The organism is Pelagibacterium sp. (genome assembly GCF_048264985.1).
In the GTDB taxonomy this organism is placed as follows: Bacteria; Pseudomonadota; Alphaproteobacteria; order Rhizobiales; family Devosiaceae; genus Pelagibacterium.
In genome coordinates this window covers 1-55,828 of sequence record NZ_JBLXCL010000001.1, presented here as the reverse complement: position 1 = coordinate 55,828, position 55,828 = coordinate 1, and the positions used below count along the sequence as shown (strand labels likewise).

57 protein-coding genes and 1 tRNA gene (1 of these 58 cut by a window edge) are annotated in these 55,828 nt (G+C 58.8%); 24 read left to right on the top strand and 34 right to left on the bottom strand.

What is annotated here, in order from left to right:
• The 6 genes from ACN0TA_RS00290 to urtA form a co-directional block, all read right to left on the bottom strand.
• Positions 1-135 carry the 5' portion of an urease accessory protein UreD gene (locus ACN0TA_RS00290; RefSeq protein WP_417578635.1) on the bottom strand. 663 nt of this gene lie to the left of the window's left edge, so 135 of the gene's 798 nt are visible here — the first part of the coding sequence; it begins with the start codon at positions 133-135; the stop codon falls past the left edge of the window.
• A 41-nt stretch (positions 136-176) separates the two neighbouring features.
• Positions 177-878, bottom strand: coding sequence for an urea ABC transporter ATP-binding subunit UrtE (urtE, locus tag ACN0TA_RS00285; RefSeq protein ID WP_417578633.1), 702 nt, complete (start codon positions 876-878; stop codon positions 177-179).
• 1 nt (position 879) lies between these two features.
• On the bottom strand, positions 880-1,635 hold the full coding sequence (urtD, locus tag ACN0TA_RS00280) for an urea ABC transporter ATP-binding protein UrtD (protein WP_417578632.1): 756 nt from the start codon (positions 1,633-1,635) through the stop codon (positions 880-882).
• A 5-nt stretch (positions 1,636-1,640) separates the two neighbouring features.
• Positions 1,641-2,864, bottom strand: coding sequence for an urea ABC transporter permease subunit UrtC (gene urtC, locus ACN0TA_RS00275; RefSeq protein WP_417578631.1), 1,224 nt, complete (start codon positions 2,862-2,864; stop codon positions 1,641-1,643).
• A gap of 142 nt (positions 2,865-3,006) precedes the next feature.
• The gene (gene urtB / locus ACN0TA_RS00270) at positions 3,007-4,620 is read right to left on the bottom strand and encodes an urea ABC transporter permease subunit UrtB (protein WP_417578630.1); all 1,614 of its coding nucleotides are present in this window, start codon (positions 4,618-4,620) and stop codon (positions 3,007-3,009) included.
• A 103-nt stretch (positions 4,621-4,723) separates the two neighbouring features.
• Positions 4,724-6,025, bottom strand: a complete 1,302-nt coding sequence (gene urtA / locus ACN0TA_RS00265; RefSeq protein ID WP_417578629.1) for an urea ABC transporter substrate-binding protein — start codon at positions 6,023-6,025, stop codon at positions 4,724-4,726.
• A 488-nt stretch (positions 6,026-6,513) separates the two neighbouring features.
• Here urtA and lnt point away from each other — a divergent pair, with 488 nt between their 5' ends.
• The 7 genes from lnt to infB all read left to right on the top strand — a co-directional run bounded on the left by lnt (position 6,514) and on the right by infB (position 15,832).
• The gene (gene lnt / locus ACN0TA_RS00260) at positions 6,514-8,133 is read left to right on the top strand and encodes an apolipoprotein N-acyltransferase (protein ID WP_417578628.1); all 1,620 of its coding nucleotides are present in this window, start codon (positions 6,514-6,516) and stop codon (positions 8,131-8,133) included.
• 141 nt (positions 8,134-8,274) lie between these two features.
• The gene (metK, locus tag ACN0TA_RS00255) at positions 8,275-9,444 is read left to right on the top strand and encodes a methionine adenosyltransferase (protein WP_417578627.1); all 1,170 of its coding nucleotides are present in this window, start codon (positions 8,275-8,277) and stop codon (positions 9,442-9,444) included.
• Between the two features lie 74 nt (positions 9,445-9,518).
• A complete protein-coding gene (trmB, locus tag ACN0TA_RS00250) occupies positions 9,519-10,220 on the top strand; it encodes a tRNA (guanosine(46)-N7)-methyltransferase TrmB (RefSeq protein WP_417578626.1) in 702 nt (233 codons plus the stop codon).
• 95 nt (positions 10,221-10,315) lie between these two features.
• Positions 10,316-10,945 (top strand): ribosome maturation factor RimP, encoded by a 630-nt coding sequence (rimP, locus tag ACN0TA_RS00245; protein WP_417578625.1) that lies wholly within the window; start codon positions 10,316-10,318, stop codon positions 10,943-10,945.
• 4 nt (positions 10,946-10,949) lie between these two features.
• Positions 10,950-12,560: a transcription termination factor NusA gene (gene nusA, locus ACN0TA_RS00240; protein ID WP_417578624.1), complete on the top strand. Its 1,611-nt coding sequence runs from the start codon at positions 10,950-10,952 to the stop codon at positions 12,558-12,560.
• A gap of 57 nt (positions 12,561-12,617) precedes the next feature.
• Positions 12,618-13,235 carry an RNA-binding protein gene (locus ACN0TA_RS00235; RefSeq protein ID WP_417578623.1) on the top strand — a complete coding sequence of 206 codons (618 nt, stop codon included), beginning with the start codon at positions 12,618-12,620 and terminating at the stop codon, positions 13,233-13,235.
• Positions 13,232-15,832 (top strand): translation initiation factor IF-2, encoded by a 2,601-nt coding sequence (infB, locus tag ACN0TA_RS00230; protein ID WP_417578622.1) that lies wholly within the window; start codon positions 13,232-13,234, stop codon positions 15,830-15,832. Before ACN0TA_RS00235 ends, infB begins: the two co-directional genes overlap by 4 nt.
• Before the next feature lie 52 nt (positions 15,833-15,884).
• Here infB and ACN0TA_RS00225 read toward each other — a convergent pair whose 3' ends face one another.
• The gene (locus ACN0TA_RS00225; protein ID WP_417578621.1) at positions 15,885-16,712 is read right to left on the bottom strand and encodes a LytTR family DNA-binding domain-containing protein; all 828 of its coding nucleotides are present in this window, start codon (positions 16,710-16,712) and stop codon (positions 15,885-15,887) included.
• Positions 16,713-16,797: 85 nt separating this feature from the next.
• Here ACN0TA_RS00225 and ACN0TA_RS00220 point away from each other — a divergent pair, with 85 nt between their 5' ends.
• A complete protein-coding gene (locus ACN0TA_RS00220; RefSeq protein ID WP_417578620.1) occupies positions 16,798-17,280 on the top strand; it encodes a DUF2306 domain-containing protein in 483 nt (160 codons plus the stop codon).
• A 20-nt stretch (positions 17,281-17,300) separates the two neighbouring features.
• Here ACN0TA_RS00220 and mbfA read toward each other — a convergent pair whose 3' ends face one another.
• Positions 17,301-18,281, bottom strand: coding sequence for an iron exporter MbfA (gene mbfA, locus ACN0TA_RS00215; RefSeq protein ID WP_417578619.1), 981 nt, complete (start codon positions 18,279-18,281; stop codon positions 17,301-17,303).
• Between the two features lie 234 nt (positions 18,282-18,515).
• Between mbfA and ACN0TA_RS00210 the strand changes: the two genes are divergently transcribed.
• Positions 18,516-19,385 (top strand): hypothetical protein, encoded by an 870-nt coding sequence (locus tag ACN0TA_RS00210; RefSeq protein WP_417578618.1) that lies wholly within the window; start codon positions 18,516-18,518, stop codon positions 19,383-19,385.
• A 1-nt stretch (position 19,386) separates the two neighbouring features.
• On the opposite strand, the gene ACN0TA_RS00205 is transcribed toward ACN0TA_RS00210, so the two are convergent.
• Complete coding sequence (locus ACN0TA_RS00205) at positions 19,387-20,145, bottom strand: extensin family protein (protein WP_417578617.1); 759 nt, start codon at positions 20,143-20,145, stop codon at positions 19,387-19,389.
• 126 nt (positions 20,146-20,271) lie between these two features.
• Here ACN0TA_RS00205 and lepA point away from each other — a divergent pair, with 126 nt between their 5' ends.
• Positions 20,272-22,086 carry a translation elongation factor 4 gene (gene lepA, locus ACN0TA_RS00200; RefSeq protein WP_417578616.1) on the top strand — a complete coding sequence of 605 codons (1,815 nt, stop codon included), beginning with the start codon at positions 20,272-20,274 and terminating at the stop codon, positions 22,084-22,086.
• Between the two features lie 93 nt (positions 22,087-22,179).
• Here the strand turns inward: lepA and ACN0TA_RS00195 are convergent, their stop codons facing one another.
• Together ACN0TA_RS00195 and ACN0TA_RS00190 are read right to left on the bottom strand one after the other, a co-directional pair.
• Complete coding sequence (locus ACN0TA_RS00195) at positions 22,180-23,769, bottom strand: CRTAC1 family protein (protein WP_417578615.1); 1,590 nt, start codon at positions 23,767-23,769, stop codon at positions 22,180-22,182.
• On the bottom strand, positions 23,766-25,112 hold the full coding sequence (locus ACN0TA_RS00190; protein ID WP_417578614.1) for a vanadium-dependent haloperoxidase: 1,347 nt from the start codon (positions 25,110-25,112) through the stop codon (positions 23,766-23,768). Before ACN0TA_RS00190 ends, ACN0TA_RS00195 begins: the two co-directional genes overlap by 4 nt.
• A 180-nt stretch (positions 25,113-25,292) precedes the next feature.
• Here ACN0TA_RS00190 and ACN0TA_RS00185 point away from each other — a divergent pair.
• The 3 genes from ACN0TA_RS00185 (at position 25,293) to ACN0TA_RS00175 (ending at position 27,130) form a co-directional block, all read left to right on the top strand.
• Positions 25,293-25,369 (top strand) — tRNA-Arg (locus tag ACN0TA_RS00185).
• A gap of 98 nt (positions 25,370-25,467) precedes the next feature.
• Positions 25,468-25,671: a hypothetical protein gene (locus ACN0TA_RS00180; RefSeq protein WP_417578613.1), complete on the top strand. Its 204-nt coding sequence runs from the start codon at positions 25,468-25,470 to the stop codon at positions 25,669-25,671.
• An 82-nt stretch (positions 25,672-25,753) separates the two neighbouring features.
• Positions 25,754-27,130, top strand: coding sequence for a S1C family serine protease (locus tag ACN0TA_RS00175; protein WP_417578612.1), 1,377 nt, complete (start codon positions 25,754-25,756; stop codon positions 27,128-27,130).
• Positions 27,131-27,150: 20 nt separating this feature from the next.
• On the opposite strand, the gene ACN0TA_RS00170 is transcribed toward ACN0TA_RS00175, so the two are convergent.
• From ACN0TA_RS00170 to ACN0TA_RS00160, 3 genes are all read right to left on the bottom strand, one after another.
• A complete protein-coding gene (locus ACN0TA_RS00170) occupies positions 27,151-27,543 on the bottom strand; it encodes a thermonuclease family protein (RefSeq protein WP_417578611.1) in 393 nt (130 codons plus the stop codon).
• 53 nt (positions 27,544-27,596) lie between these two features.
• Positions 27,597-27,845 (bottom strand): Rap1a/Tai family immunity protein, encoded by a 249-nt coding sequence (locus ACN0TA_RS00165; RefSeq protein ID WP_417582003.1) that lies wholly within the window; start codon positions 27,843-27,845, stop codon positions 27,597-27,599.
• 89 nt (positions 27,846-27,934) lie between these two features.
• Entirely contained in the window at positions 27,935-28,609 is a 675-nt protein-coding gene (locus ACN0TA_RS00160; protein WP_417578610.1) for an SOS response-associated peptidase, read from the bottom strand.
• Between the two features lie 110 nt (positions 28,610-28,719).
• Between ACN0TA_RS00160 and ACN0TA_RS00155 the strand changes: the two genes are divergently transcribed.
• The 5 genes from ACN0TA_RS00155 to ACN0TA_RS00135 all read left to right on the top strand — a co-directional run bounded on the left by ACN0TA_RS00155 (position 28,720) and on the right by ACN0TA_RS00135 (position 32,615).
• The gene (locus ACN0TA_RS00155; RefSeq protein WP_417578609.1) at positions 28,720-29,151 is read left to right on the top strand and encodes a LexA family protein; all 432 of its coding nucleotides are present in this window, start codon (positions 28,720-28,722) and stop codon (positions 29,149-29,151) included.
• Positions 29,148-30,407 carry a Y-family DNA polymerase gene (locus ACN0TA_RS00150; RefSeq protein ID WP_417578608.1) on the top strand — a complete coding sequence of 420 codons (1,260 nt, stop codon included), beginning with the start codon at positions 29,148-29,150 and terminating at the stop codon, positions 30,405-30,407. Before ACN0TA_RS00155 ends, ACN0TA_RS00150 begins: the two co-directional genes overlap by 4 nt.
• A gap of 189 nt (positions 30,408-30,596) precedes the next feature.
• Entirely contained in the window at positions 30,597-31,415 is an 819-nt protein-coding gene (locus ACN0TA_RS00145) for a hypothetical protein (protein ID WP_417578607.1), read from the top strand.
• A 14-nt stretch (positions 31,416-31,429) separates the two neighbouring features.
• Positions 31,430-32,017 carry a hypothetical protein gene (locus ACN0TA_RS00140; protein WP_417578606.1) on the top strand — a complete coding sequence of 196 codons (588 nt, stop codon included), beginning with the start codon at positions 31,430-31,432 and terminating at the stop codon, positions 32,015-32,017.
• A 106-nt stretch (positions 32,018-32,123) separates the two neighbouring features.
• Positions 32,124-32,615, top strand: coding sequence for a hypothetical protein (locus ACN0TA_RS00135; RefSeq protein WP_417578605.1), 492 nt, complete (start codon positions 32,124-32,126; stop codon positions 32,613-32,615).
• Between the two features lie 80 nt (positions 32,616-32,695).
• Here ACN0TA_RS00135 and ACN0TA_RS00130 read toward each other — a convergent pair whose 3' ends face one another.
• From ACN0TA_RS00130 to ACN0TA_RS00115, 4 genes are read right to left on the bottom strand one after another with little or no spacing between them, the layout of a single operon-like run.
• On the bottom strand, positions 32,696-35,347 hold the full coding sequence (locus tag ACN0TA_RS00130; RefSeq protein WP_417578604.1) for a hypothetical protein: 2,652 nt from the start codon (positions 35,345-35,347) through the stop codon (positions 32,696-32,698).
• Complete coding sequence (locus tag ACN0TA_RS00125; protein ID WP_417578603.1) at positions 35,347-36,915, bottom strand: hypothetical protein; 1,569 nt, start codon at positions 36,913-36,915, stop codon at positions 35,347-35,349. Before ACN0TA_RS00125 ends, ACN0TA_RS00130 begins: the two co-directional genes overlap by 1 nt.
• 13 nt (positions 36,916-36,928) lie before the next feature.
• Positions 36,929-37,402 (bottom strand): hypothetical protein, encoded by a 474-nt coding sequence (locus tag ACN0TA_RS00120; RefSeq protein WP_417578602.1) that lies wholly within the window; start codon positions 37,400-37,402, stop codon positions 36,929-36,931.
• Positions 37,399-37,962: a hypothetical protein gene (locus ACN0TA_RS00115; protein WP_417578601.1), complete on the bottom strand. Its 564-nt coding sequence runs from the start codon at positions 37,960-37,962 to the stop codon at positions 37,399-37,401. Before ACN0TA_RS00115 ends, ACN0TA_RS00120 begins: the two co-directional genes overlap by 4 nt.
• Positions 37,963-38,409: 447 nt before the next feature.
• Here ACN0TA_RS00115 and ACN0TA_RS00110 point away from each other — a divergent pair, with 447 nt between their 5' ends.
• Complete coding sequence (locus ACN0TA_RS00110; RefSeq protein ID WP_417578600.1) at positions 38,410-38,655, top strand: hypothetical protein; 246 nt, start codon at positions 38,410-38,412, stop codon at positions 38,653-38,655.
• 76 nt (positions 38,656-38,731) lie between these two features.
• Here the strand turns inward: ACN0TA_RS00110 and ACN0TA_RS00105 are convergent, their stop codons facing one another.
• Complete coding sequence (locus tag ACN0TA_RS00105) at positions 38,732-38,983, bottom strand: hypothetical protein (protein ID WP_417578599.1); 252 nt, start codon at positions 38,981-38,983, stop codon at positions 38,732-38,734.
• Positions 38,984-39,174: 191 nt separating this feature from the next.
• On the opposite strand from ACN0TA_RS00105, the gene ACN0TA_RS00100 reads away from it, so the two are divergent.
• Positions 39,175-39,813, top strand: coding sequence for a recombinase family protein (locus ACN0TA_RS00100; RefSeq protein WP_417578598.1), 639 nt, complete (start codon positions 39,175-39,177; stop codon positions 39,811-39,813).
• Here the strand turns inward: ACN0TA_RS00100 and ACN0TA_RS00095 are convergent.
• The 12 genes from ACN0TA_RS00095 to ACN0TA_RS00040 all read right to left on the bottom strand — a co-directional run bounded on the left by ACN0TA_RS00095 (position 39,806) and on the right by ACN0TA_RS00040 (position 49,819).
• Complete coding sequence (locus ACN0TA_RS00095) at positions 39,806-40,105, bottom strand: hypothetical protein (protein WP_417578597.1); 300 nt, start codon at positions 40,103-40,105, stop codon at positions 39,806-39,808. The two genes, ACN0TA_RS00100 and ACN0TA_RS00095, sit on opposite strands and share 8 nt — an antisense overlap.
• Before the next feature lie 11 nt (positions 40,106-40,116).
• Positions 40,117-40,524 (bottom strand): hypothetical protein, encoded by a 408-nt coding sequence (locus ACN0TA_RS00090; protein ID WP_417578596.1) that lies wholly within the window; start codon positions 40,522-40,524, stop codon positions 40,117-40,119.
• A 623-nt stretch (positions 40,525-41,147) separates the two neighbouring features.
• Complete coding sequence (locus ACN0TA_RS00085) at positions 41,148-43,862, bottom strand: AAA family ATPase (protein ID WP_417578595.1); 2,715 nt, start codon at positions 43,860-43,862, stop codon at positions 41,148-41,150.
• A gap of 49 nt (positions 43,863-43,911) precedes the next feature.
• Entirely contained in the window at positions 43,912-44,148 is a 237-nt protein-coding gene (locus tag ACN0TA_RS00080) for a hypothetical protein (protein WP_417578594.1), read from the bottom strand.
• 72 nt (positions 44,149-44,220) lie between these two features.
• On the bottom strand, positions 44,221-44,832 hold the full coding sequence (locus ACN0TA_RS00075) for a hypothetical protein (RefSeq protein ID WP_417578593.1): 612 nt from the start codon (positions 44,830-44,832) through the stop codon (positions 44,221-44,223).
• A gap of 5 nt (positions 44,833-44,837) precedes the next feature.
• On the bottom strand, positions 44,838-45,110 hold the full coding sequence (locus ACN0TA_RS00070) for a hypothetical protein (RefSeq protein ID WP_417578592.1): 273 nt from the start codon (positions 45,108-45,110) through the stop codon (positions 44,838-44,840).
• A 133-nt stretch (positions 45,111-45,243) separates the two neighbouring features.
• Entirely contained in the window at positions 45,244-45,657 is a 414-nt protein-coding gene (locus tag ACN0TA_RS00065) for a hypothetical protein (protein WP_417578591.1), read from the bottom strand.
• Between the two features lie 11 nt (positions 45,658-45,668).
• Positions 45,669-46,964: a tyrosine-type recombinase/integrase gene (locus ACN0TA_RS00060; RefSeq protein ID WP_417578590.1), complete on the bottom strand. Its 1,296-nt coding sequence runs from the start codon at positions 46,962-46,964 to the stop codon at positions 45,669-45,671.
• A 170-nt stretch (positions 46,965-47,134) separates the two neighbouring features.
• Complete coding sequence (locus ACN0TA_RS00055) at positions 47,135-48,766, bottom strand: recombinase family protein (protein WP_417578589.1); 1,632 nt, start codon at positions 48,764-48,766, stop codon at positions 47,135-47,137.
• 186 nt (positions 48,767-48,952) lie between these two features.
• Positions 48,953-49,342 (bottom strand): hypothetical protein, encoded by a 390-nt coding sequence (locus ACN0TA_RS00050; RefSeq protein WP_417578588.1) that lies wholly within the window; start codon positions 49,340-49,342, stop codon positions 48,953-48,955.
• The gene (locus ACN0TA_RS00045) at positions 49,339-49,683 is read right to left on the bottom strand and encodes a hypothetical protein (protein WP_417578587.1); all 345 of its coding nucleotides are present in this window, start codon (positions 49,681-49,683) and stop codon (positions 49,339-49,341) included. Before ACN0TA_RS00045 ends, ACN0TA_RS00050 begins: the two co-directional genes overlap by 4 nt.
• 10 nt (positions 49,684-49,693) lie before the next feature.
• Complete coding sequence (locus ACN0TA_RS00040; RefSeq protein WP_417578586.1) at positions 49,694-49,819, bottom strand: hypothetical protein; 126 nt, start codon at positions 49,817-49,819, stop codon at positions 49,694-49,696.
• Positions 49,820-50,163: 344 nt separating this feature from the next.
• Between ACN0TA_RS00040 and ACN0TA_RS00035 the strand changes: the two genes are divergently transcribed.
• Genes ACN0TA_RS00035 through ACN0TA_RS00025 form a run of 3 tightly spaced genes read left to right on the top strand, consistent with a single transcriptional unit; the run spans position 50,164 to position 52,806 of the window.
• Entirely contained in the window at positions 50,164-51,717 is a 1,554-nt protein-coding gene (locus tag ACN0TA_RS00035; RefSeq protein ID WP_417578585.1) for a MobA/MobL family protein, read from the top strand.
• Entirely contained in the window at positions 51,714-52,037 is a 324-nt protein-coding gene (locus ACN0TA_RS00030) for a hypothetical protein (protein ID WP_417582108.1), read from the top strand. The genes ACN0TA_RS00035 and ACN0TA_RS00030 overlap by 4 nt, the downstream gene beginning before the upstream one ends.
• A complete protein-coding gene (locus ACN0TA_RS00025; protein ID WP_417578584.1) occupies positions 51,937-52,806 on the top strand; it encodes an asparaginase domain-containing protein in 870 nt (289 codons plus the stop codon). The genes ACN0TA_RS00030 and ACN0TA_RS00025 overlap by 101 nt, the downstream gene beginning before the upstream one ends.
• A gap of 169 nt (positions 52,807-52,975) precedes the next feature.
• On the opposite strand, the gene ACN0TA_RS00020 is transcribed toward ACN0TA_RS00025, so the two are convergent.
• Both ACN0TA_RS00020 and ACN0TA_RS00015 read right to left on the bottom strand, forming a co-directional pair.
• The gene (locus tag ACN0TA_RS00020) at positions 52,976-53,383 is read right to left on the bottom strand and encodes a winged helix-turn-helix transcriptional regulator (protein WP_417578583.1); all 408 of its coding nucleotides are present in this window, start codon (positions 53,381-53,383) and stop codon (positions 52,976-52,978) included.
• A gap of 52 nt (positions 53,384-53,435) precedes the next feature.
• Entirely contained in the window at positions 53,436-54,044 is a 609-nt protein-coding gene (locus ACN0TA_RS00015) for a DNA-binding protein (RefSeq protein WP_417578582.1), read from the bottom strand.
• 381 nt (positions 54,045-54,425) lie between these two features.
• Between ACN0TA_RS00015 and ACN0TA_RS00010 the strand changes: the two genes are divergently transcribed.
• A complete protein-coding gene (locus ACN0TA_RS00010) occupies positions 54,426-55,400 on the top strand; it encodes a ParA family protein (protein WP_417578581.1) in 975 nt (324 codons plus the stop codon).
• On the opposite strand, the gene ACN0TA_RS00005 is transcribed toward ACN0TA_RS00010, so the two are convergent.
• A complete protein-coding gene (locus ACN0TA_RS00005; RefSeq protein WP_417578580.1) occupies positions 55,381-55,626 on the bottom strand; it encodes a hypothetical protein in 246 nt (81 codons plus the stop codon). The genes ACN0TA_RS00010 and ACN0TA_RS00005 overlap by 20 nt on opposite strands.
• Between the last annotated feature and the right edge of the window lie 202 nt (positions 55,627-55,828).

Sequence of the window (55,828 nt, the reverse complement as noted above, 5' to 3'; positions counted from 1 at the left end):
CACGGCTTCGAGCCAGCTGCCATAAGCCTTGGGCACCCGGATCTTGCTGCAGCCAGCCTGAAAAAGCGTATCGAGGACAGACAATCCTGCACGCGCCTTTGTCGCAATACGCCCCTCACCCTCAGCGCGCTGCATGTGTGGCGTACTACCACTTTGGAAAACCGGACTTTCGAGCATCAGACCATCAAATGTCGTTTTACGTCAGGATCGTCCAGATCGGAGGCGGGCCCCGAATGCATGATCTCGCCCCGATCCATGACATAGATCCGGTCGCTCAATTCTCGGCAGAAATCGAGATATTGTTCCACCAGCAAGATCGTCATTCCCATTTCATCGCGCAAAAACTGTAGCGCGCGACCGATATCCTTGATGATTGAGGGCTGGATGCCCTCGGTCGGCTCGTCGAGAACCAAAAGATTTGGCCGCGTTACCAGCGCCCTGCCTATCGCGAGTTGTTGTTGCTGGCCGCCGGAGAGATCGCCACCGCGGCGACCGAGCATGGTTTTAAGTATTGGAAACAGCTCAAAGATCGTATCGGGAATAGACCGATCCTTCGGTTTGAGGGGCGCATATCCTGTCAGCAGGTTTTCTTTGACCGTGAGCAACGGAAAGATTTCGCGTCCCTGCGGCACATATCCAATACCCATTCGTGCGCGTGCGTAAGGAGGGATCTTTTTGAGTTCGAAATCTTCGAGCACAATGGTGCCACCCGAGATCGGGTGTGTTCCGGTTATGGCGCGCAGCAGTGAGGATTTTCCCACCCCGTTGCGCCCCAGCACCGAGGTGATCTGATTGGGTCGAGCGGTAATCGAAACTGTTTTGAGCGCTTGTGCCGCGCCATAGTGCAGATCGACATCGATAACGGTCAATGTGGTCATGTCAGCGCCCCAGATAACGTTCGATAACCAGTGGATCTGCCGATACATGCTCGAGCGAGCCTTGTGCGAGGACAGCCCCCTCGGCCAGACAGGTGACGCGGCAGTCGAGATCGCGCACAAAGCTCATGTCATGTTCCACGACGACGACCGAATGGTGCCGGGAAATCGACTTCAGCAATTTGGACGTCTCTTCTGTCTCCGCGTCGGTCATGCCAGCCACCGGCTCATCGACAAGGAGCAGCTTGGGATCCTGTGCGAGCAGCATGCCGATTTCCAGCCACTGTTTTTGGCCGTGAGACAAATCGGCGGCATACGCGTTGCGCCTATGGATAAGTCGCACTGTATCGAGGATCTCGGTGATCCTTTGGATGTCCGCTGTATCGCGCGTGTAGAACCATGAAGGAAACACGCCGCGTGGCTTCTTGAGCGCCAACTCGATATTATCCCATACCGTATGGCTTTCAAATACCGTCGGTTTTTGAAACTTGCGACCGATGCCCAAATTGGCAATCTCGGTCTCATCGCGTCTGGTTAGATCGACCGAGCCTTCAAAGAACACCTCGCCGGTATCCGGGCGGGTCTTGCCGGTTACGATGTCCATCATAGTCGTTTTGCCAGCACCGTTGGGGCCGATTATGGCCTGCAATTCGTCACGCTTGACGAGCAATGAAAGAGAGTTGAGCGCTTTGAAGCCGTCAAAGGAAACAGTGACCCCATCAAGGTAAAGCAGCGAGCCTTCGCGCATTGTGTTGACCATTTTGCCTACTCCGCCGGCGAGGGTCTGGCGCCATCGGGCGCGTCGTCATGATCATGGGGCTCAGGCTCTGTGGCGTCTGTGACCGGTTCGGGTCGAGGGCCAGCGCCCTTTTCGGAAGTGTCCGAAGTCCGGCGCTGTCTGAGCGCTGTCCAGGCTGAGATGAAAATTCCCACCATCCCTTTTGGCATGAACAGCGTCACGAACACGAACATGCCGCCCAGGATGAACAGCCAGAGATCGGCAAAGGTCCCGGTGAAATACGACTTTGCAGCATTGACGATCACAGCGCCAACGATGGGGCCGACCAGCGTGCCGCGCCCGCCGACCGCTGTCCAAATCACAACCTCGATGGAGTTGGCCGGAGCAAATTCGCCGGGATTTATGATGCCGACTTGTGGCACATAAAGTGCGCCGGCAAGGCCGGCCATGACTGCCGAGACTGAAAAGGCGAACAGTTTGACATTTTCCACCCGGTATCCGATGAATCGCGTCCGGCTTTCGGCATCGCGGACGGCAATCATTACCTTCCCAAGCTTTGAGCGCACAATGAGCGAGCATAAGACAAAGCACAGGGCCAAAAGGATGGCGGAGGCGGCAAACAGGGTGGCGCGCGTGGACGCTGCCGAGATCGGCGCGCCAAGGATGTCGCGAAAATCGGTCAGCCCGTTATTGCCGCCGAACCCCATGTCGTTTCGAAAAAATGCCAGCATTAGCGCGTAGGTCAGCGCCTGGGTGATGATGGAAAGATAGACGCCGGTAACCCGGCTCCGGAATGCGAACCAGCCGAACACAAACGCCAAGAGACCCGGTACGAACGCCATCATGATGGCGGAGAACCAGAACATATCGAACCCCTGCCAGTACCAGGGCAGTTCCTGCCAGCCCAGAAACACCATGAAATCGGGCAACTCGGCGTTGGAATAGACGCCGCGCGTACCGATCTGGCGCATCAGATACATGCCCATGGCATAGCCGCCCAAGGCAAAAAAGGCGCCATGGCCGAGCGAAAGTATGCCGCAATAGCCCCAGACAAGGTCCAGCGCCAAGGCCAATGTGGCATATGTCAGGTACTTGCCCATCAAGGGAACCAGGTAATTGGGGACCCGCAAGGCATGGCCAGTGGGCAGCATCAGGTTCGAGAGGGGGACGACGATGGCAATGGTCAGCAAAATTGCAACAACCCAGACCGCCTTCGCTCCGAGCTTTTCAAAGATCTTCCCCGTGATCATTGCGCTATCCCCTGCCGGCCGGGCGATCTGGCCGGAAATCGATTGCTTTGCACGGCGCGGGGGCCATGATCTTTCTCTCGGGCTTTGACAGGGTGTGCCATGGCCCTTAGCGCGCGAAAAATTGCTGTGTCCATTGTCAGCTTCATGCGTCCACCGCCCTGCCCTTGAGTGCAAAAAGGCCACGCGGGCGGCGTTGGATGAACAATATGATCAGCACGAGGATGAGGATCTTGGCGAGCACGGCGCCGGCATAGGGCTCGAGGAATTTGTTGGCGATCCCCAGTGTTAGTGCGCCGACCAGCGTACCCCACAGATTGCCCACGCCCCCAAATACAACGACCATGAAACTGTCGATGATGTAGCCTTGGCCGAGATTTGGCGACACGTTGTCGATCTGGCTCAGGGCGACACCGGCAAGTCCGGCGACGCCCGAGCCTAGACCGAATGTCATTGCGTCTACCCAGGGCGTTCTTATCCCCATGACAGATGCGATGCGCCGGTTCTGGGTCACAGCCCGCATCTGCAGCCCGAGCGGCGTGCGATTGAGCACAAAAAGCAACATGGCAAAGACCAATATCGCAAAAACAACGATCCACATGCGGTTCCACGTGATCCCCAGGCCGCCAAGCTCAAAGGCACCCGACATCCAGCCTGGATTGCCCACTTCGCGGTTGGTGGCGCCAAAAATAGTGCGGACGCCCTGCTGTATGATGAGTGAAAGGCCCCACGTGGCCAGAAGCGTTTCCAACGGTCGACCATAGAGCCATCGTATGATGCCGCGCTCTATGGCTATGCCGATCATCGCAGTCACAAGGAAGGCGGTGGGAATGGCGATGGCCAGAGAATAATCGAATAGGGCGGGGTTCGTCGTTCGTATGACTTCCTGAACCACGAAGGTAACATAAGCGCCCAGCATGACCATCTCGCCATGCGCCATGTTGATGACCCCCATCACCCCGAATGTGATGGCAAGTCCAATGGCTGCAAGAAGCAGTACCGAGCCAAGCGAAAGGCCGTACCAGATATTCTGGCCGACGGACCAAAGTGCCAGCGATTGATTGATCTGCTCAATCCCGGCATCGAGGCTGGCCCGCTGTTCTTCGCTCGCCCCGCCGCGTGCTGAATTGAGAATGGAAAGCGCAGTTCGGTCTCCGCGCGCAGCAATTGTGTCGACAGCCTCCTCGAAAACATCGCCCTCGATGTCGGTTTCAAGCAGCGTTGCAGCACGCGCCTGCTCCATGATCGCGCGCACCCCGACATCGGTTTCAGCTTCAATCGCAGTCTCAAGCAGCTCCAGATTGCCCGCGTTTGGGCTTGAAATCATCTGCTGTGCTGCCGCCCGCCGGGTGATTGGGTTTTCGCTCATCAGCGTCAGGCTGCCGATCGCTGCGGCGATGTCGCGGCGAAGTGAGTTGTTGATGCGGATGACGCTCATATCGCCGGTGATATCGAGATCGGCGGGCTCGCCCGTCAATGCGTCGACATATTGGTTCCGACCGGTTTCGATAAAAATGCCACCGGTGTCGGATTCGTGAAGTATGCCGCCGCCAAGCGCGCTAAGAATGGGGAGAGCTTCATCTTCGCCACTGGCCACAAGAGCAGCTACCGCATCGCGCAGGTCGCTGAGACTGGCGTCATAGAGAGCCGGGATCGTTTCCGAGACGCTCTGTGCCTGAGTGCTTCCAGCGGACAAGGCAGCGAGCACTATAAGACAGAGAGACGCAAGGCATCTGTTGAGCCGCTTCAGACTGAGCATGCCGCATCCCCTTTCACAATCATGCCAAAGACAAGCCAGCCAAGCGCCTCCAGCGAAATCCGGGGGCGGTAGCCCGCCCCCGGCATACATCGAAAGGCTGCACCTATTCGGCTGAGCCACCGCAGGTCTCGGTTTCGGTGTTGTAGTTTCCGCAGTTGATCGGTGCAGTCCAATCGGCATCGAGAACTGCGGATTCCGGCAGATAGTCCGACCACGCATCGCCGGGAACCAGATCTTCGGTTTCCCAGACCACGAAGAACTGTCCGTCATCCTGGATTTCGCCAATCAGCACGGGTTTTGTGATGTGGTGGTTGGCCAGCATGGTCGCCGTTCCGCCAGTCAGGTTTGGCGTTTCAAGCCCGACAATGGCATCGATGACTGCGTCGGCATCTGTGGTGCCAGCGACTTCGACGGCATCCACCCAAAGATTGAAACCGATATAGTGGGCTTCCATCGGATCATTGGTCACGCGGTCGTCCGAGCCGATGAAATCTTGCCATGTGGCAATGAACTCTTCGTTCTCGGGCGTTTCCACGCTCATGAAGTAGTTCCAGGCAGCAAGGTGACCAACGAGTGGTGTGGTGTCAAAGCCCGAAAGTTCCTCTTCGCCAACAGAAAAGGCGACAACTGGAATGTCTTCAGCAGCAACGCCCTGATTGGCCAGTTCGCGGTAGAAGGGCACATTGGCATCGCCATTGATGGTCGAAACTACTGCCGTCTTTTTGCCTTCTGAACCGAAAGCAACGATGTCGGAAACGATCGTCTGCCAATCCGAATGTCCGAAGGGGGTATAGTTGATCATGATGTCTTCTGACGCCACACCACTGTCGAGCAGATATTGTTCGAGAATTTTGTTGGTCGTCTGGGGATAGACATAGTCTGTCCCTGCCAGAACCCAGCGTTCGACGCCCTCTTCGTTCATCAAATAGTCGACGGCGGGTATCGCCTGCTGGTTGGGCGAGGCACCGGTGTAAAACACGTTGCGCTGAGATTCCTCGCCCTCATACTGGACAGGATAGAACAGAAGCGAATTGAGCTCTTCAAACACCGGAAGTACTGACTTGCGGCACACCGACGTCCAGCACCCGAATACAGCGTCGACGTCGTCGACTTCGATTAGCCGGCGCGCGAGTTCGGCGGCGAGGGGCCAATCTGAAGCGATATCGACAACAACCGGCTCGAGCTGGCGGCCCATGACACCGCCTGCCGCGTTCTGCTGTTCGATCAACATCAACATGACGTCTTTGAGCGTGGTTTCCGAAATCGCCATCGTGCCGGAAAGCGAGTGCAGGATACCGACCTTGATGGGTCCTTCGTCCTGAGCCAGGGCTGGCATTGAAATCATCGATGCGCTCAAGGCTCCTGACATGAGCGCGCCCCCAATCCTTTTGGTCCAGTCTGCCATTTTGTCCTCCGACAGTTGCTGTTGCACCGCTGTCGGGAGTCGCAAAAACTATGCCAAGGATGGTGCGTCGGCCGCTCGGGTCGGGTTAACTTATTGTAAACGCCTTGCTTTCGCTGGCGTAGATCCGCAAACGGATCGTGCTGAGCAAGGCGAACGCTCTGGTGATGGGCGTAAGTCGCCTAAAAACTGTCATTTTATGGGTAAAAATTAGGCAGTTGCGAAGCGTGATGATTGAGGGTGCATAATTTTCAATCATTTGAACACCGCGATGGCACTTCGTCCTGATGACAAAGCGCTGGGGCTCAAGTAGATTATTGAGGCCGGAGTCCTCCGGCAGAGGTTGTTTGCACCACAATCTCGCGCCCCGTACGCTCGCGAGGCGTGCGGGGCATCTCAAATCCGTACGTCATCAAATATCGGCGATGAGTTGACCGTTTAAGGCCGCCCGGTCACGGTTCTGCCAAGTGATTCGACGCGCAAGGACCGCCATGACCGCTGTTGCAGAGTTTGCAATGCTCTCCCACGGATGGCGGCGTATCCTGATGATCGTTTGTGCCGGCGCGTTGGCTGCACTTTCGGCGCCGCCGGTCTTTTTCCTTGTCGCTCTGTTTTTTGCCATGCCGGTGCTGGTCTGGGCGCTCGACGGCGCGGAGCGAAAGCGCTCGGTTCTCACTGTCGCTTTCGGTCCGGCATTTCGCATTGGGCTGTCTTTTGGCTTCGGTTACTTCCTGGTGGCCCTGCACTGGATTGGTGCTGCTTTTTTTGTCGACGGCGGGGTGTTGCTGATTGTTATGCCTTTCGCTGTGGCAGGATTGGCACTTGTGTTGGCCGCATTCTGGGGGGCAGGCATAGCGCTTGCCCACATTTTCTGGTCGAATGGGGCTGGGCGGATATTTGCCCTGGCGACGGCGCTGACCCTGGCCGAGCTGGCGCGAGGCTTTCTTTTTACTGGCTTTCCTTTCGATCTTCTTGGCTATGCTCTGACGGCCAACCCCGAAATGATGCAGTCCGCCAGCTTGGTCGGCGTATACGGGCTGACATTCATAGCAATTGTCATTTCCGCCACGCCTGCATTGGTCTGGCCGGCTGCCGAGCGATCGCTGGTGGCGCGCATACTGCCATTGTTTACGGCTTTTGCGGTGCTTGCTGCCCAGGTGGGTTGGGGCAATTACCGGATTAACGAGACGGCAACCAAGCCCTTTGATGACGTCGTTCTTCGAATCGTCCAGCCCGTCATTCCCCAAGACGTCAAATGGCAGACTTTTGCCCGGGAGGAGACGGTAACGCGCCTTCTCGACCTGTCGGTCATGCAGAGCAATCCTGACGATGCCGGGTTGGATGATGTTACACACCTAATCTGGCCCGAAGCGGCAATTCCGTTCTTCTTATCGGATGAGCCGGAGCTGCTGGCGCGCATAGCGCGCACTTTGCCGGACGATATCTGGCTTCTGACTGGCGCCCCGCGCCAGCCTTATGGCGCCAATGGCGAGATCGTCCCGGGGGCAAAGCCGTTTAACTCGGTGCTTGCCTTCAATGGCGAGGGTGAGGTCGTCACATCCTACGACAAAACCCATCTCGTTCCGTTTGGCGAATATCTACCCTTCGGTGATGCCCTGCGCCAGTTCGGCATCACCCAATTGGTGGAAGGATCTCAGGGTTGGGATGCAGGCGCCGAGCGTCGCGTGTTTCAACTGCCTGGTTCGCCAGCCATCTTGCCATTGGTCTGCTATGAGATTGTATTTCCAGGAGGTTTGGGCGCGCCGGTTGCTGAGGCTGGGTTTATTCTTGTCGTCACCAATGATGCCTGGTTCGATGGATCGGTTGGTCTCGCACAGCATTTCCACCATGCCCGCGTAAGAGCTGTCGAGGAAGGAAAGTCGGTCGTCAGGGCCGCCAATTCGGGCATTTCAGCCATAGTCGATCCACTTGGGCGCATCGACGTGATGATGGGTGAAGGCATGGTTGGAGCAATCAAGGGCACGCCGGCCCAACCCCTCTCGCCCACGCTTTTCAGTCAATACCGTCATTGGCCCGTGTTCGCCATGCTGGTCTTTGGCGCATCTGTTGCCGTGCCCGGCTGGCGCCGCCGATTGAAGCGTAGCGACTAGCGCAGGTACATATAAAGGTTTCTTTATATCGCCCTTGCTTTCCGCATCTCAACCTGCGAAAAGCAGTTTTGAAAGTGCCTGGGATGTACCTGGGTACGCGCACTTCCGCGTGCGCCCTCGCCAGTTGAAATGAGGTTTAACGTGGCCAGTTCTTCTTATCTCTTCACCTCGGAATCCGTTTCCGAAGGTCATCCCGATAAAATTTGCGACCAGGTGTCCGACGCCATCGTGGATGCATTTTTCGCCGAAGATCCCTATTCACGCGTCGCCCTTGAAACATTGGCGACGACAAACCGCCTGGTTCTGGCAGGAGAGGTGCGTGGTCCTGCCTCCATCGACGCCGAGCGCATGGAAGAGATCGCTCGCGGTGTCGTCAAGCGGATCGGTTACGAGCAGGACGGCTTCCACTGGAAGACGCTTGATGTGTCATGCCATGTGCACGAACAGTCTGCCCATATCGCCCAAGGGGTCGATGCATCGGGCAACAAGGACGAAGGTGCAGGCGACCAAGGCATCATGTTTGGCTTTGCTGTCAACGAGACGCCTGAGTTGATGCCGGCACCACTGACTTACGCGCACAAGATTCTCAAGAACATGGCGGCGGCGCGTCATTCCGGCGCTGCATCCCAATTTGGACCTGACGCCAAGAGCCAGGTGACGTTGAAATACGAGAACGGCAAGCCGGTTGGCGTTTCCGCTGTTGTCGTTTCGACCCAGCACGTTGAAGATGTTTCTCAGGCCTGTATTCGCGACATGGTACGCCCGTTCGTTCAGGACGTTCTGCCCGAGGGCTGGATGCCGCCGGAAGAGGAGTTTTATGTCAATCCGACCGGGGCATTTGTCATCGGGGGGCCTGATGGCGATGCAGGGCTGACAGGTCGCAAGATCATCGTTGATACCTACGGTGGCGCCGCACCGCACGGTGGCGGTGCGTTCTCGGGCAAAGACCCCACAAAAGTTGATCGATCGGCCGCTTACGCCGCCCGCTATCTGGCGAAAAACGTCGTTGCAGCAGGGTTGGCAGAGAAATGCGTTATCCAGCTTTCTTATGCGATCGGCGTGTCCAAGCCGCTTTCGATCTTCGTGGATACATATGGAACCGGCACTGTCGATGAAGACAAGTTGGGCGCAGTGCTGCAAAAGGTGATGAACCTATCGCCGCGCGGTATCCGCGAGCATCTGGGGCTCAATAAGGCGATCTACGAGCGCACGGCGGCCTATGGCCATTTCGGGCGTGAACCGGAAGCCGATGGGGGGTTCTCATGGGAAAGAACCGATCTGGCCGAAGCCATCACGGCGGAATTAACCTGATCCTTGCCCGAATGCCGCAATGATTGTAAAGCGCGGCGCAATTCGCCGCGCTTTTGTTTTTTGTTAGTGAAGCTATGACGTCCAAACCCATTCCGCAGGACCCAAAGGGGCCGCGTGCCTTTTTCGGGCGTCGTGCCGGCAAGAAGTTGCATAAGGGCCAGCAGGCCCTGTTCGAAACGCTGCTTCCAGAGCTCACTGTCGACATCTCGCAACCCGTTGATCCGCTTGCTTTGTTTCCACGAGCCGAGCGCATACACCTCGAGATCGGTTATGGGGGCGGCGAGCATCTCGCTCGCATTGCTGGCCAAAATCCCGATGATGGTTTTATCGGTTGCGAGGTGTTTACCGGCGGGATCGGCAAACTGCTCGAAACCATCGACAATGACGGCATCGGAAACATCGCGCTTTTCCCCGATGACGTCATCAAGCTGCTTGCCGTTATGCCCGATGCCTCGGTCGACTGCTTGTACGTGCTATATCCTGATCCCTGGCCCAAACCGCGTCATCACAAGCGCAGGCTGATCCAGTTCAAGATACTTGCCGAGTTCGCCCGCGTGCTCAAACCCGGCGGTAAATTCCGTTTCGCCACCGACATCGAAGACTATGCCAACTGGACGCTGGCCCATGTCTTGCGGACGGACGGTTTCCAGTGGCCGATCGCCGAGCCCGGCGCCTGGCATCTTCCCTATCGGGGATGGAAGGCCACGCGCTATGAGCAGAAGGCGCGGCGGCAGGGGCGAATGAAGAGCTATTATTTCCAGTTCTTGCGTTTGTGACGCGAGAGCGCTATATGACCCGTAACAATCTCGGAAAATGAGAGAGTGGGTGCCGACCGGCCCCGCTCTTTTTTATTACCTCAATCAGGGTAAGCATGATCAGCAATACCAAACGCTACATCCGCGAATCCGCGCTCGAGGCTCGTGTTGCGGCAATCGTCGAACCGGTTGCGGAATCGCTCGGCTACGATCTTGTTCGCGTGCGCATCAGCAATGATAATGGTTGCACACTGCAGATAATGTGTGAGGACGATAACGGGCATTTCGCCATCACCGATTGCGAAAAGCTCCATCACGACCTCAACCCTGTGCTCGACCTTGAAGATCCGATCGACCGTGAGTATCACCTTGAGATTTCTTCGCCCGGTGTCGACCGGCCGCTGGTGCGCGCCCGTGACTTCGCCGCCTGGGCTGGGCATGAGGCCAAAGTTGAACTCGCCGAAATGATCGAGGGCCGCAAGCGCTTCCGTGGCGATATTGTTGGTGCTGACGAAGACACGTTTTCAATCCGCCTTCCCGATGCTCCGGCCGGTACCGATCCGGTTCATGTTTTGCCTCTGGCGCTTCTGGCCGACGCGAAGCTGCTGATGACCGACAAGTTGCTCGATGCAGCCCGCAAGGCGCAGGCAGAAAACCCGGATTACGACGAAGCCGACGAGGACGTCGAAACCATCATTGACGAAACCGACGGCGCAGATGCCGACGAGCGAACCCAGGAGAATTGATCCAATGGCCGTTTCAGCGAACAGGTTGGAGCTTTTGCAGATCGCCGATGCCGTGGCGCGCGAAAAGTCCATCGACCGCATGATCGTTATCGAGGCGATGGAAGAGGCCATTCAGCGCGCTGCCAAGGCGCGCTATGGTGCGGAAACCGAGGTCAAGGCCGAGATCAATCCGCGTACCGGCGAGCTGCGCTTGTGGCGCCTGCTTGAAATCGTTGAGCGCGTTGAAGAATACGGCCGTCAGATTTCGCTCAAAGAAGCCCTGGGCAAGAACGATGCCGCCAAGCTTGGCGACTACGTCACCGAGCCTCTGCCCCCGATCGAATTCGGCCGTATTGCAGCGCAGTCGGCAAAACAGGTTATCGTCCAGAAGGTGCGCGATGCCGAACGCGACCGCATGTACGAAGAATATGCAGATCGTGTTGGCGAGATCATTAACGGCAGCGTCAAACGCGTCGAGTATGGCAACGTAATCGTCGATTTGGGACGTGGCGAAGCTATCATCCGGCGCGACGAACTCATTCCACGTGAACAGTTCCGCTATGGCGACCGGGTGCGGGCCTATATTTACGACGTGCGCCGCGAGCAGCGTGGGCCGCAGATTTTCCTTTCGCGTACCCACCCACAGTTCATGGCCAAGCTGTTTGCCCAGGAAGTGCCGGAAATCTACGACGGCATCATCACAATCCGTTCGATCGCCCGTGATCCGGGCTCGCGCGCTAAGATTGCAGTGACCTCCTCGGACTCCTCGATCGATCCTGTCGGCGCCTGCGTGGGGATGCGCGGTTCGCGTGTTCAGGCGGTTGTCGGAGAATTGCAGGGAGAAAAGATTGATATTATCCCTTGGACGAACAATATAGCAGATCTGGTGGTATCCGCGCTCCAGCCAGCCGACGTTGCCAAGGTGGTGCTCGACGAACAGGCTGAGCGCATTGAAGTGGTGGTGCCCGACGAGCAGCTTTCGCTTGCGATTGGCCGCCGCGGCCAGAACGTAAGACTGGCCAGTCAGTTGATCGGTTGGGATATAGACATTCTGACTGAGCAAGAAGAATCCGAACGCCGCCAGAAGGAATTTACCGAGCGGACGGCGTTGTTCATGAACTCGCTCGATGTCGATGAGATGGTCGCTCAGTTGCTCGCATCGGAAGGCTTCTCCTCAATCGAGGAGCTCGCCTATGTCGACCTCGCGGAAATTGCCTCTATCGGTGGGTTTGACGAAGAAACCGCTGGAGAAATCCAGAACCGCGCCACTGAGTTCCTTGATGCACAGGAACGCGAACTCGACGAAGAGCGCAAAAAGCTCGGTGTGGAGGACGCGCTCTACGACATTCCTGGTCTTTCGGCAGCAATGCTTGTTGCACTTGGCAAGGATGAAATCAGGTCTATTGAAGATTTTGCGGGCAATATCGCCGACGATCTGATTGGCTGGACCGAACGCAAGGATGGCGAGACCAAGCGTTTTGACGGCACCCTATCGGCTTTCCCCCTTTCCAGGGAAGAAGCTGAAGACATGATCATGACGGCACGGCTCAAGGCTGGCTGGATTTCTGAAGAGGATCTGCCGCAGCCGGAAGTCGTTGAAGACGAAGTGCCGGCAGAAGACGAAGTGGCCGAGTAAACAACGCTGCCTCTCCAATGAGGAGAACGACGGCAATAGGGTAAAAGGGCGCCGCAATTGGGCCGCGAAAAAGATGTAGACAGGATGTGCGCGCTCACGCGGGCCGAAAAGCCCGCATCCGCGCTCATCCGCTTCGCGGTCTCGCCCGATGGGGATTTGGCGCCTGATGTTGACGCCAGGGCCCCTGGTCGCGGCGTCTGGATCACCCTTTCTGCCGATGCTGTAAGTGAGGCGGTGCGCAAAAAGGTATTTGCGCGAAGCCTCAAGGAAAACGTGTCTGTGCCGCCTGACCTTGCGGAACAGGTGCGGACCCGGTTAGAACAGCGGCTGACAGGCAGCCTTGGGTTGGCGCGCAAGGCGGGTGCGCTGGTAACAGGCGCCGCCAAAGTCGCCTCGGTTCTTGAATCGGGACGTGTGGGCGCGCTGATTACTGCCAGCGATGCAGCTCCCGACGGACGCCGCAAGATGCTGCAATGGGCCCGGCGCGGCGAAGTCGCCGACAGGCTGGTCCATATCGAATCTCTCTCGTCGACCCAATTGGGTTTGGCATTGGGGCTCGAAAATGTGATACACGCTGCGCTGACTCCCGGCGCGGCAGCAAATTCGGTGATTGAACGGGCAAATCGGCTTGCCCATTTCAACGCCACAGACAGAGAAGAAGACGGCACCATATGACCGATAAGGACAAGACCAGCGACAATTCGGGTTCGGGCAAAAAGACCCTGACCCTCAAGGGTGCGCCAAATCTTGGCTCGCGTCCCGGCATGTCGCGGTCCTCACGCACCGTCGTTGTTGAAAAGCGCACCCGCCGCGTGGGTGGGCCCGGTACGGGCGCGCCTCAACAGTCGGGTGGTAATGCATCAGGTGGCGGCAGGCCTCAGCCTTCCCGTCCGGGCGGGCGCCCGCAATCGGCGAGTCCGCGACAGAACGCAAACTCGGCCAGTCTCACCCAAAATGAGAACCAGGCCCGCGAACGCGCTCTGCGTGAGGCCGCAGCACGTGCCGAGGATGATCGCGCCAAGGCCGAAGAAGAAGCCCAGCGTCACGCCGAGATCGACGCTCGCCGCAAGGCCGAGCGCGAAGAGGCTGAACGCCGCGCCGCTGCAGTGGAGGCAGAAAAGGCCCGTGAGGCTGCCAATGAGGAACTCGACGGGATCGTGCCGGTCAAGGCTGGCCAATCGCGTCCCAAGCCCGTTGCCAAGCCGAGCCCGCGCGCTGCTCAGCCGGACATGCCACCTCCGCCGCCTCCGGGTGAAGGCGAGGACGACCGCGTGCGCCGCCGTGCAGCGCCCGGCCCGAAGGCCCTTGTGGACAAGGACGAGCTCGAACGTGCCAAGCGCAATGCCGCGCCGCGCCCGAGTGCAACGCCAGCGCGCCGCGATTCAAACTCGCGTGGCCGTTTGAACGTCAATTCCGCGCTCGATGACAGCGATCGCCGTGGTCCCTCGCTGGCCGCCATGCGGCGTCGCCAGAACAAGAAGATGGGCCGCAACACAAAGGTCGCTCAACCCAAGCTGGCGCGCGAAGTAACGATCCCAGAGGCGATCACGGTTGCCGAACTGGCCAATCGTATGGCCGAGCGCGCTGTCGATGTGATCAAATTGCTCATGGCTCAGGGCCAGATGCTCAAGATCAACGACGTAATCGATGCCGACACTGCGGAACTGGTCGCCACTGAAATGGGCCACACGGTAAAACGCGTCGCCGAGAGCGACGTTGAAGGCGGCCTGTTTGACGACGTTGCCGACGACGAGGTTGGTGATCTGGTAAATCGTCCGCCGGTTGTGACCATCATGGGCCACGTCGACCACGGCAAGACCTCGCTGCTCGATGCGATCCGCGAAGCCAATGTCGTGTCGACCGAAGCTGGTGGTATCACTCAGCATATCGGTGCCTATCAGGTCGAAAAGAACGGCCAGAAGATCACCTTCCTTGATACCCCGGGTCACGAGGCGTTCACAGCCATGCGTGCCCGTGGTGCGCAGGCGACCGATATTGCCATTCTGGTGGTTGCTGCCGACGACGGCGTGATGCCCCAGACGATTGAATCCATCAAGCACGCCAAGGCTGCTGGTGTTCCGATCATCGTGGCGATCAACAAAATCGACAAACAGGGCGCAGATTCTACCCGCGTTCGCACCGAACTGCTTCAGCACGAAGTGTTCGTTGAATCGATGGGCGGTGAAGTGCTCGACGTCGAGGTGTCCGCACTCAAGAAAACCAATCTCGATGGTTTGCTCGAAGCGGTGCTGTTGCAGTCCGAGGTGCTTGAACTCAAATCGCCACAGAGCGGTTCTGCCCAGGGCCTGGTCATCGAGTCCAAGCTCGACAAGGGCCGTGGCGCTGTCGCTACGGTTCTCGTGCAGCGCGGTACGCTCAGCGTTGGCGATATCGTTGTTGCAGGTAATGAGTGGGCCAAGGTCCGTGCACTTATCGACGACAAGGGTGCCCAGGTGAAGACCGCGGGCCCCTCCACGCCGGTCGAAGTGTTGGGCTTTTCTGGCGTCCCTGACGCCGGCGATCGGTTCGCTGTTGTTGAAAGCGAAGCACGTGCCCGCGAAATCACCGAATATCGTCAGCGCGTCATTCGTGAAAAGACGGCCGGCGGTGGTGCGACTTCGCTCGAGCAGATGATGAACCAGCTCAAGGCTTCGGGCATTGCCAAGTTCCCGCTGCTTATCAAGGGCGACGTTCAAGGTTCGGTCGAAGCGATTGTTACCGCGCTTAACAAGCTCTCGACCGATGAAGTTTCGGCGCAGATCCTGTATTCGGGCGTTGGCGGTATCACCGAGTCCGACGTGACGCTGGCAACAGCGTCGGGTGCCGTGGTTATCGGCTTTAACGTTCGTGCCAACAAGCAAGCCGCCGATTTGGCCCAGCGTGAAGGCATCGAAGTCCGGTACTACAATATTATCTACGACCTTATCGACGACGTTAAAGGCGTGATGAGCGGCATGTTGGCGCCTGAAGTGCGCGAAACGTTCCTGGGCAATGCCGAAATCCTGGAGGTATTCAACATCTCCAAGGTTGGCAAAGTTGCTGGCTGCCGGATTACCGATGGTATGGTCGAACGTGGCGCCGGTGTGCGTCTCATTCGCGACAACGTGGTTATCCACGAAGGCAAGCTTTCGACGCTCAAGCGTTTCAAGGACGAGGTCAAGGAAGTCCAGTCCGGTCAGGAATGCGGTATGGCGTTCGAAAAGTATGAAGACATGCGCGCTGGCGACGTCATCGAATGCTATCGCGTCGAAAAGGTACAGCGCACGCTGTAGTGCTCTATCGCAGAGATTAAATGCAAAAACGCGGACCCTTGGTCCGCGTTTTTTATTTTGGGATCAGTGCAGCACGAACCGAACTCAAAAAACTGCGCGAAACAGGAAGCGTAGCGCCGGAGCGCGTGCGGACGACGAAGCGACCGTCGACGCGTTCGAGACCGGAAACGGCCGCCTTTGAAACCCAATGGCTGCGATGGATCTGTAACCCGGCAACACCATCGGTTTCGGCCATGGCATCAGAAAACCGCATCAGAACCAGCGACATACCTCTTTCAGTGTGCACTTCGACATAATGATCAGCCATCGAGAGATGGCTGAGTGGAGCGCGTGCGTTCTTGGGCAGGCGGTCGAGCAGTTTCGGATCCGTATTCGGTATTTCCTGGCTCGGGCCGGAACCGTCAAACGGCAGGACGCCGGGTGTATTGGGCGGATTTGCGATTTCCAGTATTGCCATCAACGCGAGGCTGATGGCGAGACAGTAGCCATAAAGCATGCCCAGACTGATCCCAGTCACCGACAGATCGGGGAAGGCCAGCGCCGAGATCAGGACAACGGTGCCGGTTACCGGCACGGAGGCGCCGATGCCGCCGACAGCAAGACGCCAGAGAAGGGGTGATGTCAGCCGCGCGAAAAGAGCTTCGGAAAGGGTGCCACCCACCATGCCGGCACCAAATGTGAGGAAGACTATGGCCAGCCAGTATGCCAATCTGGCGCCTAGCGATAAAGCACTGAAGGTGCCAAAAGGTCCGGTTATTCCCGCAATCGCCCCTACACAAGCCATGATCGACAAGCTTATGGGATTGGCATAGACGGCTCGCAATTCGCGAAGCGTCAATTGCAATGGCGTGCCATTCACGAAGCCATTTTCCCCTGTCACGTATTGCCGCTTGCGCTCTAGGAGCGGTGTGCAGCTTTCTGCGCACAGCCGACGTTCTCATGTCAATTCTTGCCGGAGTGCCCTCATGGATGCAACACCTCTTGTCGTCTCGACATTTGCAATTCAGGTCCATGCGGGCTGCGCTGTGTTGGCCTTGTTGATCGGAACCATCGTGCTGGCGATGAAAAAGGGCACCATGGCCCATAAGGTGCTCGGGCGCATTTGGATCGTCCTGATGATCGGTGTTGCGCTGTCATCTTTCTTCATAACCGAAGTTCGCATGCTCGGGCCCTATAGCCTTATTCACGGCCTGTCGCTCTACACCTTGTTCGGGTTGTCACAGGCGGTGATGGCCATCCGTTCAGGAGATGTCAAAGCGCATCGCGGGCACATGATCGGAATTTACGTGGGCGCACTGATCCTTGCAGGCGCGTTCACATTGCTGCCGGGGCGCCGAATGCACGCTGTGGTGTTTGCCGACGGCGGGGCGACGGCAATGCTGGCGTCTATCGCTCTTGCCGCATTGCTCGTGGCCATCCGCTATCGACGCGGACGCCAAATATCCTGACCGGCAGGCTTACGGGTCGGTCAGGCGTTTCCGATTATGATCCCTGCGGCAAAGACCAGAGACCCACCCAACACAACCTGCATGACGGCGCGCCAGAAGGGCGTGTCCATGAACCGCTTCTGGATCCAGGCAATCGACCACAGCTCAATGACCACAATGGCCATCGCCAGCACGGTTGCTGTCCAGAAATGTGGAATGAGGTAGGGCAGGGCGTGCCCTAACCCACCAAGCGTGGTCATGATGCCGGAGGCAAAGCCTCGCTTGATGGGCGAGCCGCGCCCAGTCAATTTTCCATCATCGCTGGCCGCTTCGGTAAATCCCATGGAAATGCCGGCACCAACCGAGGCCGCCAGCCCGATCAGGAAGGTCGACCATGTGTCGCCCGTCGCAAAGGCGGCGGCAAAGATCGGAGCCAGTGTGGAAACCGAACCGTCCATCAGCCCGGCGAGACCAGGTTGGACATAGGTCAGAACGAAACTGCGGTGCGCTGAGTCTTTTTCAGTCTTAAGGCTTTCGGGATCAAGATGGCTGTCCGCAAGCGTTCTGGCCTTTTGCTCATGCCCGCGCTCCGCCCGCTCAAGATCTCCCAGGAGCTTGCGGGTTTCTGCATCGCGCGTCCGCTTGATGGCTTCGGCGTAAAATCGCGCGGCATCCCGTTCCATCTCCCGGGCCTGGTTGCGCACGGTTTCTACATCGAGTTCTGCCATCAGCCAGACCGGCTTGCGTGAATAAAACCCACGTACGTGTTCGCGCCTGATCGGCACTATGGATGGGCCGAAGCGTGCCGCGTAACGTTCAATCAGCAATTGACGATGCTCGTCCTCTTCCGCTGCCATCCCATCGAAAACAGCCGCACTGGCCGGATAGTCGTCGCGCAGGCGATCGGCGTAGGCGCCATAGATGCGGCCATCTTCTTCCTCGGCCGATATGGCAAGCGCGAGAATTTCCTTTTCAGAAAGAGTTGAAAAATCGCGACGCGCAGTAAGGAAACGGGACAACATGGCAGGAGACTCGCTGATTATAGATTAGAATAATTCTAAACTAAGATCTGAAGCTTGCAACCACCTTTTGCGTCGCTGCCTCGGACGCGCTCATCTGCGCCATGAGCCACGAGCGAAGCTTACGGATGCGGAGAGGCAACGCGATGCCTGAACCAACAATGACACACGGCCAACAGGTTGCTAAAGTTTGATCTCCGACGTCAGGTGGAGGGCGTCGTTGTGAGGAGAAAAGCAATGAAGAATATGCCGATCGTACTGTTGGCAGCCTGTGCCATATCGCCAATTGTGCTACCAGCCTTGAGTATGGAAGCGACGGAAATTTGGCGGCTCGATGGTTTGCAGACGCCCGAATCAGCGATTTACGACCGAGCAAATGGTGTCATCATCGTCGGCAACATGGTCGCCATGGGCGCGGACGCTGGCGAAGATGGTTTCTTGTCACTGGTCTCCAGTCGCGGTGAGATGATTGAGGTGAACTGGGCCACAGGCTTTCAAGATCCGCGCGGCATGGCGATTGTCGACGACAAGCTCTTTGTTGCTGACAACATGGGTTTCCATATCGTTTCGTTGGCTGATGGATCACCCATTGAGACTGTCGTTTTGGAGGGGGCCGCTTTTCCAAATGATGTGACCGCCGATGATGAAGGCAACGTCTACATTTCCGACATGTTCGGCCAGACAATCTGGCGCTACGCGGATGGCGCAGCCTCGATCTGGCTCGGGCCCGATGATGCATTGAGTTTCCCCAACGGCCTGTTGGCCCACGATGGAGAAATCATCATCGGTTCGATGGGCGCCGATATGGGCGATGATTTTACCTTCGGCACCCCAGGTGGGCTCTACAGTGCTCCAGTGGATGGATCTGAGGTGATCCCGATCGAAGGCGCAACCGGAATAGGTGCCATAGACGGCGTCGCGATCATTGGAGGGACAATCCTTTTCAACGACAATCCAACGGGTGCGATCTATGTTCTGGAAGACGGACAAGCCATCGAGATCGCCAATGTGGGTGCTGGTGGCGCGGATATTTCGAATTTTGATTCGATAGTGCTGGTACCCCAACTGCAGCAGGGCGCACTTATCGCACTTCAGCTCCGGCAGTAATCTATTCGCAGATTTGGGCTGTGCAGGTTCGACCGTGGCAGCCCAGATCGAAGTGAAAATGATCGGCGTGATCTGAATTGGCTTCCGGCCCAAGCACCGTCGTGAAACGACCACAAGCAGCCGAATGAGCGAACGTAAGCAGTTTGGATTCTGGCTGGGCCGGCAGCGCCCTCCAGTCCTCAAGCACCGATATGGTCGCACCATCAGCAAGATTGATTGCCGAAATATCCAATGCGTTGCCCAGTCCATGCTCAGAAACAAAGCCGGAATCGGCGCCGTTACGTAACCGGCACTGGTAGCCCGGACCTGTCGCAAGGCTTTCGATCTCTGTGTCGAGCACTGCCCCCGCATAGGCATCGACCTCGCGCGCCCAATCGGCCAGCGCCGTTACTGCGGCGCAATTGGTTACCGGCGAGCCCGTGAGAGGAATACTGCGCCCGTTGACAAGGATGGCCGATACAGCAATCGGGCTTTGCAGCCCGCAAGTGCCCTCGGACAGAGGGGGTAGTATCTCGCCCACAACCAACCCTGACAGCAGGGCGGGACACGCTGTTTGATAAACGCGATCAAGTTCACCCTTCTGGCTATCGGTGTCGGCATCTTCTTGACCTGACCCTTCTTCCGCATTGGTCGGTTCCGGTTGAGGGGCGGCTCCCAGTCCCTGAGGTCGCGGTTGGGGCAAAGGAGGTTCTCCATCCTGTCCATTAGCCGGAACCAAAGCAGTCAGAGCGAAGATAATCAGCAGGGTTATGCGGGTCATTTGGGGCTCCAGAGCGCGGTTCGGCACCAATTGAACGCGCAAAGACGCTACACGTTGCCAAAACTGGCATTAACGATGCACAAACCATCTTCCCGAAACGCTGGGTTTGCTGCTATCAGCGGGCCCATGAAAACACCGCAGAAGACCCCGCTCTCCCGCATTCGCAATTTTTCCATCGTGGCGCATATCGACCATGGGAAATCCACGCTTGCCGATCGCCTGATCCAGCTCACTGGCGGGCTGGATTTGCGCGAGATGAAAGAGCAGGTGCTCGACTCGATGGATATCGAGCGCGAGCGCGGTATCACCATCAAGGCCCAGACCGTGCGGCTCGAATATGAGCACACAGATGGCGAGCATTACGTGCTTAACCTAATAGATACTCCAGGGCACGTCGACTTTGCCTACGAGGTCAACCGGTCGCTGGCTGCGTGCGAAGGCTCGCTTCTTGTTGTTGACGCTGCACAGGGCGTCGAGGCACAGACCCTTGCCAACGTTTATCATGCGATCGAGGTGAACCACGAGATTGTGCCGGTCCTCAACAAGATCGATCTGCCCGCTGCCGAGCCGGAGCGTGTGAAACAGCAGATCGAAGACGTGATCGGTATCGACGCTTCTGATTCTGTCGAAATTTCCGCCAAGACCGGGCTGGGTATCGATAAGGTACTTGCCGCAATCGTAGAACGCCTGCCGGCCCCCAAGGGCGATGAGACAGCGCCGCTCAAAGCACTGCTGGTCGATAGCTGGTACGATCTCTATCTGGGCGTGGTGGTGCTGATCCGCGTGATCGATGGCCGCATCAAGAAGGGACAGAAAATCCGCATGATGCAGGCGGGCGCGTCCTATGAACTCGACAGGGTTGGTGTCTTCACGCCAAAACTCGTTGAAGTGGGCGAGCTCGGGCCAGGCGAAATCGGGTTCTTCACAGCCAGCATCAAGGAAGTCGCCGATACAAATGTTGGCGATACTATTACCGACGATCGCAAGCCGACCGCCGAGCCGCTCCCCGGCTTCCGTCCGGCTCAGCCTGTGGTGTTCTGCGGATTGTTCCCAGTCGACGCTTCGGATTTTGACGATCTGCGCGCCGCAATGGGCAAGCTGAGATTGAACGATGCCAGTTTCTCGTTCGAGATGGAAACGTCGGCAGCTCTCGGTTTCGGGTTCCGTTGCGGTTTCCTCGGACTGCTCCATCTTGAGATCATTCAGGAGCGGCTAAGTCGCGAGTTCAACCTCGATCTGATCACCACTGCGCCTTCGGTTGTCTACGAGATCCAGCTTATTGATGGCACCGAATTGATGCTGCACAATCCCGCCGATCTGCCCGATCCGGTAAAGATCGAGCAAATCCGCGAGCCGTGGATCAAAGCGACGATACTGACACCCGACGAATATCTTGGTGCGATTCTCAAGCTCTGCCAGGATCGCCGTGGCATTCAGACCAATCTCTCCTATGTCGGCCAGCGTGCCATGGTGGAGTATGATTTGCCACTCAATGAAGTGGTTTTCGATTTCTACGACCGACTGAAGTCCATCTCGAAGGGCTATGCCAGCTTTGACTACCAGCTTGATGAATACCGGGCCGGGGATCTGGTCAAGATGAGCATCCTTGTCAACGCCGAGCCCGTCGATGCGCTTTCGATGCTTGTGCACCGCAGTCAGGCTGAACATCGCGGCCGCCAGATGTGCGAGAAGCTAAAGGATCTTATCCCGCCGCACCTGTTCGTCATTCCGATCCAGGCTGCTATCGGCGGGCGCATCATCGCGCGCGAGACGGTACGTGCCATGCGCAAGGACGTGACGGCCAAATGTTATGGCGGCGACGCGACTCGCAAGCGCAAGCTGCTTGAAAAGCAGAAAGAGGGTAAAAAGAAGATGCGCCAATTTGGCAAGGTCGAAATCCCCCAGGAAGCCTTTATCAAGGCTCTCAAGATGGACGATTGAGTTAGTACTCAAACCTAGGGCGCCAATAAATCGGCGCCCTTTTTGCCTTTTTTGTGCGGGAGAGTGGTCTAAAGCGTGGCCCCTGATGGCAGTTCAGTTCAGGTCTGGATCGCCGGTTGAAGAGACACGATCAGGACTGATGCTATAAAAAACACCGGCGTCCAAACTGTGCCATTGGCCCAGCGCGCCGTTGGGCCAAAGCACGCGAACTTGCGCATTGGATGCGTCGCCAAGCCCGAAGTGGACATATCCAGCCACCCCGCTCACATGGCCCCCGCCTGAGGTTATCTCGCGACGCTGAGTGAGATCGCCGGTCTGAACCTCGATCCAGCCACCGATAGCGTTGCGATTGGCGTCGTCCTGTTCGGGGGCAACGGCAATCCAGTGCCCAATATCCTCGCTGACGTTTTGCCACAGCTGGGCCTTGTCATGGCGATTGATCACGATCAGATCGAGCTTGCCGTCGAGATTGAAATCGGCGAGCGCGGCGCCCCGGGCAGTCAGAAGGCTGGCGACGCCAGCCTGTTCCCCGGCTTCGGTAAACGTTCCGTCACGACGCTGAAGCAGCAAATTGTTGGGATCAAGAAGCGCGAAATCGGGCATCTCCCAGACATTGCCCTTTGCGACAAACAGATCGGTCAGACCGTCATTGTTGACGTCTTCGAACTGGGCGTGCCAGGCGGTCGAAGGTTTGATTTCACCGCCGGTATAGGGGCGGTGTGCAGTCACTCCGCGTGCAAAGGCCAGATCGGCATAAACGGGAACAGGTTCGCCCTCCTGAGGAATTTCGGAAAGAACCTGAAGCTTGTTGTCAGCCATCGACGTCAGAAAATACTCCGGGTATCCGTCTGCATTGAGGTCACTGCTGGCAATGCCCATTCCCCAGATGCGCAGACGCTGCCAACCGTCGTCCGGGCCATAAAGCGCCGGCGCTGACCCCGGTTGTATGCGCCAGAGCTGTTCCTGACCGCCTTTGTAATACTCCCTGTCATTGGACACTCGCAGTGCGGGCGCGCCCGATCGATTCCAGTCGGTAAACAGCATCGAGAGTGCGCAATAGCTTGGCGTCAGCGGGATCGGAACATCGAAGCCCAATTCGGCGCCGCTCGGACGGTGCAACCAATTGTCGGTGCACGATCCCCAGGGCATCATTGGCTCGTCGCGATCGATATAGTTGCCGAAAGCCAAAGTCGGCCAGTGCTCTCCAGTCTCCCATGTTGCTGCAAAGGCCGTCGACCAGCCCTCGCCCCCATCAAACCCCCAATCGGCATTTGCGCTTTCAAACCGGCAATTCCCAAGGCCGCGCATAAGCTGGTTCTCGCCAACCCGTAAGACGACGATGTCCATGTTGCCGTCGCCGTCTATATCGAGTGGATAGGCCCCGGTAGCTGCCTCGAGCTCAAGCCCGCTTTCAAACTCAGCAAAACTCAAATCATTGCCTTGCTGGCCGGTGTTGCGATAAAATTTGGCCTTAGCTGTTCCACCTGCAAGCACCATGTCGGGCATGTCGTTGTCGTCGCAGTCAAACACAGCGACTCCTCCGCCAACCATATATTCCCATCCGCCGGAAAAAACGCTGTCGATTCCAGCGCTTGCACTCACGTCAGCAAAGCTTGGAACTGTCGGCTCCTGGCTCAGCACAGGAGTGGCAAGCAACAAAAGCCCCATCATATAGCGCTTCATGATTGCGCTCGAGTTACAAGCGCGTTGGTAAACCCCGCTATACACTGGCCCTGTTCAAGTCCTTGTTCGATGGCAGAGCGGAAATGAATACCACCGTAGAGCCGAGAGATTGCCGCTTCTTCTGCCGCTTCCCAGAAGCTGGAGAAGTGGCGGACAGCCAGCCCGTCATCTTCGTGCGTACGGTCGGAAAACGCAAAATTGCTTCCAAAATGGGCCTCTAGCATCCCGGCTGCAGCACCAGATTGCGTCGAATGACCGGACGGATATTCAGGGAAGGGCGGTGTAATCAAAATCGGCTGCCAGCTCGCATCGACAAGCCTGTTGAGATAGGTCACTGGTCGAACCAGATTGTACTGGTACTTGGAATCCCAGCAGCCAATAAATGCGTCGGCCAGCACCACGCCAAGCCGAGCCAGAACATCTGCGGTCTCCGCAAGGTCCGCATTCTGGCCCTCAAGCGCGTCGAGGGTCAGAAATATCCAGTGGCCGGGTGGGGTGGGTGACAGCATGGGGTCGTCAGACCAAAATCGGGCGATGGTTTCCTGCTCTTGGGAAAGATTGATCACAGCGTCGTAAACTTCCATTGCCTCGTCATGAAAGGCGGACCCAGGCACCTCGCTGAATGTGGGCGGCGGTGGCAGCGCGCAGCTATTGCCAGCAGGCATTGCGAAGGGGCGGTTGTGCCTCCATCCCGGAAGTAGCGGGGCCTGTTGTACGGCGACACGGTTGGTTGGCACCCATATGGCTGGGTCCTCAACGGCCTCGAAATCGTAGGGAAAACCGAGGTTTTCAACGACGGCGCCCCCGTCATCGAGCGACCACTGCAAAATGTGCTGTCCGATTGCGGTTCCCAAAGCCGTGCTGCGTGCAACGACGTCTCCATCAATGCCATCGATCAGCATCGCCATGGTGCGGCTGCCCATTGCTTCCATGGCGCGTTGGCCCGTGGGGCCGGTATTGCCGAAAAACGCGTTGGCTCCAAAGCGCATGGCCGCATGGAGCACAATGGCCTCTTCGTAGACCACATCTGGCGCTCGCCTCGGCAAAGGTTCGAGCGCGTTAAGTTGACCGGCCAGCGAGACAAGCTCACCGTCCCCGCTTGCCACTGTTTCGTAAGCGGTTACGCCTAGATAGGCGAAGGCGCGGCTGGCAACAGGCGGTGAATAAGTGGGAGTATGCCGCACCAATTCTAAAATTAGCTGGTTCCACCCAACCAACACATCCCGGGCCGTCGGGGTCTGAGGCGCAGCGTGGCCCGGAAGGGTCGCGCCGATGACAAGAACTAAGGCTATTCCTCCGGCATGCAGCCTTGCCCCAATCGCCTCCCACCAAGTATCCCCCATCGTGCCTCCCAACACTTCTTGATTGCCGCATCTATGCACGCTGTTTGTTCCGCTGCAAGGGCGGACCAACGATGAATAGGTGTTGCCATTCCCGCCAAATCCGTACGAAATCCCTGTTGCGAACCGCCCCGGCTTACAGTAGGTTCCCGCCGAACAACTAGGGCGCGCCCCGCGCCCCGGGCACCCGTAGCTCAGCTGGATAGAGCGCTGCCCTCCGAAGGCAGAGGTCACACGTTCGAATCGTGTCGGGTGCACCAATCTTTTCAAAGACTTAGAGCGAAAATCGCCTCTTTTCTTGCCTCGCCCCACACAGCGATCCCACACAAAGCGTGTGGCGAACCAAAGGGACGTGTGCATGAAAAAAGACTGGTATTGGCACTATGGTGCGATGATCGGCGCGGTGATCGGCGGCACGGGCTACATGCTGTTTGTGATGAACGGCGTCCCCGCTGACGACGCGGGCGCTTTTCGTTCGCCAACGACCGCTGTTGCGGGCGGCGCGTTCTGGGGCGTCGCAATCGTTTGGATCAGGAACAAGTTGGCCAACCGAAAGATATAGTCAACGAGATGATCGGGCGTGCTGGACGGCGAACTTTTCTTAGTTGCCAGAATGGTGCATTCTCCGGTCGATAGGGGGAACAATGGAAAGTTGGGTATTTCCGTTACGGGCGCTGGTTCTTGCTGTTTATCTCGCAGTTGCGCAGACCGCTGTGGGCGCAACGCCGGCATTGGATGAGCCTTTTGACCCGGCTGACTTCACGCCGGCGGAAATACAGATACTGCAGCGGGCGTTGACCTTCACAGGCCACTACGCAGGACTTTGGGATGGCGAATGGGGGCCGTTATCGGCAAGCGCAGTCCAATCCTATAGCCAGGCGAACTTCGGCGGTGAAGAGGTCGTCAACTACGGGCTGATCCCTCTTATTCTGGATGGCATGGCACGGGTTGACGAGCTCGAATGGACTGAAACTTATCTGCCCCGCTACGATGTAACGATCGGATTGCCCGCCAGCCTTGTGCGCGAGCAGTATTCTTCGACGGGGACCGCGTTTCTGGGCGAAGGCATCGGCGTTGAAGTCCTGATTGAAGATCCGGCTGAACTCACGGTTGTGCATAACAACTTGGCGCGAGCTGCCATCGGTACACCCTATATCGTTAGAAGCGATCAGCGATGGGTTACGGCAGTGCGGACGGAAGCGGGGAGCTCGTATTTGCGCAGTGATTGGACCGGGCGGTCCTGGGTCTCCCTCTGGGTAGACGTTGCGCCTTTCGCGGAAGATCACCTGAGCTATATAAGCGCGTCGTATCGTTTCGGGCCGTTGAAGGAGATAGAAGACGCCGAAATCGTAAACCTCGTTGAATTGCTTCTTCGAGCTGCGGAGGAACTTGAGGAGGACGATGATGGCGCCGCTCGCGGGACGGGTACCGGCTTTTTCATCGCGCCAGATATAATCGTAACGAACCACCATGTGGTGGCCCAGTGTAGCAAGATTTCTACGCCCGACGGGCTGACTGCAGATATCCTTGCTTCAACCGAACTAGTTGACTTGGCTGTGCTTCGCTACAGCGGTCGCTCGGCTTCTTTCCTCAGCATCTCGACGGAAGATGATATCCGCCTCGGTAGGGAGGTCTCTGCGGTAGGGTATCCATTATACGGGCTGGTTAATACCGGCCTGAACTTCACCACCGGGGTAGTCAGCGCGGTAAATGGCTTCGCGGACGACGAAGCAAATTTCACCCTCACGGCGCCTCTTCAGCCAGGGAATTCGGGCGGGCCTGTTATCGACAGCATGGGGACCGTTCTTGGAGTGGCTGTCGCAACCGCAAGCCTACAGTTGGCTGAAATCGGAGGTTTCATTCCTCAGAATATAAATTGGGCCGTTAAGGGCTCCACGCTGAGGCGGTTTCTCGACGGTAGCGGCATCGAGTATCAAACGAAGCCGCAAAAGACCCATATCTTCGATGCTGGTCTCCCAGACGGCGTAGCGGCTGCAGTTACCCCAATAGTTTGCGAGTAGCCGCGGGCTGCGATTGCGTGTCAGCCGCACCACCACTCATCGCCGTCCGGCCACCACCGCGCCAAGCGCTCTTCGACCAGGATTTCGCCGACGTCGCGCCCATCGATATAGATCGTGCCGATCTCACGACCGAACCCACCCTGAGAGCCTGAAAGCTCCAGCGTCCATGACCGGGTGTTGAGCAGCTCGACAAGCCGGTCGGACGCTTGTCCGGCCAATGCCTTCTCTCGCTCGCCACCGCAGATATTCGTTTGAGGTTCGGGCGTGTCGTAGCCTTCCATGCGGACGTTGACGCCATCGATCCATATCGTGTCGCCATCGACGACACATGTCTTATCAGGGGTGTTGGGCTGGCCGGGTCGGCACTTTTCCCATTGAATGTATTGGGCATGGCTCGGTGAAGCTGCCAACATGACGGAAGCTAGCAGGGCGTTTCGAGCAAGACGACAGATTGCGACGTGGCTCTTCAACAAGGCCACGCCCCAACAAAGACGTCGACCAGAAAATTGAACGCAGGACGATGCCGACTTTCTGGCTTGTCCTGTAGGGCTTGCGCCGCCAGATCGAGTATTTGCTCTAATTCAACCTGTTCTGGCCGACATGTGTGGGGAACCGATCCCGTTACCGCCTCTAAGGCGTCTGCTACGCCAGTGACGTAGCCAACGCATATGGGGGAGCGGCGCTGACACTCGCTGTGCAGCTCGTTGCCATTCATGATAACCAAGCTGCTCTGACCAAGGGCCGGAGTACAGAAGAACAGGCAAGTCAGTAGCGCGACAGTCCATTTGGGCGCTTTCGATAAACTCATGCTGCCTCGTCCCTCTTCTGCCCCACCGCCACTATCTCAAGCGCCCCATCAGGTAAAGGACGCTGCAACGATGCTGCCTCTTCCCAAGGCGCCGCCAGCCAGGTCTCTATCTCTTCGGTTGTCGTCAGGATCACCGGCATGGCCTTGGGATGGATTGCACCGACTTCGGCATTGGGTTCGCAGGTGAGAAAGCCATAGAGGTCGGTTGTCACTTCGCCCTCTTTCATCTTCCGCGTTGAGGTCCAATCGGGGACGTAAATGCCAGCGAAGAACGCCAAGGGGCGGGTTTCCTCCAAAGCGAACCATGTGTCGCCGTTTTTCTTTCCGCCCGGGCCTGGGGTGTGGTCGAACTCGCTGAACGATGTGAATGGCACAACGCATCGGTTCTCGACGCCCAGCCACCGCCTCCAGTGCGGGCTTTTGGTGTTTCGAATGTTGGTCACGCCGGGGTCCGTCTTCTTTCCCTTCAAGGCAAATTGCGGGCTCGGCATTCCCCACCGCGCCATTACCAATTCGCGTTCACCATCCAGGTTGCGCACGATCGGCGCCGGGTAGTCTGGGAAAATGCCCGGCATGGGTTCGAGATTGCCCACGTTGTCGGAAACGGTCATGGCGCGCGTCAGGTCGATAATCGCCTGACGGTTCGATGTATGGCTGTAAAGATTGCACATTGGTCATACTCCCTCGTTCCACATCAAAACGCAAAACGTGATCGCTTTCCAGCTTGTTCTTTTTTTGTTCTTATTGCTACCTGTGCCGGATCATAGGTGCGGAGAACGAGATGGGCGCGGCCAAAATTTGGAAAGTCGAGCGAACAAGCATCGTGCTTGTGCCAGTGATGGGTCGCACAGCCCACGCCGGTTTTCCAAGCCCGGCCGACGATTACGTCGAAGACACAATCGATCTCAACGACATTCTTATCCGCAATTCCGTCGCCACATTCATCTGGAAAGTCGCGGGTGACTGCATGATCGACGCTCGCATTTTCCATTCCGACCGAATCATCGTCGACCGCTCGTTGACGCCCAAGCATCGCTCGATCGTGCTCGCGGTGATCGATGGCGAACCCGCCGTGAAGCGGCTGATAAAGCGGCATGGCGTTATCCGGCTCATAAACGAAAACCACCGCCTCCCGCCGTTTGAACCGGGAGAGAGCGCCGATATCACGATCTGGGGCGTTGTGACCTGGGCGCTGAGGGATCTTGCGCCATGACCTCGATGTTCGCGCTGATCGACGGCAACAGCTTCTATTGCTCATGCGAACGGGTATTTGATCCGCGGCTGAATTATCGGCCGGTAATCGTCCTGTCGAACAATGACGGCTGCGCAGTTGCCCGGACGCCCGAAGCGAAAGCCCTCGGTATCAAGATGGGCCACCCGTATTTCCAGATCAAAGACCTGTGCCGCCGGGAGAACGTCGCGGTGTTCAGCTCCAATTATACGCTCTATGGCGACATGAGCCGGCGGCTTAACCTGGTCTATGAGCGCTTTTCGCCCGATATTGAAATCTACTCGATCGACGAGAGCTTTATCGACATGGCCCCGCTCGCGTTGCCCGATCGGCGTGAATGGGCGTGCGACCTGCGGGCCACCGCGTTGCAATGGACGGGCATCCCGACCTGTGTAGGGATCGGGCCGACCAAAACATTGGCGAAGCTGGCCAACCGTTGGGCGAAATCGGACCCGGCAGGCGTTTGCGATCTCATAGATGACGAGTTCCGGCGCGACGTCATGGCCCGGTTTCCTATTGGCGACGTTTGGGGAGTGGGCCGCCAGACGGCCAAGAAACTTGCCGCGCTCGGCATCGAGACCGCCGGGCAATTCGCTGCGATGGACCCCAAGCGCGCCCGCCAGTTGCTGACGGTTGTGGGCGAACGGATGGTGCATGAGCTGAACGGCCGCCCCTGCATTGCATTCGAGGACGTTCAGCCGTTGAGGAAGGGCTGCGCAGTGACGCGAAGTTTCGGCCAGCGCGTGACCGATCTCGAGAATATGAGACAAGCTGTCGCCTCATACGCCACGCGGTTGGGTGAGAAGTTGCGAAAATGGGGTCTGGCGACAGACCGGGTCACGGTCTTTATGCACACGAGCCCATTCGATAACGGCCCGCACCGGAGCGTATCGCTGGCGGTCCGCTTGGCAGAGGCGACCAACGACACCCGAAAACTTGTCGCGGCGTCCATCCGGGCAGCAGAGCGGATATGGAAGCCAGGATTTCGCTATTCAAAGGCCGGGCTCATGACCGACGAGTTGGTGCGGCCCGAACAGGCTCAACGTGTGCTGTTCGCCGATCTGGACCCGGAGCGTGGAGGAAAGGCGATGGCAGCGATGGACAGCATCAACTCCCGTTGGGGTCGCGGCTCACTGGGGATTGCGTCAGCCGGTATCCGGAAGCCCTGGGCGGCCACGTTCGATATGCGGACGCCTCCATACACCACGGTTTGGGATGACGTGCCGACGGCCCGTTAGAATTAGAGGGAATTGAACATCGCCAAGTACTGGTTAGGGAAAGCGCACGGAACTCTCCTGCAATATTAATGGTTTGGAAGGCAGAGTTGTCGATTATTAACTTGGCCATATTGCCACTGGAGATCTCATGGCGCTTGACGTGCCCGGCGTAGTGAAGCTAATCAACTCCGAAACGGGGAGTTATTAGGCTTGTTGAAGTCTTGGAAACCAGCCAACTCAGCCCATTCTATCCAGCAGGTAACTGCTCGTATACGCTTTGGGCAGCAGGTTACGGACATACCGTGGCAGCGCATTCAAAAACAGGCCAGGGGCGTTGCCGATAGCTATGGTTTGAATGCAGCTCAGACCGTCGAAGATGTATCTATTGGCTTGTCTCCGAACGGCCCTTCGGCGAGTCAGCAACAGACCGTAGGTTACGAGTTTCTTCGGTTGGAAACCCCCAATTTTTTCTCCGACAAGTTGGTGATCACGCGGGAAGACGTAAACTTCGAGGAATGGCGGTACACGCGCTGGAACGCTCTGCGCGAAAAACTTCAAGACGTTTTGTACGCTACCGCATCTACGTATATCTCAGTGGTTCCTCTTCTTTCCGTCGATTTGGAATACGTGGATATTTTCGAGGCGCTGGTGGAAGACGCCGACTGTAGCGAAGTGCTGCGTAAGGATAGCGAGTACGTTGCGCCAGCTGCGTATAAGCCCCGCGACTCGTGGCATAGCCACATTGGGTACTTCGATCAGCCAGACACTCTTACAAAACGTCTGGTTAATGTCGATATTGAAGCTGCGCAAGCGACCCGAAGGCGAGATGGGAAGCAAACGCGGCTGATGCGCTTTAGAACAAGCATGAGTGACTTGTTCAATCAGCAAGGGCATGATTCACTACCGCTCGACGATTTGGGAAATGAGTTTTTCGAACAACGCTTCGATGAGCTTCATGTCCACTTGAAAAACAAGCTCGCCGACATTCTCACTGAAGATGCTGCGGCAACGATTGCACTGAACGGGTGACCATGAGCGCGATAATGAACTTTGATGGAAACATTTATGATAGCACCGCGCGGGAATTGAGCGTCGGCGTCGATCAATCATTTCATCAATTTCTCGCATTGGATGATGTTGTATCGCTTGCGAGCGACGGTATCGATCGTCTTCGTGCTCGCCAGAAAAAGTTGATCATTCACCGCGATGCGAGGCAAAAGAGCTATCGAATAATCTCGTCGTTTGGAACTAAGCAGCGCGAGTTTTTCATCACAGATTCTGATGCGGATAAGGGACTTCATCGGCTGAGGTCCTTTAAAACTCGTCGAAATGGCTGGGATGGCGAAAATGGCCTGGCACCCACCACGGAAGTTCTGAATAGTGCTATCGACGCATTTGCGTTATTGCAGAATAGCCGTTTGCGCCTCGCCGTGAACCTTGGCTCTGATGGGGTCCCTCTATTCAACCTTCGAGACAGCTCTTGGAGCGGCGAGATTGCGATCGTTAGCCCAAATGAACTTAATTTCGAATTTGAACGTGGGGACGAGTTGCTTGAAGGCTATCGTCTGGGGTTCACCGCCAAAAGTTTGCCGACCGAACTGAGAGAAGCAATTGCCGTGATGCGGCGGTGACAGCTTGGGTTGTGGTTGCGTAGATATTTGGACCGGTAGCCCTCCTAGGACGAAAGCTGCCGACCTGGATACGTTCAGTCCAAATTGCGGTTGTGAAAGCGCCTCATTGCGCGGCGACGGCTATGAGCGTGTGGGCGACAGTGAGTACATTGCTCGTATTATCACCTCACCAAACGGATATGATCAAACATCAGGTGAGCTGGTGAGCGCACGAATTAGAGCCATTTTCAGCAGCGGGTTGAGTATGGTCAGAGAAGACGCTTCCGATAGCGAGATTAGAGCAACAATCGATCAGTTGCTTGGAGCTGAAGACGGTCCTTATGAGCTCGTCGGAGTTTCTATAATGCAAGCTGCGGAGGTCCGGAGGCTGATCGAAGATGAACGATGGTATTGTGTATACGACACTTTCGACGGCGAAAAGTTACACCACGCTGATATTACCTCCACGACACCGACGGCCGTAAACGCTAGTCAGTTGGATAAAAAGAAATCTAAGCGGCGGAAAGAGCTTCAACGGCTGCTAGAAGAAAATCTTCAGGCGGCGTCTAGCCCTGAGAATGTCATCTCAATCATTCGATCGGCAACGGTTGCGGTATAGTTAAGCAAAAAGTTGTTGATAGGTTAGCGCTGGTGTGACGGACTTAAACGAACGTTTGCCGCACCGAACCCGGCCAACCATCACATAGCGCCTTCCATAATCGTATCTTCCAAGCTTGGCTCTGGCTCGTCAGTGGTCGCCACCGCCCCGCCAGTCGTGCCCGTTGCAGTGCGGGAGAGAACCTGGACCAGTTTGCCTTCTTGCTGTGGCGTGATCCGGTTTGCGGGTGTGAGCAGCAATTCGAACAGTTCGCGGTCACCGGCCACCGCTTGCCGGATCAATCCTTCTGCCCGGTCAGACGTCAAAGCTTCCAAGAGGCGGCGCGCACGTTGCGAGGCAAAGTTCGCCGTAAGCAGCGATGCGCCGCTTGTGCCGCGCCCCGCCTGTGCGCCCATGCGAGCCGCAAGCGTTCTAACCAACATGCTGACAACGGAGTTGGGCTCGCCTTCCATGACGCCGCCAACGCTGGGCAACTGTCCCTGCATGGTCTCGAGCCGGGCAAGTTCGTCGGCGATGGCCGAGAACCGCGACCGCTCTTCCATCGAAAGCAGATTGTTGGCCACCGCCAGCACGCGGTTATCGGTTAGGGCGTTTTGCATGGCACGGCCCGACAGAAGAGGCGCGCCATCGTCTCCGAAAGCGTTGGTGCGCGAGCGCGTCATCAGCTCATCAACGAAAGCACCTTTAAGACCGTAAAGAGCCTGGCCAGTCGGGTCATTGGCCGCTTGCGCGACAAGCTGCGCCGTCGCCTGTTGCGGGTTCGGCCCGTTGATGATCGAGCGAATTTCCTCATTTGGCCTTGCATTGGAAAACCTGAGTGGCGCCGACTGCCGCGAATTGAGCATAGCGGACGTTTCGTCGATCCGCTGGAAAAACGCTTCGGCGGCATCTTCGGGCAGGATCATTCCGATCTTGTCGCGCACCGCCCGGCTCGAAAGCTGAACGAGTGCCTGCTGTGCTTCGCGAATGCCCACATCGGGGTTCGTCATCGCGGCCCTGACGTTCGACAAGGTTTCTTCGATCTGCGACCGCACACCCTGGCGCACAAAGGCCAGTTCTGGCTCGGACATGTCGGCAATCCGTTCTGCGGCGACGTCACGCGCGGTGCCGGGCTTGAGAAGGTCTTGACCAAATAGAAGGGCGTTGCGCTGCCCGATTGGCGTGGCGGCCGTGGCCACCGCCTGGGCATATTGTGGATTGGTCTCTCCGAGCGCGCCGCGAATATCACGGGCCAGATTGCCCATGACGCGGCCTATGTCGGTCGTGCCGCCCATCGCCCCGCGTCCGTCGCCGCTTTCGGCCATATGGTTGAGCGCTCGCGTGATGTAATCGATCTGCCGGGTGTCGGGCATCCGGGTAAAGGTCACGCTGCCATCGGGCGCGACATCGGCCATGATCTGCTGAGACTGGACGCCTTCGCCCGCCATGAGCCGGTTGGCCATAGCGATCGTGCCGGGTGCCGCGCGTTCGACACGCCCGATCAGGCTTTCGAGCGTCTGGCCTGCCTCGCTGGCGTAGTCGATCGGCGTTTCGTAGGCGGCGTCATAGGCGGTGCTGCGCGCTGGTTGGCTTCCGGTGCGAAGTGCGGTCGAGACGTTGCTGACGCCAAGGGGGCGTCCGAATGTCTGGTCCAGCGTCTGGCCAAGGCCGTCGACACTCTGCTGGACGGCGTTTTCCATGTAATCCCGCGCCGCGACCGTCGGAACGCCTTGGGCGGATGCGGTCAGTTCTTCGCGGAGGACTTGCCCGCTGCCCATCTGCTGGTCGCGCATGATCGCGTCAATGGTGGGGTCCGTGTCGCGCACGGTCTGCTCGAGCGCCATCAAGCGCCGATCACCTGTCGAGACGGCTGGCGAAAGCCCGCCGATGGTGGGCGTGTTCAGCCCGTCGATTGCAGCGTCTGGATCTTCGACCAGCCCGGCCATACGGCGGCGGGCGCGTTCCATGGCACCAGTCTGGGTAAATGGTGCGATTTCGCCTGCTACCAAACGCGTGCCCGCGGCAATAGACCCGCCGACTACGGGCGTGCGTTTGACGCCTTCCCACGCGAGATATGGTCCCGCCCCGCCGGCGACACCACCAAATAGGGCGCCAAGTGTCGAGGCTACGGGGTTATCGGGTGCAAGCTGATCGGCAATGTCCATGCCCGCCCCCGCCCCTGCGCCGGCTGCAATTTCAGAAGCGAAGCCGCGCACAGGCGCTTGGGTGAACGGCTGTGTCAGCGTGCTACCCACCGCCCGCGCCATAGGCGAGGCCGTGGACTGCATAAGCCGACCGGCTGCACCAACGGGGCCGATCGCGCCCGCTGCGCCACCGGCGCCGGCAAAGATGTGCTCGATCAGATTTTCGGGCGGTGTATCGGGCGGGGCTGCGGAAACACCGGGAATTGCGTTGAGGCCGCGATTGATGCTGGCCGATCCGCCAAACGGCTCGTCGATCGTCGGGACTTCCCAGCCGGTAAGGGCGTTCACGCCAGATACACCGGCATTGATCGCGCCGCTCACCATGTCGACGGGGAGCCCGAGCCCTTGAGCGATGCCTTGGTTGAGAAACGCGGCACCATGGGGCCGCTGATCTGCCACCGCCGGCGCTTGCTGGGGCTGCGCATAACGCTGCCACGGCCCTGCCGGCTGATCATTCTGCACTTCGGGCGGATCGGCGTATGTGACGGTAATTTGCGGGGTGCCCGAAGGCGCCCCGTTCTGCTGATAGCGTTCCCAAGGTCCAGCCATTATTCGACACGCTCCCAATTGGATGGATCGGCGGGATCGCCGCCGTTGAACCGATAGCCATTTTCCACCGCGCCGGGCTGTGGCGCTTCGGGCGGCGTAGGCGCAGACGGCGGGGTCGGTGTTTGGCCACCGCCGTCGAAGGATTGCAGGGCGTCGGTAACGCGGCCGATCGCTGCCCGAAGGCCGATCACGCGGGTTTCGGTTTCCTGCCGATTGGTTGGGCTCAATTCGCCGCGCAAGGTTTCCTCGGCGGTGCTCAACTCATCGGTGAGGGACCGGCCCAAGGCGGTGAGCTTTGACTGTGCCGTGCCTGCACCCTCAAAAACATTCCCCGCGCGCGGCGTAAGCGCCTGGATATTCTGCAAGAGCCACGACGGCGGTTGGCGGGGATATGCTGAAGCGATGTCATTGAGCAGCGTTTCCCGGAGCACATCGAAGTCCGATTGCGTCTGCTGGACCTCGGGATATGGCGCACCGGCGCCCACAGCATCGAAAACGGTATTGATGCCGCCGGTAAGGGCACCGCCGACACCAAAGGCTTCCGGCGAATTAGAGAAACGAGTGCCGAAGGGGCTTTCGCTGTTTTCTTCGTCGCGCATGATCGCGTCTAGCGTCGGATCGGTTGCGTCACCCACCGCGTTGAAAGCCCCGTCAAAGGTGCCACCGCCTGCTGGCGTCGTCGTGCCACCGGCGCGGGAAACCGGCTCGCCTGTTGCCACGTCCAGAACAAGCGCATCGCCCGTGACCGGGTGGCGGCTGACCGTATAGCGGTTATCGACGATGCCGATTGCGAGGTTTCGCGCTTCGCTGGGATCGGCTGTAAGGCCGGTATCGATGAACTGCTGCGACAGGCGGCCGATCTGGGCTTCGGCGGCGCTGCTGCCACTGCCGGAAGGCGCTGGTGTGGCCCCCGTCCGGGTTGCGGCGCCCGGCGTCATGAATATTGGCTGTCCGTCCGGCCCAAGCGCCTCCACGGGCGTGCGCTCGCCCATGATGGTGTCGAGAAACATCTCGTCTGTGAATAGGCCCGCGCCTCGCATTTCTTCGATGTGGGCGGCGTCCCGTTCGCTTTCGGTCAACGGTTTGGCCGGTCCGGCGAGAAGGCCACCGCCTGCCGTGTGTGTGACTTCGCCCGGTGCAAGGTTTATGTTGCCCGTCATGATCTGCGGCAAGCCAGTCGCGCCCTGGGTCTGGCCAGGCAGAAAAGCTGTCTGGTTCTCATTGACGAGAATGGGCGCGGCGTTCTGGCGATCAAGCGCGCCAGCGTTATTGATGTTGGCGACGTCGATATTCGAGCGGTAGCCGATATCCTGGCCTCGCATCGCCGTGCTGTTGTTCTGGTCCTGGGCGTAAAAGCTCTGGGTCGGGTTGTAGAGCCCGGCGGCGATTGCCCGCTTGTCCCACTCGGGAAGGTTGGGATCAGCAAAGAGCTGCGCAAGCCGTTCGGACTGCTGGCCCGTCGCCTTCGCATTGGCATATCCGGCCAATTCAGCACCTGAAGGCGGACGAAAAATTTCAGCCAGGTTCTGCGCGGCTTGGGCCAAGGCTGGGTTGTTCACGACGGCCATGGGGCTGCCCTTTCTAGTGGACGGGATCGGTTGGAAGGCGCGGCGTATCCATCAGCCGCTTGATCTGGACGCCGCGGGCCAGCGGGTATCCGCGCTCACGCAACAACATTTCATGGAAGGTGATTTTGAGCTTGGCGGCGAGGATCGATGCGTAACCCAATCGATCGCGTTCCCAGCCGTCCGGCCCGACGGTCAACAATCCAGCGGCATTGCCGAGAGCAAAATAGATTTCCTCAATCGTTATCTCGCCCGACGCCGCCTCGACCAAGACCGGCGCCAAATCGAAGAGGGCCCGCGAGACATCCATCCCCAAGGTGGGAAGGTCGGGGTAGGTGATTGCCGCGCGGCAAAGTTCTTCGAGGGCGTTTGCCACGTCGACAAGAACGGGACCCTTTGAGGACTTCGGGCGCGTGATGAGGCCCAGGGCGCGATGGATAAAATCTCGCGCCGTCTGCTCCCGCTGTTCGATGGTGGGGCCGCCGGTCATTCCACCGCTCCCAAAACCATGCACCGGATCTTGGCAACGTCTTCGGCTGTCCGCTTTTTGGAACGCGCCTCCATGTCTTCCGCCAAGCTGATGTTGTGCATCAGGTTTCGGAAGATGCGGGCGAACGCGAAGAAATCTGCCATTTCCCCGCGAGAATATGCCCAGCGATCAAATTCGCTTTCGGTCCAAAGATCGACGAGCTTTTGGAGAGCCCGGAAGCCTTGGCGAGTGAGTTCACGTGTCGTGGCGTTGTCTTCCCAGAACATGCTGGGGTTGGCGCGATGCGCCAGGCTGACTTTCAGGGTCAATTCGCCGCGCTGGGAAGATGTGAGTAGCTGATAGCGCGTGGACTTGCCTGCGGCTGCTGCCCGCCGCGCCGTGGTGAAAAGAACATGGGACAGGTGATAAGCTCGGTGCTCGCCCTCGGCCACATGCCACAGCCAGTCGCCGATCGTCTTGACCCAGAACTCATGGTCATCTTCGTAATCGGGCGCAGGCGGAGCGGGCGGCTCGCCTTCGAACTCGGCTAGACCATCAAAAATCGACTTTTCTTCACCCATGCTCACTGCATTCGTTGACTTCGGATGCTGCGATGATGGGGGGCTATCGTGTTCGTTGAAAGCGCAAGCTGTTGCGGCCAAACGAACAAAGACAGGACGTCAAAAGTTCGGGCGCGACGCAAATTGGTATCGCGGTCGGTTGTCGTTTCAGCGCGATCGTTTGGACCGGGCCGGAGGGGTGGTCCGGGGGTCGGACGCCACCGGGTGGGTGCTGAAGTTTCGGCAGTGCTATGATGCACCGCCGCGAGCGCCAAATTTGTCGCGCTTGTCGGCAATGCTGAACGACAGTGCGGACAGGGGCCAACAATGCAAGGGCCACCGTCCGACACGCCGATAAACCATTGTTTTTGCTGCGAAACAAAGTGCACATGTAGGCCAATTTAATCCTCGACAGACACGCTGCCGTCTGCCCAGAATTGCCCAACAACCCCGAGAAAGGACCACCCGATGACGAACCCTTTGGCAAATGAATTTGATGACCGCGCCCACCATATCGCCCTGTCTCTTGAGACGCTCATTGGTGAACTGAAACGCGTAGCCGGTACGGAACGCGCGGTTGCGCTGGCGGAAAAGGCCAAGCATGACACTGAACAGCTTTGCGATGACCTGGAGCCCGTTCATGGCGATTGGCTAGAAGCTGCGCAACTGGCGGTGAGCTATGGCACCAACGTTGTGCCCTTCGCGCCTCGCTAACCACCAGACTAGCCCGAAGAGCCCGGCCACCGCGCCGGGCTTTTTCGTGCGAGGTCAACAGATGCCGCGCGATCGATCAGGTCACCTGCTTGCCGTCGATGTAGAGGTTCTTGCGGACCAGGCTGGGCCGCACGTCGTGCTCAACACGGACATAGTGCCCCCTCAATATCAAATCGATCATCTCTTGCTCGGTTCGAACCATGATGCGATTTGCTGTGGTGTGCTGTCGTCTTCCAAACTTCTTATAATCCCCGAGAACGTAATGGCCGTTCTCCTGAACCGCATATCGCTTTGCTCCGGTCTTAGGGTCCAACTGATAGACGCGCATTCTTTTCCTCGCATACCTTCCCGACGGCTCGAGTTATCACCAGACGAACCGCTTGGCACTAACGATCGCATCAGGTTCGAAAAGGGTGTGCTTCAGGCGAACCACTCATATTTGGTTCGATTATTATATCTAGACAACCCAAAACGAACTGATCAATATCGAACCATCCAAAGCGAACTTATGGTGTTGAAATGTTTGTCCGCGCCTATCTCCGAGCGTCAACCAAAGACCAAGACGCCACTCGTGCCCGAAGCCAACTCGAAAACTTCGCGAAAGAGCGAGGGCTACGGATCGCTGCCACCTACATCGAGAACGAGAGTGGCGCGAAGCTCAAGCGCCCTGAGTTATTTCGCCTGCTGGCCGATTGCCAACCAGGTGACATTTTGTTGGTCGAACAGGTCGATCGGCTAAGCCGCCTCAACAAAGACGATTGGGAAGCTCTAAAGCGTGAAATCATGAACCGCGAGGTGAAGGTTGTGGCGCTAGACATTCAGACGTCCCACGTGCTGCTCCAGCCAAGCGATGATTTCACGTTCCGAATGACGGAGGCCATGAACGGCATGATGCTGGACATGCTCGCCGCTATCGCTCGTAAAGACTACGAGGACCGGCGCCGGCGGCAGGAACAAGGCATTGCCGCGGCCAAAGCGAAGAATAAGTACCAGGGCCGGCCGGAGAATGCCGAGCGCAACGCGCAGATCGTGAGAATGTTGGAGCGCGGCGACAGTTGGAACTCCATCGTCGCGGCTACTGGATGCTCACGCTCCACACTTTCACGTTTGAAAGCTCGGGTAGTGGAGCGCTCCGCCCCGGCAAATGTGGTCAGCTGAAAGGATCGTTCGCCGTCCCTAGCTGGCGGGCGCGGGCGTCCAGTCGCTCTATTTCCTGGGCCATTTCGTCCGGTGACATTTCGTGCGGCTCTTTGGAACGGCTCGTGGTGCTTTCCTTGCTGAGATAGCCACCGACCCGGAAGATCCAGCCCGAGGCTGCTGCCTTCGCATTCGCGGGGGCGGTCTGATCTCGGCAAATGGCAAGGCAGGTTTCATAAGCCACAAGCACACCCTCGGTGCGCACGCGCTCGAGCAGCTCGGCTTCGACTTGGGCGATAGATTTGTCCGTCATAACGTTTCTTTTCAATCAGAGATGGTGCCGCGCTCAATCTCGAGCTTTCGGCGTTCGAGTTCGGCAATCTTGTCGGCGATGCGTTGTTCTTCGGATGAGATTTGCCGGGGTCTTTGATCGGCTTTGGCGAGCAACTTGCGCGCCTCTAAGTCACGCTCGCGCTGTGAGCGATCCGCCCGCCTCTTCTTGGCCGATCCAGACGGGTGTTCCTTGTGCCACTTGTCGTGCCTGGCACGCTGTTGGGTGGTCATGGCTTTGACGCGCAGAGCCCGCTCTCGTCGCGCTTTCTCGATCTTAACTAATTTCTGGTTCATCCGGTGAATGGCGTCTTTTGCCGTACCGTTCGGCCATTGGCGCTTGTGCCAGTCGTCACCTGTCGGAGTTGCCCCTCCATGGTAGTAGCAACGGCCGTTCTTCATCGCGACTTGCGTGCAAGGTTTGCCATCATAACGGCGCGTGGCACCGCATAGCGGAGCACTGTGGCGCATCTGCGTATTCCAAAGATGGATCGCCCGTCGCCCGTTCAACACGCGCCTGATCGACTTATCTCTCGATTTAGGCATCTCCTGACCCCCCTTTTAGAATAGCCCTTATGGGGTATGACCGCGCGAGCCGTGTCGCCGGCCAGAAGCTGCAAACCGCGCTACCCGACAATATGTCCGTTTCCTCCCTGGACCTGTCGGCGCGTATAGCTTGGTTCATTCCGTTTCCCTCAAGGACTTTGAAGCTGAGGAAAGACCTCCGTTGTGATCGGGGCGCGTAGCGCCCGTCACTTTGGGTTGGAAGGGCGTCGCTTGTCGGTGGCGGTGCCCCCTTACAGGGCGACAAGTCCGACAAGTTGCAAGTCATTGATTTTGCTACGGAAAATTCGCGCTTGTCGCTTGTCATGGCGGCGACAAGCGACAAGTTGCGGCAATTTTGACAGTAACCCATTGTTTTTGTTATATTTTTTGCTTGTCGGCGATAAGCTGCCGATAAGAAACGACAAGTTGTTTCCCGCCTTCTCGTGGGCCTCTGCACAGTGCGGCGAACGGGGAGTGAATTAAGCTTCATCGGCGGCCCCGTCCTGCTTTGTCGTCCGCACAACCCATAGAGGGGACGTTGGACCCCGGCCCTTCTGCTCGACATGCAGATGGACAGTCTGTCCGTCGCGCTCGAGCCTCACGCCTTTACCGAACAGCGCCACCCTGATTTCCCCGGTGATGGTCGGGCGGTGTTTCGTGTTGCAGATGCCGTCTTCTTGCAGCTTCACGGCGGCCGGAGACACAAGGTCGCTCACCTTCATCTCGTCCCGATCGCCCATCAGCGCGTCGATGATTACGGCAATTCTCTGCGCTTTTTCATCGTCGCGGTTTCTGGTTTTGTTGATGGCGGCCAGATCCTTCGCGCTGACGACGGTAAGCACGGGCGCAAAATCTCCCATAGCTTCCAGTCGTTCGCGCGGACTTTCGCCGAACAATGCAGCCGCCTCAGTTGGCGCCATGCCGCTGCCGTTGCCCACAGGCTTGCTCATGCGCCGTATGATAACCGGCTCTTTCGGCAGTTTGCCGTATTGGACCTTGGCGTAGTCGAGACGGAAGAGATCATCCTCCCTTGAGACACCCCAGGACTTTTCGTCCGAGCGTTCGCCCGTCACGTTCACTAGCGTAAACATACCGCGCGCCACGCCGACCGCCGAGCCCGCGCCGCGGGCCGAATTCATATCGCCGGGCGCGTCACTCGCTGCCTTGGGCGTATGATGCGCAACGCCAATGGAAACGCCGCATGTCTCAGCGACGCGCCGTATGATGCCGACAAGCTCCTTCTGGCGATCGGTATCATTCTCGGCGCCACCGCTTGCCAGATCGATAAGAGGGACCAGCCAGACCAACACGGCGCCCGTTTCCCTTATCACCTGCTCCAGATGATCGGCGCCGGCTGATTTTGCGTCGCCGGCAAACCGTTTCAGAAAGCCCTTGGCGTCGTCACGGTGGGCCAAGGTCAGTGGACGATCAACGCCGGACCACAGAATAAGCTGATGTTTCAGATCGCCATCGTTGAGGCCGTAGAACCGTTTCATCGCGGCAAGGCGCCGCTGCATCTCCGACAAAGGATCTTCGGCGTCGTAAATGATGACCGGACCAGAGACGTGAAGCCGGTCGGGGCCGATGGGATTTCCATTGGCGTCGAGCCCGTGCAGCAAATCAGGGCGGTTGGCCGCAATGGCGAGACCATCCCGTAGGGCCAGTGTCGACTTGCTGACGCCTGGCGCTCCAACGCCGAGCGTCACTGTATTGGGCGCGAAGCGCGGTTCCACAATCCACTTTCTAACGGGCAGTGATTGCGGGGCGATCGGCTTTTGCGCATTGTGCAAACCAAGCGCAGCAACCGCCGATGTGGTAGCCGGTTTATCCTCAAATACGCCTTCACCCTCCCCCAAACCGCTAAAAACCCCCGTGCTCGTGTCACCGGTCTGGTCGGCAACCTGGTCGTCTTCAATGACGTCGAGAATATCTTCGATGGCGGGGTGCAACGTGTAATTTATGCCGCCGTGCGCGTGGCTGAAAATGCGCACCGGGGTGCTGTCGGTGTAAATCACGCCGACGTTTTGTCCGCCGTTGTACTCCGGCTCGTTTGGGTCGGCACATGTCTTCTTGTGAAACGCTTCACGGTCGGCAAGTATGTCGCGCACCGAAACAGCGCCTTGCTGATCCGTGTGAATTATCTCGTCGCCGCTGAGTTCGTAGCGCTCAAGAGCATGTTCGACCAAGCGGCGAGCTATATCGGGATTGGTGCCTCTTGCGATAAGGGCCTTTGCACGCTGCTCTTTGTATGCGGCCCTGATCGGGGCGGCCTCCGGCTCAAGTCGCTTCTTTAGTTCTTCAATCGCAGCGTCGAGCCGTGCCTGCTCTTCCTCCGTCAGAGGCTCAATGCTGGTGATGTCTAGCAGCCCGCCCCTGGTCACACGAGGGTCGCGCGCGCCAGGCGCATATTCGAGCCCATCGCCCAATACTGCGTCGGCCTCATAGAAAAGCCGTGTCGGGTCTTTGGACGCTTCAATGTCGAATAGCGAGCGTGGCAGGACAGCGCCAGTTGCGGTGATCTTCCCCCACAAATAACCGGCGAGCATCAAACGCTTGTTCAGCGTTTCGGTGAAGCTCTCTATCGCCTCCCCTTCGTTGACGACGTAATAGCGATGCTGGCCCGAAGGTTCGGGGGCTTTTTGGCCGAGCTGCCGAACACCGCACGACGCCGAAGGCCGCAACAGCATAGCAGCGTTCGCGAGAGGCGGATAAACTTCAGCCAACACACTGGATATCTTCCCTGCGGCGCCAATCTTCGCCAACAGGTCCGGTGGAAACTCGGCGGTGTCGAAATCCATGCCGAACAAAGCCGTTCCGGCTACCGGCGCGAAATATGTCCGTGTCCGCGCAATGGCGCCCGGTATGGTACTGGCGCGCTCTTTCGTCACGATCTGATATTCGGCCTCATTGCCCAACGGCGGTGCGGTAATGATCGCTTCGTTTGGCCCAAGCTTCTGCAACACGCCCGCCAGACTTTGCAGGATGTCGGCTGGCGCGCCGGTGAACTTGTGCCGATAGGCTCGCCCCTTCGTCAGCTTGATATCGCCTGATTTGACGATCTTGCTGCCTTCCAACCGTATGGATTTGGTCAGGCGGTTTTCGCTTTCGACGCGCGTAAAGCTGACTGTCGCGAACGGCAGGATATCGGCTTGGCGTTGTGATTTTTCGGCGTCTGTGATAGGTTCAGCCATCATCAAGAATACCTTTCAGGCCGGTTGCCCATGCCAGTGGGCGCCGGCTTTTCTATTTCGTGTTGTCGACGACTAGGCGCAGATGCGAGCCCTGTTTGGGGCGCAGGTTGCGCAGCTCGGTGATCACAGTATCCAGCGCCACGAGGATGCGGCCGCTGGGCAGTCGTTTGACTTCAAATGTCCCGATTACCGCCCGGTCTCGCGCCCATGAATACGAGCGGTCAGCCAGTTCGGCGGCCTCGGAAAGTGTGATGTAGCGGGAAACGGCAGGCACTTGTGCAGGCTTCATTTCAGCTCTCCTGTGGGGTTCCGGCAAGCATCGCATCGAGTTGTGTTCGTTGCGACGGGCACTTGTGGCGCCCTATCGAACACTAGACTTCGGCGCGTTCTGCATTTCGGCGATCATTTCCTCGGCGGCGCGTACCGTCTCATCGAAGACAGCACGGTCTTCTGGCGAAAGGCTCTTAACCTCGAGATCAATTCGGAGGGCCACGCGACGGACGACGCCGCGATTGATGCCCAGATCCTTCGCCGCCGCCTCGAAAATTGCGTTGTCCCGTGCGTCCGGCATTAGCCGACGGAGTTTCGAGATTGTCGCCAGTGTGACAAAGGTGGAAATGCTTTCGGAATTTTGCTCCGGCGCGCGACGGGCTGCGCCAGTGGCGTAGCGCCGGTGAACGTCCTGCAAGAACGCGGCGTGTTCATTGAGCAGCCGAGGCGCATAGGTAGCGATCGCCTTCGCTATGGCTTCGCCGTCGCGGAGTTCAATAGTCCGGAGCACAATAGCGTCACGCACAAACTCGTGCGGCAACAGCCAGAGACGGGGCTCCCTTTCCAGGCGAACACGGGCGGCAGCGTCACCATGCGGCCCACGCCAATCGCCTTCTATCAGCGGGTTTTGACGTCGGATCTCTGCGACCACTTTTTCGAGGGTCGTATTTTTCGGCGGGTAGGCCATCACGCATTTTGGCATCGCGCTTACTCCGCCCAGGCCGCGCGGGCGCGTTCGGTTCGAGCGGCACGACCATGTGCGCCACGATCCGAGGGCGTCCAGGGCTCGGCGCCGTCGATCATCGCTACAAGGCTCTGGGTCGTTACAAGCGTGCGACCAGCGAGACGCTTGAACTCTATCGAGCCGTCGGTCTGTGCGCGGTAAAGGCTTGCAGGGGAAACGCCGGCGATATTGGCCGCCATCTTGATCGGGAGAAGGGGGCGAGCGCGCCAGTTTTCATCAATGATTGGATCAGACATTTGGTAACCTCCGGTTAAACTGAATCCGAGGGTTACCGATGATAGTCATAACTTCGCGAAGATCACTAAAATAGCCCGGCAAGATCTAAGTCACTGATCTAGATGGGGAAACGTCGGAAAGTCTCGACCGTCCTTATTTCTTCGATTTTTTCTGCCCCGAGCGTATGCTGCGGCTGCGCAAATAGTCTGCTGTAGGGACCGGCGATCGAGCCGTTTCTCGGAGCCACCGGATCACCAGATCTTTGTTTTCCGCAGTGTGAAACTTCCCGTTGCCGTGGACAGACTTGGGGAATTGTTCCTCAAGCCACTGATCTGCCTTGTCCGACAGACTGCCAGTGGCGCGCGCTTTGAATACCTCGCCTTTGATGGCGAACATGATGTGGTCGCGCTTTTCTCGCGAAGGCCGGGTTTTTCGTTCGGCAACTTTGGGCATAGGCCCAATGCCGTCTTCCATGGCTAACTGGACGTCACCTTTTTCGCCACCTACAGGACGCCCGTAAATTTTACCTGCGGGTGAAATCTTCTTTCGGCGTATTGGCTTTCTCATGGCCGGGTCTTTCAAAATGTCAGCGCCGCACGGCGCGCGAGGTCTTCCGTCATGTCTACGATGAACGCCGAATAGTGTTTCTCGATCATCTCCGAAGACGTATCGTGCAAGCTGGCGACGAGACGGATCGGCAAACCCACCTTGAGCCCGCGCACGATCGACGTATGCCGCAGGGCGTACATGATCGTATCGGTCGGCACTTCGGCGAGCTCGACGGTCGCGGCCCAAGGCTTTTCGATCTCATACGCCGGCCCCCAAGGGCGCCGAACATCCTTTTCCCACTTGAAAGGCCCAATATTACGATACGCCCACCTCATCAGAAGGGGCTCGTCGGCTGCGCGGCCTTCCGCTGCTGGTAACAGCCTTTCGATCACCGCATCGGACAGCGGCACCGCAACGGGCGGGCGGGCAGTGGCAGACCGGCCCTTACTGGCACCTGGCACCATTATGCGCTTGTTCTGGATCTGGAGCCCGCCGACGCGAATGCGCGTCAGCTGGGAATAGCGCGCGCCGGTACTGGCAGCGAGCAACGTCAACCGCCCGAAGTCACCATCGGCGTCAACCGCGAAGGCGGCATCGATGACCGCCTTGATCTGCTCATCGCTCAGCAACTGCTTGCGGGCTTCGGTCGCAACGCGCGTTGACCTCGTCCCAACCTTGATTTCGGCGGGAAGGGCAGCGGGCAGTTGCCGCCGATGTTTCTCGGCGCTGGCATTGAGCGCGGCCCGTAGATCGTTCAGCAAACGATTGACCGATGAGGCCGCCAGGCGCTTCCGGTCGTCATCAGGCGAGGGCTCGGCAGTGAGCCGTTCGCGCCATTGCTGGATGGTGGCGGCGCGCAACTTGGAAAGTGGGGTCTTGGCGAAAGCCTCGTCGCTCAAAACATAGTTCTCTAGCCGCCCCTGGGAGATCGTGCCGTCACGCTTCGATCGCGCCAACCGTTCCTTGACGTATTCATTGACGGCCGTGGTGACGGTCGGGCCGGTTCGCGGCGCCGATGCTTCCCGGCCTTCGATAGCTGCGTGCTGCTGGTGGCCCCATTCAAGCGACGCCGCCACCGCCTTGCGATAGGTCAGCGCGCCATGAGGTGCGCCGTCATCATCGGCAGCGCCCAGACGTTCCTCGACGCGGTTGCCTTCCAGCACAACCTTGGCCACCCAACTGCCGTGCGCTCGCGCGGGCTTGCGGTAGCCAAGAGACACGCCACCGCGGCCCCCGCTTACACCAACCCAATACGGGTTCTTGCGCGGCTCCAGGCGAGCGCGCTTCGAAGGGGTGTCTATCTCGGATTTTTCAAGCTGTCCCACACAACGTCCCACATAGCTAGCGATGAGAGTATGTATAAAGTGGTTAACCCAAATCCGCAAGCTGGCTGGGCATAGCGAATAAACCGTTGATATTCCTGTTATTCTTACTATTATGTTTATCGAGCGTCAGCCGTTGCATCGGATAGCAATTTGCCCTCCGAAGGCAGAGGTCACACGTTCGAATCGTGTCGGGTGCGCCATTCCCGTGCAAAGCTGGGCACCTGATTGCCTGGGGCGCTTCCAGACTTCGCAATGGCCATGATCGGCTCCTTGGGGCCGCGAATGACGATGCTGTCGGGTTTGACGATCACCTTGTCCACGAACAGATGCAGCCACGTCCGGCGGAAGGCGGGATCGGCGTCACGTAGGCGTTCGCGGATTCCACTCGTGAAGCGTCGGATCTGGTCCGGACCGATATCGGTATCAGAAAGAGTGGCACGCTCGGTCAGCATTTTGATGCGGGTTTCGGCCTCGCTCGCTTCGAGCTTAGCCGTCTGGATGCGCTGCCGGAACTCATCGTCACCAAGGTCGGCAATACCCGCCTCGATGGCATCGTAAAGGCGTTTGATCCGGGCTTTGGCGTCCTTGATGACCTGCCGAAGGCGCTCGATCTCCATGCTGGTCTGCTTACGGCCGTCCACCGAGCGGTCGATCATGCCCTTCAGTATTTCCATGGTCCGGTCGGGCGAGAAGACCTTTTCCTCCACGGCACCGAGCACGCGTTCGTCGATGTCGTCCATGCGGATGCTCTGGCCACATCCGGTGCCCTCGAGTGCGCTCTTGGCGCAGGTCAAATAGCGGTATTGCCCACTCTTGCCAGTCCGCAACATCATGCCGCGGCCGCAATTGCCGCATTCTGCGATACCGGTGAGCAGGGTCGGTCCGTTGACCACGCGGGGCGCGGTCTTGTCGGGGCGCCGGGCCTGCAGGATTCGTTGGACGGCATCGAAGGTTTCCTGATCGATGATGGCCGGCACGCTGACGGGGATCCATTCCGCGCGGGGGCGGATTTTCCGGGTGCGGCTGTCGATGCGGTTGTAATAGGCGGTGCCGGTATAGGTTTCGCTGGTGAGGATTTCGGCGACAGCGCTGGTGTAGAACGGCTTGCCGCGGCGCCTGATTCCGGCTTCGTTCAGATGCTTGGCGATGGCCTTCATGCCGAGCGGTGGCAGTCCCGGTTCGTTACCGAGGCAGAGGCGATAGACCTTGCGCACGATCTCGGCCTCGCCGGGGTCGATCTCGAGAACCTTCTTTTCCTTGCGGTTGAGGACTTGGGCGACACGGGTGCGATATCCAAAGGGTGGTTTCGACCCGTTCCAGAACCCGTTCTCGGCATTGGCCATCATCACGTCGCGCACCTGCATGGCGTTCACTTCGCTCTGATGGCCGTCGAAGGCGGCGAGAATGGTCTCCATCAACTCGCCATTGGGACCCTCGGGAATATCCTGGGTCGCCGAAACCAGTCGAACGTCCGCTGCCTTGAGCATGTCCTTGTAGTGAAGATACTGCGAAGCGTTCCGGAAGAAACGCGAGAAGGAATAAACCACCACCAGATCGACGGCGTTGGCCGGATCGCAGACATAGCTGATGAGGCGCTGGAACTCGGGACGCTTATCGGTTCGGCCAGTGAGCCCTCGTTCGACGAACTGCTCGATGATACTGGCATCCTTGAGTGTGCAGTAGGCAGCGATCTTTTGCTGCTGCTCATCGAGTGAAACTTCGTGGTCGGCCTGCCGCCGGGTGCTCACCCGGGCATAGCCGACCGCGCGAAGGACGCTCGGACCGGTACTTGCATTTTCCATTGTCTCTATCGCTCCCCAGAGGGTCCAAAGAGCCTCGCCTAGGCAAGCAGGTCGCCCGCCCAGGCGAGGTAGAGATCGATCTCCCGCGCCGTGACCGGTCCCGGGCGATCGTCATATCGAAGGTCTCTTTCCGGCTTCTGGGAAGAGACGATCGCTTCAGTTTGTGCACCGGCTACCGTGCGTTTGTCATGTGCCGGCTTTGATGCGCGAGCTGCGCGTGGCGCCGACGGACCGTGTCGTTTCGACGCCATGCGCAACCATGATGTCCCACGCCAGCCGACGGCCTACGCGCAGAGGGATGGCCGCCGACCGGCGTGGGAAATTTTCCTCACCTACCCTCGCGGGTGGCTGACAAACGAGGAGGAGGTCGCCATCTTTTGCCAGCCACGCAACAAGGGTCAGATGGATTCTTTTCGAAGGCAAACGTAATTTTGTAGAAGAAATCAAAAACTTGCCTTCAGCTGCGATCCCCTCCGGGAATCCGTGGGGCACGGCCCACGCCTCCACGACCGGTTGAGCCATGAGTGGTGCGATCGGTGCTTCATTGCGCGCGAATCGGTTGATCCAACTCATCAATGCGCCGGGTCCAGAATTGGAGCCGCCCGCTGAAGCCGAAGCTTCCGGAGCAGGCGCCTGCGGACTTTGCGGGTCACGCGCTGCAGTCTGGGCCTGAGATGCACATGCCATACCGCAATACGGCGAACGGCGTCGGCATCGACCGGCCACTGTGCTCCGATCACGGCGTCGAACTCCACGACCAGTTGTTCGGCCGACTGTCCCAGCGGTGGGACAGCGGCAAAGACGAGGTCGGCGCTTCCCGTCTGGGCGGAAATCTCCCGCCGCCGCAGGTCGGGGGCACGCGTGGCTTCGATGTGGAGCGCGCCCGAGGCGTCCACGATGATGGCCAACAATTTCATGATCGTCCCCCTATACCGACGGTTTCAGCATCGCGACGCGCACGATGATGCGCAAGCGCGAGAGAAAGCCGTGGGGGAGGGGAGAATAGACGGGATTGACGGCGCGCAGGCGCACGTCCAGAAGATACCTAGCCATTTTGAACTCCTGTTACAGCAGGTAGCGAGGAATGGTCAGGATGCTGCGGGAGCTCCAACTCCCGTGGCGTCCGCCTGAATGCGGGCGCCAACCAATCTCGACCGGCTCTGGCTGGAACCGGCATCATGCTCCCTATCAGATCTCCTCGCGCTGTCGAGCGGATGCTGAATCGGCGGTTAATGTCTGCCGTCGGCAATTGCTCGCATTTTAGTTTTCGTCCACGAAGGTGTGGTCACCGCAAATCCATCCCCACGTCGATCACGCGTTCGTGATCTGGATACTTTCCAGGGTCTGCAGCACGCTTGCGCAATGTGTTCATTCACTAACACGTTGCGAGGGTAGCGATGGGAACGGTTGGATTGCCGGGTGTGAGTTTCGGGGGCGTTTCGCGCCGCGATGGCTGGAGCGCGATCGGGCGGTCCACCTACCAGATGGGGATCGAGTGCCATGAGGGCATTCCGGAAGACAAGCACCGGAACGGCTGCCGGGTAAGTCATGTCCAGCACTGGTTGATGCTTCCCGAAGGCGTAGATCCGTCTATCTGGATGCGGGAGGTTGTCTGGGAAGCCGCCGGAGACATCGAGAAGAGGAAGGACGCCAGGGAAGGCCGGTTCTTCGATATCTCCTGGCCGCGCGAACTGCCCACGGATCGGATCGAGGGGTTCGTCCAAGTTATCTATCGCGGCTTCGTCGAAATGGGACTTGCCGTTCAGGTCGATTGGGAAACCTCGCCTGCCGAAGACGGGCTGGCCAACGATCACATCCACGGGCTGATCTCGACGCGCACGCTGTCGAGCCTCGGTTTCGCCAAGAAGAAGTGGCGCGCCCTGGATAGCTGGTTCCGCACTGACGTCCGGCACCGGGTGGCGGATCTGTTCAGTGCCATTGCCGAGGATTGCGGCATCGAAGTGCGCTTCGATCCAGCGTCCAATGCCGCGCGCGAGGATGCCCTGCCGCCGGAGGACCGGCTGCCAAGGCGGACCGTGCGGGATCGCGCCGCACCGGGTGCTGAAATCATGTTGGCGCAGCGTGAGCGCCAGCGTGCCCTGCGCCGTGAGCACGAACAGGTGATGGTCGAAATTGAAGCGTTGGAACGGCAGGCAGGCGATCTGCAGGCGGAAATCGATGCCCAGTTCGAGGATATGTCCGTTCTGACGTCATGGCAGGCAGAGGGACAAGGTGCGAAACCGCTCCTCGTGGAAGTGGCGATGACCGCCTTTATGAGCGCCGGCATCGCCGTCGACGAACGCGTGGCGGTTGAAGGCGTCGGCGTGGCGTTTGTCGTCGATGGGACGGTGCTGATCGATGCCGGAGACCAGATCCTGATCGAGGGGAGGCTGCAAGCCGACCCTGCCCGGGCCGTGCATGTCCTGGCCCGCCGCAGGGGCTGGCGCGATCTCAGCTTGACCGATTCTGATGGAATGCCAATTCCGGTTCCTCCCGAGCCTGCGCCGCTGTTACCAAGTGTCTCCGGAATGGCCCGCAAGCGGTCCCGGATCGAGCTCATGGGCAAGGGGAACGTGCTCCGCGCCGCCCGGGAGGTCGTGCAGACGATTCGGGCCGCGGATCCGGAAAGCCGTGGGGAGATGCTGGCAAAAGTCGCAGCCTGGGGCAATCGGGGCCTGGAACGCTTGGTGGCGGCACTCGTCAGCTACACCGCGGAGCCGAACGATCTTTCTGTCGGAATCATCCTCGACATGGTCGACAGGGCCCTGGGTCAGGAAGACGATCTGTGGCGGCGCCACGTCCTCGAACAGGATCTTGAGGCAATGACGGTCCCTGGCACGCCTTTGTCACGGCCGTTCCGGCCGCATCCGCGATTCTACGATCTCTACCCGGTGCCGCCAGACGATGGCGCAAGGCATGCGCATGCTGGTGGCGGGGAGGTTCTGCAATGAACGAACTCCTCGCAAACCTCCGTGCCCTGCGGGCCATTCGCACTCAGCGAGAACAGCTGGCAGCCCGACAACACGAGCTAGAACGACAGGCGCGGCAAAGCTCCGCGCAGACCCGATCCCGCGCTTGCCGCCTTGTGACCGACGCCACGCTTGCGCTGCTCTCGCGTGGCGCTTCAGTCAATCCCGAATCTCTCCGCCAGGAGATCGAGGCTTGTGCCCATGACCGCGATCGGTTTGCTGTCGCCCTGGCCGGGGATTGGCTGGAGGAAACCACGAGGGCGTCGACTGCGCCAGGCGAGGACGACGGAGGAATCGCTTAGGAGGTCAGATTCCGAGAGCGTATCAATCGTTCTCGATTTACGGGACATCCTTGCCCCATCCACTGAGCAGGTCCGGGGCGAGAACGGAATCGAGCTCGTAGACGGACCCGCGGTTGTCGTCACCGGGGCCATGCGCGGCGCCGATGCGCCCGGGGCCGACGGGCCGGCCAATCTCGTAGCCGCCATCCGCACGGCCTCGGCACCGGCCGCAAGGGGCTTGGGCGTGCTCGTCGTTCTCAACGACGAGATCCACAGCGCCCGCCGCGTCGAGAAGATGCACACCGCGCTTCCCTCCGCCTTTACCTCTCCCGGTTCAGGTCCGCTCGGCCTCGTTGCCGAAAACGAGGCCGTGATCTCGACCATGCCGGTCCGCAAACCCGTCCTTGCACCGCTCCTTCCGGCCTTCGCGCCGGTGGCCATGGTCAAGGTCGGATTGGGGGACGACGGCCGTGCGTTCGGACACGTCGAGAGTGCCGGCTATCGTGGTCTGGTGCTCGAAGCCATAGGAGCCGGGCATGTCCCGGCGGACGTCCTTTCACCCCTTTCCAGCCTTGCGGAGCGCATGCCCGTCATCCTCACGACGCGGGTGGCGGCCGGTCCGGTCTTTACCTCGACCTACGGCTTTCCCGGATCCGAGATCAGCCTGATCGCTGCGGGGTTGATTCCCTCGGGGCATCTGCGCGCGCCCAAGGCCCGGCTTTTGCTGTCAGTGCTGATAGGCAACGGATGGACTCGTGAGCAGATCAGGGAGAGCTTCGCTGCCTGCTAGAGCCCCAGGACCCTGCGCAGCTGCTGTTTCCGGCGGTCTGCGAACGCCGCATAGTCGGACTGAATGCGAATTCTGATCGACGAAAGAGGGGGTGAGGCTCCGCCCGCCTCACGACTGGCAACGTGTCCTGCGCACCGGGCTCGCGCGCAGGCAGCAGGCGGCAGCCCGGTTACAACGGTGCTTTCTTGTGCACCTCTCGGGACCATTTCAACAGATCGAGGAAGATGGGCTTGAGGGCGTAGGCGTTCTCGGTCAGCGCATATTCGACGCGCGGCGGGGTCTCCGCATAGGCGGTGCGGGTAACCAGACGGTCAGCTTCCAGCGCCCGCAACTGGGCGGTCAGCATATGCTGGGTGACGCCGGGAGGCCTCCGGCGCAACTGGCCGAAGCGCAAGGGACCGGCCAGCAGCACCCAGATGATGTCGATCTTCCACTTCCCGATGACCATGTTCATCACCTTGCGGAACTGGTTGAGTTCGATGTCGTTCTTGGGCTCGCCCAGGAGATCGTCGCGACTGGGGGCCTCGCTCGCATCGACGAAGATCCCCGACGCCGGCACCAACGGCCACGGCCCCACGCAGACTTCGTAGTCATACGCGACTGGAATTGAGTCGGCTGCGGAACGGCAGCTATTCCTTTTTGCCGGCGCTGCCCTGAGCCCGCCGTGACGTCCTGCTGGCCGCCTTGTCGAGCTTGCCAGCGATGGTGGCGACCTTTTCTTCAACGCCCTGCAGCAATCCGGCAAGATGATCGACGGCCTGGACGTTCTGGCTGGCGAGCGCGGCCTGCAGGCGGTCGATTTCCTTTTTCTGCTCGGCCATGGTGCGGGTGGCGTCACCGAGAGCCGACCGGGCCTCGTCAAGGTTTGCCGTCACCTCGGCAAGCCGCGCCTCCTGAGCCTGCACCGTTTCCGTCAGTTCCTCCACCTGCGCCTCGAGATCGCCGAGCAGGCGATGATAGCGCTCGGTCTGATCGCGATGCCGCAACTCCTCGGCCTTGATGCCCTGGTCGTAAATCTGGCCGATCACCGGCCTGGCCAGATCGAGAACGGCGGAGGGTAATTGGTCCGCAGATGGCTTCGGCGCCTCGCGCAAGGCGCGCAGATGCTTGAGAACGGTGGGCTTAGATCCTCCACCGATGACGGCGATCACCGTGTTGGCCGTGGCTTTCTTGCCGTCGCGATGAAGCTGCTCGACAGCAGCTTGGACTTTTTCGAGTGTGGCGATTTCAGCGGTCATCGATCTTTCTCATCAGGTTTGGTTTAGAACCGTACCATACCATACCATGCTAATACGAGGATGAAGCAAGCGAGCGCTGGCCTCATGCTTAACGCCCGGTAACGGTCCGGCTTGTATCGGCCGCGCTTCGGATGCTCGTTCTTCCGGCGATAGCGTCAGCGATCCGAACCCAGACGGGGTGGTGATCGGTTCAGCGGAAAAGTGCGGCAAGGCACAAAGCTGGCTTGCTAGCAAGCTGGCTGACGTCGCTTGCCCCTTGCGGCTCATTGCTCCGGCCAATCGGACCGGTGCCAACCCGCTGATTTATTCTACAAAAATAGATTTTTGCTTTGCCGGCGTGTCCGCTAGCCTGTGTCAGATCAACAGGCTCGGGATCCGCCGATGAAGCTGAGTTTCAACCTGCCGGGGCGATTGGCGCCTCCTCCGTCCTCTCTGGAACGCCGTACAGTGTCGACTCCGGCTGCCGCCGACGCCGCCCGCGCCCTGCTTGGCGCCGAGGGTGCGGTCGAGCCTGGTGCTGATCGCTTCCAGATCGCTGCGGGGCTGCGCGCTCTGCTCAGGCAGCGCTGGCCGTTCGAGAGTGCCAAGGTGATCTGTTGCGTCGGGAAGGGTGGCGCCGGCAAGAGTACCGCCACCGTGCAGTTCGTGGTCATCGCCGCACATATGGGGCTTGCCGTTCTGGTACTCGATCTCGACCGGCAGCGCTCGGTGAGTGGCTGGTCGCGGATCTGGGGCGAGGATGCCAATATCACGGTGCGGGCCTGTGGCTACAATGATGCGGAGAGGGCCTGCAGGACCGCCCAGGCGGAAGGATACGACCTCGTTCTGATCGATCACCCGCAGCAGCCGGGGGAAGGCTGGCCCGGCCTCGTGCGTGCCACGGACCTGTTCGTCCTTCTTTCCCGTCCCTCCATTTTCGACCTGACGACGGCTCAGGCGTGGCTGCGCCATCTCAGGGTGCACAAGGCGTCGCATTTCACGGTGATCAGCTCCGCACCCCCGCGACGCATCATGGCCGACAACCCTGCGGTGCGTGATGCCCGGGAGGAGCTTGCCAAGCGCACCCGCTGGATGTGGGGCGGGCAGATCACATCGCGCCAGGCGATCATCACGGCGACCGCTCAGGGCAAGGTGCATCATCGAGGTCGAACGCTACGGTCCGGGCTCGGCCGAGTATATCGTTCTCTGGCACCGGATTTGCGGCAGGCTTCGCAAGGGAGAAAGATGATGAACCAATTCAAGCGCGGCATGTCTTCGCTCCAGGAGGACGGCGGCCCCATCAACGCCGAAATCGGTCGTGTCCTGGTGCGATACAGCAAGGCCCAGCGCCGGGCGCTCAGTCGTCGATACCGATGACGCGAGGAGGCACCGGCACTGCCGTGCCATAGCGCCGGACGGTGCGGATCAAGGTGTCCTTACTGACAGGCACCATGAGCTGATCGGCAAAACGCGAGGCCGGACGCCCACCGAGCGCCAAGCCCAGATGATGGACGAGGAGGTTGAGACGCTTTGTCCTGCGCGCCCAGGGCGCAAGCACGCCATTCTCCAGCCGCTCGGCAAATATCTTCTGTCCGCACAGCACGCTGTTGCATCGAAATCGGCGGGCTTTGACGAGCAATCTGACTCGACGACTGTTGATTGCCGTTGAGAAGTGATGGAGTGGATGCCCCCTCCCGACGGCATCGCAATGTGCCAAAGTGATGTTTGCAACGTCACTTGAAGGAGAGAGCATCCATGAATGAAGTTAGCATTGTTGGCGTGGACCTTGCAAAGCGGGTCTTTCA

Bases quoted from the DNA above. Each gene is read 5' to 3' on its own strand.
- ACN0TA_RS00055 (WP_417578589.1), bottom strand. From the start codon at position 48,766: ATGGAAAATGCAAGTACCGGTCCGAGCGTCCTTCGCGCGGTCGGCTAT.
- urtE (WP_417578633.1), bottom strand. From the start codon at position 878: ATGACCACATTGACCGTTATCGATGTCGATCTGCACTATGGCGCGGCA.
- ACN0TA_RS00180 (WP_417578613.1), top strand. From the start codon at position 25,468: ATGAAAAAAGACTGGTATTGGCACTATGGTGCGATGATCGGCGCGGTG.
- ACN0TA_RS00035 (WP_417578585.1), top strand. From the start codon at position 50,164: ATGGGAACGGTTGGATTGCCGGGTGTGAGTTTCGGGGGCGTTTCGCGC.
- urtA (WP_417578629.1), bottom strand. From the start codon at position 6,025: ATGGCAGACTGGACCAAAAGGATTGGGGGCGCGCTCATGTCAGGAGCC.
- ACN0TA_RS00175 (WP_417578612.1), top strand. From the start codon at position 25,754: ATGGAAAGTTGGGTATTTCCGTTACGGGCGCTGGTTCTTGCTGTTTAT.
- ACN0TA_RS00030 (WP_417582108.1), top strand. From the start codon at position 51,714: ATGAACGAACTCCTCGCAAACCTCCGTGCCCTGCGGGCCATTCGCACT.
- ACN0TA_RS00095 (WP_417578597.1), bottom strand. From the start codon at position 40,105: ATGACGGACAAATCTATCGCCCAAGTCGAAGCCGAGCTGCTCGAGCGC.
- ACN0TA_RS00205 (WP_417578617.1), bottom strand. From the start codon at position 20,145: ATGACCCGCATAACCCTGCTGATTATCTTCGCTCTGACTGCTTTGGTT.
- urtD (WP_417578632.1), bottom strand. From the start codon at position 1,635: ATGGTCAACACAATGCGCGAAGGCTCGCTGCTTTACCTTGATGGGGTC.
- ACN0TA_RS00040 (WP_417578586.1), bottom strand. From the start codon at position 49,819: ATGGCTAGGTATCTTCTGGACGTGCGCCTGCGCGCCGTCAATCCCGTC.
- ACN0TA_RS00070 (WP_417578592.1), bottom strand. From the start codon at position 45,110: ATGTCTGATCCAATCATTGATGAAAACTGGCGCGCTCGCCCCCTTCTC.
- ACN0TA_RS00195 (WP_417578615.1), bottom strand. From the start codon at position 23,769: ATGAAGCGCTATATGATGGGGCTTTTGTTGCTTGCCACTCCTGTGCTG.
- ACN0TA_RS00170 (WP_417578611.1), bottom strand. From the start codon at position 27,543: ATGTTGGCAGCTTCACCGAGCCATGCCCAATACATTCAATGGGAAAAG.
- ACN0TA_RS00160 (WP_417578610.1), bottom strand. From the start codon at position 28,609: ATGTGCAATCTTTACAGCCATACATCGAACCGTCAGGCGATTATCGAC.
- ACN0TA_RS00120 (WP_417578602.1), bottom strand. From the start codon at position 37,402: ATGACCGGCGGCCCCACCATCGAACAGCGGGAGCAGACGGCGCGAGAT.
- infB (WP_417578622.1), top strand. From the start codon at position 13,232: ATGACCGATAAGGACAAGACCAGCGACAATTCGGGTTCGGGCAAAAAG.
- nusA (WP_417578624.1), top strand. From the start codon at position 10,950: ATGGCCGTTTCAGCGAACAGGTTGGAGCTTTTGCAGATCGCCGATGCC.
- ACN0TA_RS00105 (WP_417578599.1), bottom strand. From the start codon at position 38,983: ATGCGCGTCTATCAGTTGGACCCTAAGACCGGAGCAAAGCGATATGCG.
- ACN0TA_RS00065 (WP_417578591.1), bottom strand. From the start codon at position 45,657: ATGAGAAAGCCAATACGCCGAAAGAAGATTTCACCCGCAGGTAAAATT.
- ACN0TA_RS00110 (WP_417578600.1), top strand. From the start codon at position 38,410: ATGACGAACCCTTTGGCAAATGAATTTGATGACCGCGCCCACCATATC.
- ACN0TA_RS00075 (WP_417578593.1), bottom strand. From the start codon at position 44,832: ATGCCAAAATGCGTGATGGCCTACCCGCCGAAAAATACGACCCTCGAA.
- ACN0TA_RS00155 (WP_417578609.1), top strand. From the start codon at position 28,720: ATGGGCGCGGCCAAAATTTGGAAAGTCGAGCGAACAAGCATCGTGCTT.
- ACN0TA_RS00085 (WP_417578595.1), bottom strand. From the start codon at position 43,862: ATGATGGCTGAACCTATCACAGACGCCGAAAAATCACAACGCCAAGCC.
- ACN0TA_RS00165 (WP_417582003.1), bottom strand. From the start codon at position 27,845: ATGAATGGCAACGAGCTGCACAGCGAGTGTCAGCGCCGCTCCCCCATA.
- ACN0TA_RS00125 (WP_417578603.1), bottom strand. From the start codon at position 36,915: ATGGCCGTCGTGAACAACCCAGCCTTGGCCCAAGCCGCGCAGAACCTG.
- urtC (WP_417578631.1), bottom strand. From the start codon at position 2,864: ATGATCACGGGGAAGATCTTTGAAAAGCTCGGAGCGAAGGCGGTCTGG.
- ACN0TA_RS00140 (WP_417578606.1), top strand. From the start codon at position 31,430: ATGAACTTTGATGGAAACATTTATGATAGCACCGCGCGGGAATTGAGC.
- rimP (WP_417578625.1), top strand. From the start codon at position 10,316: ATGATCAGCAATACCAAACGCTACATCCGCGAATCCGCGCTCGAGGCT.
- ACN0TA_RS00150 (WP_417578608.1), top strand. From the start codon at position 29,148: ATGACCTCGATGTTCGCGCTGATCGACGGCAACAGCTTCTATTGCTCA.
- ACN0TA_RS00190 (WP_417578614.1), bottom strand. From the start codon at position 25,112: ATGGGGGATACTTGGTGGGAGGCGATTGGGGCAAGGCTGCATGCCGGA.
- ACN0TA_RS00100 (WP_417578598.1), top strand. From the start codon at position 39,175: ATGTTTGTCCGCGCCTATCTCCGAGCGTCAACCAAAGACCAAGACGCC.
- ACN0TA_RS00090 (WP_417578596.1), bottom strand. From the start codon at position 40,524: ATGAAGAACGGCCGTTGCTACTACCATGGAGGGGCAACTCCGACAGGT.
- ACN0TA_RS00045 (WP_417578587.1), bottom strand. From the start codon at position 49,683: ATGAAATTGTTGGCCATCATCGTGGACGCCTCGGGCGCGCTCCACATC.
- urtB (WP_417578630.1), bottom strand. From the start codon at position 4,620: ATGCTCAGTCTGAAGCGGCTCAACAGATGCCTTGCGTCTCTCTGTCTT.
- lnt (WP_417578628.1), top strand. From the start codon at position 6,514: ATGACCGCTGTTGCAGAGTTTGCAATGCTCTCCCACGGATGGCGGCGT.
- ACN0TA_RS00025 (WP_417578584.1), top strand. From the start codon at position 51,937: ATGACCGCGATCGGTTTGCTGTCGCCCTGGCCGGGGATTGGCTGGAGG.
- ACN0TA_RS00130 (WP_417578604.1), bottom strand. From the start codon at position 35,347: ATGGCTGGACCTTGGGAACGCTATCAGCAGAACGGGGCGCCTTCGGGC.
- trmB (WP_417578626.1), top strand. From the start codon at position 9,519: ATGACGTCCAAACCCATTCCGCAGGACCCAAAGGGGCCGCGTGCCTTT.
- ACN0TA_RS00220 (WP_417578620.1), top strand. From the start codon at position 16,798: ATGGATGCAACACCTCTTGTCGTCTCGACATTTGCAATTCAGGTCCAT.
- ACN0TA_RS00080 (WP_417578594.1), bottom strand. From the start codon at position 44,148: ATGAAGCCTGCACAAGTGCCTGCCGTTTCCCGCTACATCACACTTTCC.
- ACN0TA_RS00115 (WP_417578601.1), bottom strand. From the start codon at position 37,962: ATGGGTGAAGAAAAGTCGATTTTTGATGGTCTAGCCGAGTTCGAAGGC.
- ACN0TA_RS00210 (WP_417578618.1), top strand. From the start codon at position 18,516: ATGAAGAATATGCCGATCGTACTGTTGGCAGCCTGTGCCATATCGCCA.
- ACN0TA_RS00010 (WP_417578581.1), top strand. From the start codon at position 54,426: ATGAAGCTGAGTTTCAACCTGCCGGGGCGATTGGCGCCTCCTCCGTCC.
- ACN0TA_RS00015 (WP_417578582.1), bottom strand. From the start codon at position 54,044: ATGACCGCTGAAATCGCCACACTCGAAAAAGTCCAAGCTGCTGTCGAG.
- lepA (WP_417578616.1), top strand. From the start codon at position 20,272: ATGAAAACACCGCAGAAGACCCCGCTCTCCCGCATTCGCAATTTTTCC.
- mbfA (WP_417578619.1), bottom strand. From the start codon at position 18,281: ATGTTGTCCCGTTTCCTTACTGCGCGTCGCGATTTTTCAACTCTTTCT.